This window comes from Halostella pelagica (genome assembly GCF_004762015.1).
GTDB lineage: Archaea > Halobacteriota > Halobacteria > Halobacteriales > Natronoarchaeaceae > Halostella > Halostella pelagica.
The window spans coordinates 115,344-170,471 of record NZ_SJES01000007.1 but is presented as its reverse complement, the minus strand read 5'-3'; the positions used below and the strand labels follow the sequence as shown (position 1 = coordinate 170,471).

The following is a 55,128-nucleotide window of genomic DNA, read 5'->3' as shown; positions in this document are numbered from 1 at the left end:
CGGAGCGATTCGGCGAGTGACTCGCGCCGTGACGGCGACAGTTTCTTCGAGTCGTCGATCCCGTCCGGTAGAACCGCAGGGTCGTCGACGGCTACAGCCGCCGCAAACATCGATCCGAGGACGGGTCCCTTGCCCGCTTCGTCAGCGCCGAACACGGCAGTCATAGCCCATCGTCCGGCGGGCGAGAGAAAACAGTTTGCGGTGTCGCACCGCGCTCAGCCCGTGAGGTCGGCAAGCACCTGCTTCAGTTTCGAGCCCTCCGCGCGGCTCTTGAGTTTCTGCAGGGCGTCTTTCTCGTCGCTCAGGTTGGCCTCAAGCGCGTCCGTCACGTCGTCGTCGACGTCCATCTCATCGGCGAGTTGGATCATCCCCTCGTACATCGATATCTCCATGCGCTCGGTTTTGATGCCCGCACCGACGAGAGCGACGTTCCGGAGTTCGTCGTCCCGGATCTCCGTCGACAGTTCGTTTTTCTCTTCGACGAGACCGTCGAGGGCTGCCGATTCACTCATCGTCGGTTCCCTGCCGATCGACTCGAAGACGGTTTCGAGCCGCTGGACGTGTTGTTGTGTCTCTTCCTCGTGTTCCTGAAAGTCCTCGAACAGTTGCTCTTCGGTCACTTCGTCGGCCATCACCGCGAGGTTGTCGACGAGTTCGTTCTCGACGTAGTAGGCTTCTTGCAGGTGGTGCTCGAACAGGTCGTGCGGTGTTTCGATAGCCATTGTCCCCCAGTGAGCGATCCGGACGACCACTCATAATCACCCCGGGTAAACCACAGGAGTGCAATACGATCGTTGACGGACCTATATAAAAACGAACGGGTGAGCGAACTCAGTCGTCGGCCGGCGGAACGGCGGGACCGATCTCGTCGAATTCCTCGCTCTCGTCGAGGTCCGCGACCTCGTCGTCGTCCGATTCCTCTTTCTCGGTTTCGTACGCAAACTCGTACTCGGTCAGGCGTTCACTCTCGTAGTGGTGGCACATGGACTATCCCCCATGGTATGCTAGGATGTACCGCGCAAAAAGTTTCGGCCGACTACCCGGACGATGGTTCAGAGGCCGGTTCCGTCCGCGAACGCCGGAACCCGCTCACTCCCGGAGGTACTCGGGGTCGTCGAAGGGTTCGTCCTCTCCCTGCACGTCGACCACGTCAAGCGCCGTCACCTCGGCGTCGACGCCGAGCAGGTCGGCGAGACTCGGCTCCGTCCGTCCGTTGTCGCCGCTGACGAGTTCCTTGACGTAGAGGCCCCCCTCGCCGTGGAGTTCGATGGTGGCGCGGGTGTCATCTTCCAAGGACCCCTCGATATCGTACACCTGTCGCGTCCGCGTGACGCTCGCCCGACGATGGTCGACGCGCTCGGGCGTGTACTGCTCGATCGTCGCACCGTCGAGGTCGTCGAGTGCGCCGTCCAGTTCCTCGGCGGAAACCGGTTCCGCGAACTCGACGTCCATCCGGTAGGTCTTGCTCGCGTCGAGTTCCTTGACGCGTTCGACCATCTCGTGTGTCGCGAGCGCGAGGTCGGTCACCTCGACCGACCCCTCGGCGGCGTCGTTGATCGCCGCTTCGAGTTCGTCGACATCGGGCGAGCGGAACCCCGGTTCCTTCACTTCGACGACGAACGGGCGGCCGCGTTCTATCATCCGCGCGTCGACGTCCTCGCGGCCCGCGCCGTGGAAGACGGCCTCCTCGCCGTCCATGGCCTCACGGACGTGTGGCGCGACGAGTTCTTCGACGCTCTCATCGTACAGATAGCCGCTCCCGCCGCAGTAGTCACAGGGCTCCTCGCCGGCGTCGCCGAGTTGCTTGCCGCTGCCACCGCACTCTCTGCAGGGCCACTCCGTCTGTGGAATGTCCCGCTCTAACTTGCGGTAGCGACCGTAGACGAACGCGGGGTTGACCTGGATCTCCACGTCGCCCTCGCGTTCGAGGTTTAGAAGCGCCAGCACGTCCGGACGGTCGAAGTCGACCATCGTATCGGTGAGTTCCCCCACGCGCTTGCCGACCTCGCGGTTGAACTCCGATTTGAACCGTTCGCCGGCGTCGTCCGTCTGGGTGGGCGATTCGACTTCGTCGGCGGTGTCGTCGAGGCCCGCCTCCTCGCGGAGCAGTCGCTCGTTCTCCTCGATGAGCGGCGGCGTGCGCGTGCCGACCTGATATGTCTCGAAGTGGATGCCTTCGACGGCCTCCGCGACGCGTTCGGCCCACTCGTCGAACTCGCCGGAGCGGCCCTCGCAAACCCAGCACTCCTCGGGGCTCACCGGGTCGTACTCCTCGTCGTCTTCCAGAGCGGCGGTCACACGCAGCGCCTTCCCTCGTTCGCCGTTCGTCAGGCCGAAACTCCGGTCCGCGAAACAGCGGCCGAGGCAGGCGTCGCAGACGGGGCCAGCGTCGATGACCCCGCGGGCGTCCTCGATGACGGTCATGTGTCCCACCAGGCCCGGCGGGGGTAATTGCCTTGCCATTCCGATGAACGTATGGACGATCACCCGTACGTCACGGTATGCGCCAGTTCGTTATTCTCGGTCACGACGCTCCGACGACGCCCGACTTCCCGCTCGACGACATCACCGGCGGTGCGGGCCGCCTCGACGTGCTCTGTCGCTGTGTCAACTCCGCGTTTTTCCTCTCGCACGACATCCGCGAAGACGTTCGGGTCCACCTCGTACTGGCGGACGAGTTCACCGTCACGTTCGAGGGGAGCGACCTGCGCCGACTCAACCCCGACGAGCGCTCCACCGCGGCCCTGATACGAAACGCCCTCGACGAACGTGAGGAAGCTATCGGGCACATGCCCGTCGAGTCCAGCCCCGGCGTCTCGCTCACGCGACGCGGGTTCGAACCGGTTCTTGAGGACGTTGCCGCCGAAAGCACCGTCGTCCAACTGCACGAAGACGGCGAACCCGTGGTGGACGTTTCCCCGCCGGAAAACCCCGCGTTCGTCCTCTCGGACCATCACAACTTCGAGGCGGACGAAGCGGACCTGCTTGCCGACGCGGCGGACCACCGCGTCCGCCTCGGTCCCGAGCGACTCCACGCCGACCACGCTATCACCGTCGCGCAGAACTACCTCGACACCGGCGGATACGAGTCCTACTGATCGCCGGCCGTCACCCGTTTCGGAACTGTTAAAAACGACACCGCCCTTGTCTCTCGTGCGGGCCGGTGGGGTAGCTTGGTATCCTTCGGCCTTCGGGTGGCCGTAACCGCGATTCGAATTCGCGCCGGCCCACTTTTCCCGCATCACAACGACGAGGAGCGGAGCGACGAGTCTGCGATGTGTGACAAATAGACAGCAAGGGAATTCGAGCAGGGAGGACTCGCTTCGCTCGTCTTCCCGTATTCGACATTCGCGTCGGCCTACGTTCCCCAATTTCGTAATGACAAGGAGCGCAATCGCTCTACTGTGTCGCTCAGTGCATCACCACTGGTGATGTCGACTATCTCGACACCTTCAGGTTACAACTACGGCCACACTCGCGTGAGCGTTCAGCGGGTTCGATACCGGGCATCTCAATCACTAGCGTTCTCGATAGCGATCCAGCTTTCCTGCTTAACGAAGGTCTCGATCCCGTCACGTCGGTCGAAATCGCAGTATCCGACTCCTTCATCGAGTTGGGCGACAGTCTGGGCTTCGATGCGGGTTACGTTCTCAGCGTTGAGGACACAGTGGTTCGCCGCCGTATCCGGACGTAATGCATAGAGCCAATTCGAGCCATACGGTCTCACGACGACGTTGTAGGCCTCCGTTGTTCCATCAACGAAGTGGACCGTCGTCGGGTCGTCTTCGTCACCGTTGGAATCACTCATTTGTATCAGCCCCTCCTCTGTTGAAGTTCGTCGTGTCGCGGCTTAGTAGTTCCCACCGCTGTAGAACACAGTCCGTCGACGACAGTCGGTACACCATTCGATTCCACCGATGCTGACTGAGTAAGGGTTGATTCGCGAACTGTTCGACCTTCTGTACAGCCCTGTTCCGACTCGGATCGAAAATTACAGTCTGTTAGGCATGTTTTCCGGCGGTAAGACTACTCCGCCGTTCCGGGCGATAACAACCCTCCGGATCCGACAACTTTCAACTGGGTAGCCATAGTACTGCTAGGGAATGCCCGGAACGCTGACGCAGGCGCTGTCGTACACGATGATAGCCGTCGTTGCCGCACTCGTCGGCGGACTCGTCGCAGTCTATCGTCCACCGGGAGCACAGATGGAGAGTAACGTACAGCACTTCGCCGCGGGCGTGGTGTTCGCCGCCGTCGCCGCCGAACTTCTGCCGGACGTCCACACGCGAGCGCCGAGCGTAGTCGTCGTCGGCTTCGCGATCGGCGTCGCAACGATGCTCGGCATCCATCAACTCAGCAAGTACGTGGAGAAACGCGGTATCGGCGGGAAGGCCGCGGGGGCATCCGGTCTGCTCATCACCGTGAGTATCGACATGCTCATCGACGGCGTCCTGATCGGCGTGACGTTCCTGGCCGAGGCGGCCACTGGGATCCTCATCGTCGTTGCGCTGGCGATAGAGGTCCTCTTTCTCGGCGTGACCGGCGTCATCGCGCTCCCGGAGAAGACGGGGACGCTCAAGAAACTCGCCGTCCCCGCCGCGTTCGGACTCCTGTTACTCGGCGGGGTAACCGCCGGCGTGCTCGTCTTCGACGGCGTGACGGGAACGCCGATCGCTCTCGTGCTCGCGTTCGGGTCGGCCGCCCTCCTCTATCTGGTGACCGAGGAGCTCCTGGTCAAGGCCCAGAAGGTGCCCGAGACGCCGACCTCGACGACGCTGTTTTTCGCCGGGTTCCTCCTCATCTTCCTGCTCGACATGCTCCACTGAGAGGTCGAAACGGAGGTATTTCGGCCGCGATAGATATCCCGTCGAGCCGTACCGGTCAGTCTCCGCCGTCGACCGCTCCCGATACTGATATGTAAGTCCCGTCTGATCGTAGAGAGGAATGAGTGTCGACCGCGTTTTCGAGGGGCCAACCGAGGATGGTACCGATGGCTGACACCGGATCCGCGACGGCGAGAGAGACGGCGGCCGACCATCCGCAACTGGTGGTCGTCTGCGGGCCACCGGGCGTCGGGAAGACGACCGTTTCTGAGGGGGTTGCCGACCGGATCGACGGGGAGTTACTCCGGACCGACGTGGTTCGTGAAGACGTCGCTCCTGACCCGGAGTACACTGATGCGGAGCGAAAGCGCGTGTACGATGAACTGTTCGCTCGCGGCCGTAAAGCGGTCCGGCGCGGCGAGAACGCGGTGCTCGACGGGACGTTCCAGTACCGCCCCGTTCGGGAGCGGGCGCAGTCGCTGGCTGACGAACTGGGGGCGGAGTTTCGGTCAGTGAAAGTCGAATGCGCCGAACCCGTCGTCAGAGAGCGGATAGCGGGGCGAACCGACGACGAAAGCGACGCCGACTTCGAGGTACATGCGATGATCCGCGAGCAGTTCGACCCCCTCTCGGTCGACCACGTGACGGTCGATAACTCCGAGACGCTGGCCGAGACCCAGCGGCAACTCGACCGACTCTTCTGAGCCGTGTATCGGCGGACGCCGCCGCCGGACGATGCCAGAAAACCTTTGCACCGACAGTAACTGGTCGAGCTATGAGCCAGACGTTGAACGAACTGTCGAGAGCGCGTGCCGCGACCGACCGAGAGGTAATCCGAGGCCCGTGACCGATCCGGGAAACCTGTCCCGTCGCGACCTGCTGAAAGCCGCCGCCGGAACGGGAGCGGTCGGCGCTGGTACGCTCGCCGGCCTGCAGTTCCTCGGCGGTGAGGACACGCCGACGACCGAAGTCGACGACGACCGGGCACGTGAACTGGCGGAGCGGTTCGCGCCGACGCTCTACTTCGATGCCGCCGAGCGGTGGTTCCCGACGGACCCGCGGCCGTACGAGAGCGAATCAAACGGTGAGACGGTCGTCGACGGGTTCGATGCGCTCGACGGCTACACTGAGCGGTTCACCGACTCCGAGGCCCCGCCGGACCCGACCGTGTTCTACCGCGCGATCCGGTACGAAAGCTCGCCGCTTGCGGTCGTGCAGTTCTGGCTGTACTCGGCGTTCGACCAGTTCTCGACGAACTTTCACTGGCACGACTGGGAGGCGGTTCACGTCTTCGTCGACGTCGAGGCGGAGACGCCGCAGCTGTTCGTCGCCAGCGCCCACTCGCGGAAAGTGCCGAACAACGAGTTCCTCGACCCGGATCCGGACGCGTTCCCGCGCATCCTGCCGGAACTCGGCTCGCACTCCAGCGGCCTCTCTGTCAACGAGAACCGCGATAGCTTCCAGCGGTTTCCACTGCCTGACGCCGTCGCCGACGTGACGAACCAGGTGTTAGCCGGCGTCGAGGTCGTCGACGAACTGCCCATCGCCTACGGACTCCCGCGGGACGAAGGGACACGGCTCCCGTTCGTCGTCCCCGAACTCGATGGCGAACCCATCTACGACCACGACCGCTTGCCGGCGGTCGGCCAGTCCGACCTGATCCCCGCCGGCCTCACCGTCCGGTCGTTCGAGGACCTGGCGTCCCCGCCGAACGACCTCCCTCAGCGGGAGACGGGGCTGGTGTTCGGCCACGACCACGAGAACGCCGCGGACGTCCGATACGCGCTGGAACCGACTGCCGACGTGGAACACGTCGGCGAGTTCACCGGTCCGCAGTTGAGTTTCGAGTTCGCCGTCCCCGAGTTCGCGGAGGACAGGGTCGCCGGTCACATCACGTCGACGGGCGTGCCCTGGGACCAGCCACGGTACGACAACCCCGCGGCGGACATCTCCGACCCGTCGCACCGGTCTACGCTTGCGGAGCGATACGACGCCATCGCCGGCCCTGACGGGGCGGGTCTGGTCGTCGCCGCGGTGCAGGAAGCCGTCGAAAGCGCTGACGCGCCCGACGGCGAGGGCGTGACCACGGCGGACCTCGGTACCGAGGCCGTGGTGCTGGTCGAGAGCGACCCGGAGGCAGTCCCGACGTTCGGCGGCGTCGCAGTCGCCGCAGACGTGCCCGCCGGCGACCATCGAGTCACGGTCAACGGCGCGGGGGTCGCCCCGCACAGCGAGCGCGTGACGGTAGACGAGAGCGACACGGCGACGACGGCGGGCGTCGACGGCCGGATAGCGGTCACGGCCCGCGAGGACGCCGTCAAACTTCGCGTCGATGCGGACGGGACGGACGCGGATCTGCGGGCGCTCGCGGTGGAAGACGACTTCGGGGGTCGGCTGTACGATGCACCGCTTTCGGGGCGGGACTCAGTGTACGTCCACGGCGGCGGCGCGTACACGACGGAGGTTCGGGACGCGGACAACGAGGTCGGCGCGTTCCGTGTCAATCCCGGCGAGGAGAGCGAGGTGACGATCGACCGGCCGCGGACCGGCAAAGCCTCGCTCGCGTCGTTTCTCGCCGCCCTCTCAGAGGAGACGGCGAGACGGGTGCGGGCGGAACTCGACGACGATGACGACGGAGATGACCGAGACGAACCGGGCGACAACGGCCGGGGAGTAGCGCGAGCGCTGGAGGCGGTGGCCGACGCCGCGTCCCGCGCCGCCGAGCGGGCAGAGGACGGCGACGGGAACGGTGCGGACCAGCGTCTCGAAGCGGTCCGAGACCGACTCCACCGCGTCGCGGAACGGCTGACAGAGACGGACGACCTTCCGGACGCCGTGACCGCCGCCGTCGGGCGGCGGGTCGAACAGGCACGGCGGCGCAACGAGCAGGCGCTCGACGCCGGGAGCCTCTGAACAGGAGTTCGAACCGTCGGCCGGCGAGGAAACCGGTCGCCGCAGCGAGCCGGTCGCCCAGCGGAACCGGTGGCAGCGGCACCCGCGTTCGACGTGCTTTAGCCGCCGAGTGAGAGACGGTACGGTAGATGCCACGGGCGATCGAGACGCAGGACCTGGTGAAGGAGTACGGCGACTTGCGCGCCCTCGACGAGCTCTCGATCAGCGTCGAGGACGGCGAGTTCTTCGGCTTGCTCGGCCCGAACGGGGCCGGAAAGACGACGTTCATCGAGATACTCGTCGGGCTGGTCCGGAAGTCGGGCGGCGAAGCCCGGGTGTTCGGCCAAGACGTCGTCGACGACTACCGCGAGGTCCGCGACGCCATCGGCCTCGCGCCACAGGAGTACAACGTCGACCGCTTCTTCCCGATCCGCGAGGTGTTACAGCACAAGGCCGGCTATCACGGTATCCCCGAAGACGAGGCCGAGCGCCGCGCGGACGAGGCGCTGAAGACAGTGGGGATCTACGACAAACGCGACGAGCGCTTCGACTGGCTCTCCGGCGGGATGAAGCGACGGCTACTGCTCGCGCGGGCACTGGTCACGGACCCGGACCTGCTCATCCTCGACGAGCCGACGGCGGGCGTCGACGTCCAGTTGCGCCACGACCTCTGGAACATCGTCCAGGAACTCAACGAGGGGGGTACTACCGTCCTGTTGACGACGCACTACATCGAAGAGGCGGAACGGCTCTGCGACCGCGTGGCGATCATCAACGAGGGGCGGAAACTGGAGGTCGCCAGTCCGGACGAACTGATGGACCGCGGGACCGACACGATTTACGTCCGGACGCAGACGACGCCGTCGACAGCGCCCGACCTCACCCATCTGGACAGGGTCGAGGGCGTGACGATAGAGGACGGCCGGCTTGCGGTGCGGGCGAAACAGGGCGGCCGCGTCGCGCCGCAGGTCCTGAACGAACTAGAGGCTCGCGGCCACGAGATCGTCGACCTGGAGATCACCCGTACGTCGCTGGAAGAGGTGTTCGTCGAGTTGACGAACGACGACGGAGAGGGTGCACGGAGCGGCGAGGAGTCCGCCGGGATCCCGGGAGGTGACTCGGCGTGAGGTTCCTGTCCGTGAGCACGTACGCGCTCGTAAAGCGGGAGATACTCCGGTACGTCCGGCGGCCGTCGAACACCTTCCTCCCGCCGCTGATCACGAACGTACTGTATTTCTCCGTGTTCGGCGTCATCCTGGGGGACCGCATCGACAAGATTCAGGGGTTCGATTACATCGTGTTCATCCTCCCCGGCCTCATCGTGCTCGGAGCCATCTCGAACGCGTTCGAGAACGCCTCGTTTTCGATCTTCCACGGGCGGTGGAACGAGTACATTCACGAAACGCTCACGTCGCCGATGTCGTACACGGAGATGGTGCTCGCCTACATCGGCGCGAGCGCGCTCCGCGGACTGGTAGTCGGGGTCATCATCGCGTTCGTGGGGTACGCCTTCGAACCGGTCGGCGTCGCGCGACCGTTCTACCTCGTCGCCTTCCTCGTCGTTATCTCCGTGCTGTTCGCCAGCCTCGGCGTCGTGGGTGGCCTCTGGGCGGAGGACTTCGACTACCTGACGGTGATGAATCAGTTCATCGTCCGCCCGCTCGTGTTCTTCGGCGGCGTGTTCTACTCACTGGAGATCCTTCCGCCGCTTTACAGGACGCTGTCGCTACTGAACCCGATGGTGTACATGGTCAACGGCGTCCGGTACGGCTTCCTGGCGTACTCGGACATCGATCACAACGTCGCTCTGGCCGTCCTGTCGGCGTTGACGCTGGCGGTCGTGCTGGTAGACATTGCGCTGTTCAAACGCGGCTACGGCCTCACCGACTAGCGGCCGAGCGACGGACCGTTCGGCGCACTTTTGCGGGCAGTAGCCGTACTGGCGTGCATGGACGCTGACGACGGCTCACGTGACGGGACGAACGACAGCGGGTCTGCCGACGACTGGGACAGTGACAGCGGTTCTGTCGACAGCGACGGTGACAGCGGTTCTGTCGACGACGGTCTGGCGTGGGAGACGCTCGATTCCGGCGTCGCCTACTCCTGTCCCGGGTTCGACGTTATCAAGGAAGACGCGCGTCTCCCGGACGGCACCGAGACGGACTTCGACTATCTCACGGAAGGCGAGAGCGTCGTCGTTCTCCCCTTCACCGCCGACGGCGACGTCGTTCTGGTCGAGGAGTGGCGTCAGGCCGTGAAACGAGTCAACCGCGCGCTCCCCGCGGGCGGTCTGGAACCGAGCGACGTCGACCTGACCGCCGCGGTCCGACGCGAACTGACCGAGGAGACAGGCTACGAGGCCGGCGAGGTCGAACATCTCACCTCGGTCGAACCCGCAAACGGCATCTCGGACGTCGTCTTCCACTACTTCCTCGCGCGCGACTGCGCGCCGACCGCCGAGCAGGACCTGGACGACAACGAGACGATCCGCGTGACGACGGCGGAGTTCGACGACCTCCGGGAGGCCGTCCGCGAGGGGGAGATATCCGACGGCCGAACGGCGCTCGGCGTGCTGTACTACGCGCTGTTCGAATAGGCCGGCGGCCGCACGCCGACAGCGGGACACGTTACCCGAGCGCCGGAGCGAGCGCGTGGGTAAACGCCGCGACCAGCAGCGTCGCGTAGCCCGCCGCGACAAGTTGGACGGCCCGCACAGGTCGCGCAAGTCGGCCCTTCTCGCTCGCTTCGGACGCGAGATAGCCGGCGAGCGGGAGCGCCTGGAGCGCGTGGAGTCCGAGGAAATGCGCCGCTCGGAAATCCCCGCCGGCGTTCCAGCCGACCACCGGAATCGCCGGACTGGAGTCGACCGCGCTGGCCTCCAGCACGACCATCGCGCCGCCCTCGTACGACCCGACGACGAACAGCGCAATGCCGAGGCAGATGCCCCATTCGTACGCCGGGGCGACGGCGAACTCCCGCCGCCAAGCCCGGACGAGTAGCCACGCGACGACTGCGACCATGGCGACGATAGTCAGCCCCATGACGGCGTATACGGCCGTGTCGAACGCCGTCGACTGGTTGAAATGCGATTCGACCCCGCGTGCCGCCTGCCCGGCGATGAGCGTTATCTCGACGACGCTTGCCGTCGCCACGGCGAGCGACGCGCGCCGCAGGGTGCTATCGGCGACAGGGAGGTGGTGACCTATCCAGCCGAGCGTCGCGGTGAACAGCGCTATCGAGCCCGCGAACTTCGCGGGTTTGAGCCAGACAGGCTCCCCGCCGACGGTCCGCGGATCGAGGGCGATTCCGGCGGCGAATCCAACGAACAACGCGGCGTTGAGCGCGGCGACAGCGAACAGGAGCGGGTTTCGTCGGCGGAGCTCCGCGACGACGGTTGCGGGACGGTTCCAGCGAGCGTACGCGGCAGTGTTGCGGATCACTGCGTGAAGATCCGGCCGAAGCCGAGGAATCAATTTGCCCAACATCTTGGTGTTGGACGCCGATAGCGACAGGTGATACGAGATGATCAGAGCTCAGTTCCACGTTCAACTCCCCGAGGGCACCTGGGTCGCTGAAGTGTCGCGCTCGTTTCCGGAGGCGACGTTTCGGCTTCTGACGGGGTTCAGGGCCGGTTCGACGGCGATCGAACTCGGCGAGGTGGAGGCAGACGACCCCGACGCCGTGTCCGCTGCCATCGACGACCACCCGTCTATCGTCGCGTACCAGCGTCTGGAGCGCGCCGACGAGACGGTCGTGGCGAGATACGAGACGACGGACATCGGACTCTACGAGGCCGTCGAGCGGTCGTCGGTGCCGCCCGAGTATCCGATCACGGTTCGGAACGGCTGGATCGAGTACGAGTTCACCGGCTCGCGGGAGGTGCTGGACCGCTTCCGGACGGCGGTCGAAGCGGCCGGCCTCTCGTACGAGCTACGCTCCGTGGTCGGAAACGAGAACTCGTCGGGGCTCCTGACCGACCGACAGCGGGAGGTGCTCGCCGCGGCCGTCCGGGAGGGGTACTTCGAGGTGCCGCGGGAGTGTACGCTCGCGGACCTCGCGGCCACGCTGGAGGCAGACAAGTCCACGGTGAGTGAGATCCTGCGGCGCGGCGAAGGGAGCATCGTCAAGTGGTTTCTCACTGGAACGGACGGTGACACCGAGTTCTGACCGCAACGACGCGGAACGGAATCCTTACCCACGCGCCGGGGCTACCGCGAACCAATGCGCGATCACTTCGAACTCCGCGACGCGGACGCCGCGGGCCGCATCGGGGAACTGACCGTCCCCCGGGCGGGGGTGACAGTCGAGACGCCGGCGCTGCTGCCGGTGATAAACCCCAATCTGGATACGATCTCCCCGTCGCGACTCGCCGAGGAGTTCGGCGCGGAGATACTCATCACCAACTCCTACATCATCCACGGGAACGAGGAACTCCGCGAGCAGGCACTGGCCGAGGGCCTGCACGAACTGCTTGATTTCGACGGCGCGATCATGACCGATTCGGGGTCGTTCCAGCTGTCGGTGTACGGCGAGATAGACGTGACGCCGCCCGAGATCCTCGAGTTCCAGCGCGACATCGGCTCGGACATCGGCACGCCGGTCGACATCCCGACGCCGCCGGACGCCTCGCGCGAGACCGCCGAGATCGACCTGGAGACGACCGAGGAGCGCATCGCCGAAGCCGAGACGATAGACACCGGCGATATGCTCGTCACCGCGCCGATACAGGGGTCGACCTACGCGGACCTGCGCGAGGAAGCGGCCCGGACCGCCGACGCGTCGTCGCTCGACGTGTTCCCCGTGGGCGCGGTCGTGCCATTGATGAACGACTACCGGTTCGACGACATGGTCGACGTGGTCGCCGCGTGCAAGCGCGGCCTCTCGGCGGACGCGCCGGTCCACCTGTTCGGCGCGGGCCACCCGATGATGTTTGCGCTCGCCGCGGCGCTCGGTTGCGACCTGTTCGACTCCGCGGCGTACGCGCTGTACGCACGCGACGACCGCTACCTCACCGTCCGCGGCACGCAGCAGTTAGACGACCTCGATTACTTCCCCTGCTCGTGTCCGGTGTGCGCCGAGTACACGCCCGACGAGGTCCGCGCACTGGGCCGAAACGCCCGCGAGGAGGAACTCGCCGCGCACAACCTCCACGTCACGTTCGCCGAGATACGGCGGATCAAGCAGGCGATCCGGACGGGGAACCTGCTCGAACTCGTCGAGACACGCGCTCGCGGCCACCCGGCGATGCTGGACGGCTACCGCGCACTGCTGGACCACGCCGAGCAACTGGAGCGCGAGGACCCGACCTCGAAAGGCACGTTCTTCTACGTCTCCTCGGAGAGCGCGCGCCGGCCGGAGGTGCTTCGCCACCGCGAGCGCCTCGACCGGATCGACGCGCCGGCGGGCGACCTACTGCTCACGGAGGGTGCGGACGTAACCGGCTACGACGAGACGTGGCGGCTCGTCCCACCGTTCGGCCCCGTGCCGCCGGCGCTCGCCCAGACGTATCCGCTGACCGCGGAGACGCCGAGCAGGGCCGACGACGAGGCCCGCCGCGCCGCCGCCGAGGCCGTGGCGCGGTTCGCCGAACTGAACCCCGAGACGGCGGTCACCGTCGCCCACTACGACTGGCCGGACCACGTCGTCCGGCGGTTGCCGGACGGCGTCGAACGGATCGACCTGGCCGAGCGACAGTAGTGCAGAATGCGCCCGGCAACGCGCCGGACGATGCTACGTCTCCGCCTGCATCCGCCGCTGTGCGCGGTCGAGGAACGAATCCGGTAGTTCCTCCACGTCGCCGACCTGCACTCGCCAGAGGTTGGCGTAGAGGCCGTCCGCGGCGAGCAGTTCCTCGTGGCTCCCTCGCTCGACTATCTCGCCGTCGTCGAACACGAGGATGGTGTCTGCGTCCCGGATCGTCGAGAGTCGGTGAGCGATTGCGAACGTCGTCCGGTCGGCGGTGAGGTCCACCAGGCGCTCCTGGATGACGGCCTCCGTCTCGTTGTCGACGTGGCTGGTCGCCTCGTCGAGGACGAGTATCTCTGGGTCTTTCAGCAGCGCCCGGGCGAGGGCGACGCGCTGTTTCTGTCCGCCCGAGAGCTTCACGCCGCGCTCGCCGACCTCGGTGTCGTAGCCGTCGTCGAGTTCAGTGACGAACTCGTGAGCGCCGGCGCTCTTGGCGGCGGCGACGACCTCCTCGTGGCTCGCCTCCTTGCCGTACGCGATGTTCTCGACGACGGTACCCGTAAAGAGGTACGGCTCCTGCGAGACGTAGCCGACGCGGTTGCGGAGGCTCCGGAGCGTCACGTCGCTCACATCCTGGCCGTCGATACGCACCGCGCCCTCGGTCACCTCGTACAGCCGCGGGAGCAGTTTCATCGTCGTCGACTTGCCGGCACCGGTGGGGCCGACGAGGCCGACGAACGAACCCGGTTCGGCCTCGAACGAGACGTTCGTGAGCGCCGGTTCGTCAGCGCCGTCGTAGGAAAACGTCACGTCGTCGTACTCGACGCGACCCTCGGGGACCGCGAGGTCGTCGGCGTCCGGTGCGTCGCGGATATCGCTGTCGCCCTCCAACAGGGTGACCACTCGCGCCGCGGCGGCGCGGGCGTTCTGATAGCCGTCGAGCACGCCGGCGAACTGGTACATCGGGAACTGGAACCGGTTGCTGTACAGCAGGAAGGTGACGAGCGTCCCGACCGACAGCGGCGCTGTGAAAAACAGCGGCGGCTGAAACAGCAGCCAGTAGCCGCCGACCAGGAAGGTGACGGCGTAGCCGAGCGAGGTCAGTCCGGAGATTGAGCCGATGAGGCCGACCCGTTCCAGGAACGCTGACCACGCGATGTCGCGGTAGTCCGCCGACGAGTCCTGTACGCGGTCGCGTTCTTCGTTCTCCGTGTTGTATGATTTGATCGTCTGAATCCCGCCGACGTTGTTCTCAAGCCGGCCGTTCAGTTTGCCGACGCGGGAGCGTTTCTCCTCGTACTTCGGGGAGACGCGGCGCTCGAACAGCCGCGTCACGCCGAAGAGAACGGGCAACACGAGCAGCGCGACTGACGCGAGTTGCGGATGGATCCAGAGCATGAACGCCGAGATGCCCGCGGTCATCACCAACACCCGGATCCCCATCGAGACGATCTGGGTGAAGAAGTTCTCCAGTTTGTTCACGTCGTTGTTCAGCACGCTCATCACCTCACCCGTCTGCGTGTCGTCGTAGAACGCGAGTTCGCGCTCCTGAGCGGCCTCGTAGGCGTCGACCCGCACCTCGTGTTGCATGTGCTGGGCGAAGTTGCCCCAGAGATAGTCCGCCGTGGTGCCGAAGACGAGCGCCGCCGTCGACAGCACGACGATGAGACCGAGCGTGAACCAGAACTGACCGGTCCGTTCGGCGGGTATCCACGCGTCGGGGAGAAACCGGATCGAGTACTGCTGCGTGCCGGTAAACAGCGCGTCGATAGCGACGCCGAGAATGTACGGCATCACCTGCGACACGGCTACGGTGAAGACCGTCAACGCGATGCCGAGAGTAAGGTGGACTCGGTAGCCGTCGCCGTACCGCCTAACGAGGGCGAGGAGAGCGCGACGGCCGTCCCTGTCCGTGTCTAATTCGTCCATAGATAGGGACGCGCTACCGGTTCAAAAAACCTTGTGGGGGTGTGCGAACTTCTGGCAACCGAACCGCGGCCGCGTCGACAGCGCCCGGGCCGTAACGACACGCTCATTCCGGCGGGGCCACTCTCGACGGGTATGACCGACTACTTCGAGGTCCACGAGCACGACGGGGCCGCCCGGGTGGCGGAACTCCGCCTCTCGGACCCGGTGACGACGCCGGCGTTAGTCGACGAAGTGGACCGCGGCGGCGACCCGAGCGCCCGCTCTCACGGGATCATCGAGGACGCCGGGAGCCTCTGGCCCGAGGAGCGCGAACTACCCGAGGGCGACGAGTCGACGCTCACTGTCCTCCCGCACCGCGCGTTTCCCGGCGGCACCGCGGACGAGGTGCAGGAATCGTTCGCCGTCGACCACCCCGAGGTCGAGTATCCGAACGCCGTCGTCGTCTCGCCGGACACCGCGGCGGACCACGCGGCGGACGCCTACGTCGTCTCGGGCGCGCCGGGGTTCGTCGGTCACGGCGCGGCGTTTCGCGAGGCGATAGTCGACATCCGCGAGGCTATCCCCGCAGACAGTGCGCTGTATCTGCCCGGCGCGGCCACGCCGAAAAACGTCGCCGTCCTCGCCTACGCCGGCGTCGATCTGGTTGACCCGGACAGGGCCGTCGTGAAGGGGACGCAAGGGAAGTACCTCACCAACGACGGCGAGGCGTTCCTCGAAGACCTGACTGAACTCCCCTGTGCCTGTCCCGCCTGCCAGCGGTCGGTCGAGGAGTTCGACCGCGAGGACTGCGCCCGGCACAACGTCAACGCGCTCGCCGCGGAACTCGGACGCGTCCGCGAGCGCATCCGCGCCGGTCGTCTCCGGGACTACGTCGAGGGGCAGGCCCGTCACGAGCAGTGGCTCACCGCGGCGTTTCGCGAGTTCGACCAGCAGTGGGGGTACGTCGAGGAGCGCACACCAGTCTATCGAACAGCGGAGATCACCGCCGCGACGGAAGACACCATGCGTCGCGTGGAGATCCAGCGCTTCGCCGAGCGCGTCACCTCGCGATACCGCAACCGGTTCGACAACCCGCTGGTCCTCGTGCCGTGTTCGGCCCGCAAACCGTACAGCGAGTCCCAGAGCCACGGGCAGTTCCACGACGCTACCCAGTTCCGCGCCCACACGGTGTCGATGACCTCTCCGATCGGCGTCGTCCCGCAGGAACTCGAACTCACGTACCCCGCCCAGCACTACGATTCGGTCGTGACCGGGCGGTGGTCGGCCGAGGAGAAACAGTTCGTGAGTACGATCCTCCGGCAGTATCTCGAACGGAACGAGTACCCCCGCGTCATCGCACACGTCCCCGGTGAGGGGTACCGCGACATCTGTGAGCGGGTCGAGGAGTCGCTCGACGTGGAGTTCGAGTACACCGTCGAGGACCACCCCACGACGACCGAGTCGCTGGCCAATCTCTCGTCGACGCTGTCGGGCGAACTCAAGTTCTCGAAGCGGGAGCGCGAACACAACACCGTCCGCGCTATCGCCGACTACCAGTTCGGTCCCGGTGCCGGCGACGACCTGTTTGGCGACATCTCGACGCAGAGCCGCTACCCCAAACTCCGCGTACACGACGACGGGGGAGAGCAACTCGCGGCCATGGTCCCGCAGTACGGCGTGCTCGCGTTCACCCTCGCCGGCGCGCGCCGCTGGGTTGACAGCGACGCGGCGACGAAACGGGTCGAGATAGATGGGTTCACCCCGCACGGAAGCGTTCTCGCGCCGGGCGTGCTAAACGCCGACGACGACATCCGCGTCGGCGACGAGGTCGTCATCGAGGGCCCGGCGGCGTTCGCGGTCGGCCGCGCGCAGATGACGGGACCGGAGATGGCAGAGAGCACTCGCGGCATCGCATGCTCGGTTCGTCACGTCGACGAAAAGTAGCGCCGGTCGGCGAGAACACGCCGAACTGGACAGTCACTGAACGATATGTTCCATCGTCGCGGCGTCGCGCGTACAGACGCCGTCGACGACCTCCGGGAGGCAGATCCGCCTGTCCCACCCCACCCGTTCGAGTTCCGCGTTTACCTGTTCCATACACGACAGTACCCGTCGCATCGCGTCGTCGCGGGTCGAGACGGCCCCGATATCGGTCACGTGGCGCGCCTCGCCGCTTCGCTGGTGGCCGCGTATCTTCCAGATTCCCCTTTCGCGGGTCACGCTCAGAGCCAGGTCGCCGCCCTCGTGGGCGACGACCAACTCGTCGTCGCTCTCCTTCCGCACCGCCCAGCCCGACGGCAGATCCGGGCCGTCGTTTCCCGCGGCGACGGTCCGCTCCTCCGAGTGGTCGCGGCGTGTCATCGCGCGTCGCCACCGGTCGGAGCCGGGGTCGTCGTGTCGATCACGTTTTCGTTCGATCGCCGCGTCTTCTGTGAATTTCACGCCGGTAGGAAGTATACGTAGATGAGTGATAAACTGCTGATACCGTTACGGACCGTTTCGATCCGATGGAATCAGCCTACCGATGGGGACCGCCCGACCAGGGAACTGCGAACGGATGCCATCGCCGATTACTACCGCGTCAGTTCGGTGAAAGTTGTGATTCTAGCAGGCGCAGAGAGGTGTTTAAGCGGCAGTTAGCTTCGGAGGCTCACGGAAAGCGCGACTTACGAAGATATCGCGAAGGGAAGCGAAGCCCTCGCCCGGTAAGCCGTTCGTAATTGAGAGCAGTGAACCGAGTCGATCACTGCCGACCAAGACGTTCGTTTTTCGCCCGCGGCGAGCGTTTTTGGTGCAGCGGTCCGGAACGTACGGTATGGACGAAGTGTCACTCGCGGTTCCGAAGCCGATCGTCGACTCGCTGCCGGAGGACGGCCAGAGCGCCGCGACGGACATGCAGCGGGCGGTCGAAGGATGGGAGTCACGGATAAACCGAGCGATAGCGGAGGCCGACGACGACCGCGAGGCGGCGGGGTACGTCGCCGACGCAGTCGAGCAGTTCGACGACCGCGCGGAGACGTTCGACGAGTTCGTGCCCGAACTCCGGGCGTGGGGCCAGTCGCCGATCTACGCCATCGCCTGGCGAAACCTCTATGCAGACTTAATAGAGCAGATCTACGAACGCGACGACATCGCCGACGAACTCGACCGGGAGCGAAACGCCCGACTCGTCGAAGACGGTATCCGCCTCAGCGACAAGTACTGAGAGAGACTGTTTTCCTTTAGTTCGGTCGTTCGCCGACCACACGTCGGCGGACACCGGCAAACGGTTACAGAACACCGACACGGCCTGCGGGCGACCAATAGCGGCCAATACGGCTCTCCGGCGGAGGTTTAAGCGCGTCGCACACTAGTGCCGCGACATGGAGATCGAGTTGCGGACCTTCGCTACCTTCCGGGATGCCGTCGGGCAGAAGGAAGTCGCCATGGACGTCGACGGCGACCGGACTACCGTTGGGTCGGTCCTCGCGACGCTAGAGGACGAGTACGACGGCCTTACCGGACAACTGCTTGAGGACGGAGATATCCGACCGCAGTTGAGCATACTCAAGAACGGCCGGGAGGTGATCCACATGGACGGGACGGAGACGGTCCTCGAGGACGGCGACGAACTGTCGCTGTTCCCGCCGGTCGCCGGCGGAAGCGAGCGGGTAACGCGCACGCGTTCGTTCCGCGGCATATCGCGCCGCCTGGCGGTCCGGTATCTGGAGAACCTCGACGGGGAGCAAGTGGACGACGACGCCGTCGAGGGCGGGGACTGGCGCGCGACCCTGACGGCCGACGACGTGGCTATCGGGCCGTCGCTGACGCTGACGGAGGTGACCGTCGAGTTCGAGGGCGACCCCGCGACGCTCGATTCACTCGTCGGCGAGTTCGCACAGAAAGCGATGCGGGCCGGCGGATGACCAACGCTCGCGCTCGCTCCGGAGGGATGCCGTGACGGCGGACCCTATCGAGGGGCAGGTGCTTCTCGTCGCCGGCGCGAAAGCGAGCGTCGCGCCCGAGCGCCTGCCGGCGCTCGTCGACCAGGTGCAGGCGGCGCTCGAACCCAGGGCCGACCGCTACCGACGACAGTTCGAGTGCGTCCACGAGGACGAGGACCGTGCCGTGTTTCTGGCCGCCCCCGACCACTGGGCGACGCTCGGCGAGGACCTGGGCTTGCGAGAGCGAGAGCGCAACGCGATCCGGCGCGCACACGAGGAGCAGGTTCACCGGATCGGCCGCCGGACCGACCGCGAAGCCGAGTTCGAGACCGCTCTGGAGATCCGGACACCCGTCGTCATCGGACTGTAACGGCGCTCGCGCGTCGGCCGAGTACTCCCGTCACAGGTCTGGCTGTTCGACGGTGGCCTCCCAGAACTCGTCGCGGAGATATCGCTTGTCGACAGCGCAGTGACCGAAGGCCTTGGCGACGCGGCCGACAGTGGCCCACAACACACGCTGGACGGCGAACGGTGCGGACGGGATCTTCGTTCCCTCGCGGATGGCTTCCGCCATCACGAGTCCGTGAACGAACCCTGGCTCTCCGTACCCGCCGTCTGTACCGAACTCGCCGTCGTGGTCCTTCCCGCAGACGGTACACAGCGTCTCGGCAGTCTTCATCCACGGGAGTTCCACGTACGTCGCCACGAAGTCGTCAGTGTCGTTCCGGAAGGAATGCGACTGCCCTGGCTGTACCGTGACCTCCTCACCGGGGCCGAGACGCTGCGGTTCCCCCTCGACGACGACCGTGATCTCGCCCTCGACCGTCCGGAAGTACTCCGCTTCGTCGGGATGGCGATGGGGAGGAAGTGCAGTCGCGTCGGGAGCCAACCACAGCAGGATCGCCGGGCGCTCGTCCGAATTCTCGTCGGGAGTACGCAACAGGCTGAACCACTGACCAAGTCCGGGACTGGAGACCAGAGGGCGCGAAGCGTTTCGGAGCAGGTCGGCCGCAGGCCCGTTGGGTTCGACCTCTATTCCCCGGCCGTCGGTCGGTTCGCCGTTTTCGTCAAGCGGCCGTCCGATGATCGTTCCCATTCGGGAACGTGTGATATAAAACGTCATAACGCTGACGGAACGTGCCGCAGTTAGTCGACGGGATGGTACGTGCCGGTGATTCGACCGGGAGAAAGAGACTCTCCGCGCGACCAGGCGTACTTGAACCGCCGAGGTTCCCGTCGCCCGGAGTACACATTAGGGTAGAAGACGACGTTAATCGTGGGTTCTGACGGATGGCTCGGACGGCGTTTGGACACCCTCGACGGCCAGCGATTCCTCGAGCGAAGCGACTTCCTCGCGGAGTGCGTCGATGCGGGCCTCCAGGCGCTGGAACTCCTCGCTGTTTTCGAGTTCGGCCGCCGTTTTCTCCACGGTGAGAACGTTCCGACGGACGAGTTTCGCGGAGAGTTCTCGCTGCCGCTCGTCGTACTCGCCCCGCGTGCGGAACCGTTCGACGGTCCGGATCAGTTCCTCGCTGGTGACCGGTTTGACAACGTAGTCGTCGACCGGTAGTTCCACGATGTCGAAGTCGGGGTCGACGGCAGTGACCATCGCCACGTGAGCGTGATAGTTCCGGTTCTGCATCCAGTAGAGAACCTCCTCCCCGGAGGTGTTCGGCAGTTTTCGGTCGAGGAGGACGATGTCTACCTCCGGCCCCATCAGTTCGTGCGCCTCCGCCTCGTCGGAGGCCGTTCTCACGGCGTACTCGTCGTCCAGATACGAAGCGTAGAGGGACGCGAGACTGTCGTTGTCTTCGACCACGAGCACCGTGGCGAGATCGGGCATTGTCGAATAGTTGATCGTCCTCCGATATGTTTCCTGCGGCCAGAATCCGACCGAACCCGGTGACTGAAGTGGGATGGACCTACTGAAACGAAATACATCGAATCACCGGTTGGACCCTCGGTCAGCCGTCTCCTCGCACCGGAGAAACCGCTGCCGCGGGATGAAACCCTCGGCCGATCAGTCGTCTCCGGTGGCCGCCGCTCCACCGCTACTGACGCCCGTTCCGGGACCGATATCGATGCCGAGTTCGTCGAGTTTCTCGTCCGGCACGACGCCGTACTCCCAGTCGCGTACGTCGTAGTACTCCTCTTTCATTTGTTCTAGTTCGCAGAACTCGCCTTCGCTTGCGCCCTGTCCGGGGATGCCCTCGTCGCCCGGCAGGAACCGTTCGGGCAGGGAGTCGTCGTCGCCGTCGAAGCCGACGAGGTTGTTGTAGTACCGCTCCAGATTGTAGATACGCTCACCGGCCTCCAGCAGGTCGTCTTCCGAGTAGTCCAGGCCGGTCATGCCGTTGTACTGGAGGACGTACTCCTCGATGCCTTCGGCGAAGGCGTTGAACTTGCAGATGTCGAACGAGTCGGAGATAGCGTGCATGTCCTGGAACGTCGCGGCCAGTTCGCCCTTGCCCTCCCACTCGTAGGGGTCGACCTTCTCGGGGATCCCGAGGATCTCCGCCGCTGGGGTGTACGCACGGAGGTGACAGGCGCCGCGGTTCGAGGTGGCGTAGCCGATGCCCATCCCCTTCATGCAGCGAGGGTCGTACGCGGCGATAGCCTGGCCCTTCACGTCCAGACGACAGTCGTGTGCGCCGATCTCCTCGGCCATGCGGCGCTGGCCCTCCGCGAGCAGGTCCGCCAGGTCGTCCTCGCGCTTCGCGACGCGTTCGATCATGTCGATCATGGTCTCCTCGTCGCCCCACTCCAGCCCTTCACCGAGGTCGTCGAGATAGCCTTTCTCTGTCGCCTCCATCGCCATCGCCATGATGTTGCCTATCTCGATGGTGTCGACGCCGTAGTCGTTACACCGGTCGATCATGACGGCGACTCTGTCGCGGTCGTCGTTCATCGAGTTCGGCCCGAGCGCCCACGCCGACTCGTACTCGTAGGACTCCATCCGGACGTTCATGTCCTCGCCCTTGTGGTTGACGTCGACCTCGACCTCCTTCTTGCACGCGACCGGACAGGAGTGACAGGTCGGTTCGTCGACGAGGATGTTCTCGCGGACGTTCTCGCCCGAGACGTTCTCGGAGTCGATATTGGGCTCGTCGGGGGATTCGCTCGCCTCGGACCCGGTAGAGGTGTACCGGGCGTTCTGCGTCGGGAGGCCGTCCATCTCCTCCGTGATGTTCATCAGGACGTTCGTCCCGAACTGCGAGAGGCCGCCCTCGTTCGGCGCGGTGACGTCCGACTCCTGGATGGCCTGCATCGCCTGCTTGTGGCCCTCCATGAACGTCTCCTTGTCTTTCGGTTTCGGCATGTCCGTCCCCGATTTGACGACGACCGCCTTGAGGTTCTTCGACCCCATCACACAGCCCGTGCCGCCGCGGCCCGACGCGCGGTCGTCCTCGTTGACGATGCAGGCGTAGCGGACCTCGTTTTCCCCGCCCTGGCCGATAGCCATGGCCGAGAGGTTCTTTCCGTACGCGCCCTCGACCTCGTCTTCGAGGGCCTCTATCGTATCGTGGACGCCCTGTCCCCACAGACTCGACGCGTCGCGGAGTTCCACGTTTCCGTCCTCGACGTACGCGTACACGGGGTCCTCTGCTTCGCCTTCGAACAGCAGCCCGTCGAAGCCGGCCCACTTCAGACGTGCGCCGGACCAGCCGCCGTGGTGCGAGTCCGTCACGGTTCCCGTCAGCGGCGATTTCGTACAGATCGCGATTCGGCCGCTCATCGTCGTCTGGGTCCCCGTGAGCGGGCCGTTCGTGAACGCTAGCAGGTTCTCCGGACCAGTGGGGTCGACATCCGGGCCTTGCTCGAAGACGTATTTTACCCCCAGGCCTCGCGCGCCGATGTACTTCTCGGCGTCCTCTCCGTCGATACCCTCGTACCGTACGTCGCCCTCGGACAGGTCGACCCTGGCGACTCTGTCCTGAAATCCTCCGATATCAGTCATTGTAATTCACGTTCATTACATACGGACTATAACGTGTTAGACGTTCCCATACTAACGTAACCGAAACCAGTTACTCCGACGCCACCAGGCGGTCAGTTGCCATCGGAGACAGCGGAAGTCAAATCGACACGGCATCAGTCGCCTTTTGCCGACGGACGCCCCGAGTGGAGGGTGTGTCCCGACGCTGGTATCCGGCGGTCGCCGTCGCGGTCGCGCTGTTCGTCGCCTCGGTCGTACCGGTCGACGCCGGCGGCGGTAGCGGCCCCGTCGGCGCGGATAAAATCGCCCATGTGGTCGGCTACGCCGTCCTGACCGGTGCGCTCGTCGTTGCCTTCCAGGTCCGACACCGAACGAAGGAGAGCGCCACCGCCAGCGCCGCCGTGGGAGCGATCGCTTACGGTATCGGCATCGAACTAGTGCAGGCCGGGATCACGTACAGGGCGTTCTCGGTCGCGGACATCGCGGCGAACGGGGCGGGAGCGATCGCCGCAGGGATCGCGTGGGTCGCAGCGCGTCGGTTCGGATAACCGTCACACCTCGTTTCTCTCGTCGGCGTTCGGGTCCGACCATTCGAACTCGTCCGATTCGCCCTGCCACTCGAACTCCTCCGCCAGGTCGCCGTTCGACCCGGTCCCGTCCGATGCCTCGTCGCGTTCCGGCGTCGAACCATCATCGTCGGACGGAGCGCTCGACGGTGTCGCGTGGCCGACCCTCGTGCCGTCGAGCGCGTCGTGGCTCGTCGCACGGTCCGAGTGATACACGTACACCACGCCGTCGTCGACGACGTAGAACGCCCCGGTTCGCTCGTCCTCGATCACTCGCCTGTCGCTGTCGATTCCCACGTCGACGAGCCCCGAGAGCGACGAGACGGTCACCGTCGGCCCGGTCCGGTGTTCGGCCGGAACTCGACCGGTCGTGATCCACTCGTCGAGGGCGTCGCGCTCGCGGGCGGTCGTAACGGCGCGGTGAACGCTCTGCGGCGGGCGAAGCGAGTCCGTCGCAGTCAGACCGACGACGAGAGCGAGCGAACCGAGGGCACCGGCGAAAAGCAGTACGCTGCCGTACGACGCGAGGGGGCCGTACTCCCGCGAAACGCGACCGGTTTCGGTGACTCGCTCCGACGCTGATCTGCCCGCGCCCTCTACGGTGTACGTCGACCCGGTCGGGACGATCGAAAGGACGTGCGTCTCGGTAGTGGTGACGCGCTCGCCCTCGACGGTCGCGGTGACGCTCGTCTCCGCGACGACCGCGATCTCCGGGTCCCCCGGTGAGCCGCCGAGTTCGTTGTCCGTCCGGGCGATGGTCCACGCCGCCTCGCTGACGTTCACCTCGAACGGCACGGCGACCGTACCGCTGTCCCCGGTGTCCACGCGGGGGTCGGTCAGTGGTTCGGTAGTGCTCCAGTACTCCCCGCCGTCGTCGGCGGAGCGGAGGCGGAGGCGGAGCGTCGTCTCGGCTTCGATGTCCTCGCCCGTGGCCGCGTACTCGTGGGTGAACGTCCCGTTGAGAACCGGGGCGACGGAGCGGAAATACCGATGCCGGTCGGTGAGTACGCTCCCGTCGGGGTAGACGGGGTTCTCCGAACGAACCACGGCACCGTGCTCGTACGAGCCCTCGGTCTCGACGCTTCCGACCGTCTGCTCGGTCGGTTGCATCGGCGGGTTCACGTGCGCGCCGTATGCGACCCACCCGCCGACGGCACTCAGGAGAACGAGAGCAACGACGACGAGCCCCAGGTTGTCGGCGACGCGCGAGCGAACGGCGGCCGCTGTCCCCGGCCCTGCGTCGCGTCCCTCGTCGACGTCCTCGGGTCGGTCGGTGTGAGTCATGTGCAGTCGATAGATAGCTTCTGGTTGGTCGTCCGTTGCAGGTCGACGGTTTCGTCGCCGGTCGCAGTCACGGAGACGGTGACGTATCCCGTCCCCTGGTCCGTCGCCCCGTCTTTGCACTCTAACTGGAGCACGTAGTCGTGCGAAGTCGTCAGCCCGACTGCGTCCGTATCTCGAACGGTCGCGTACACGCCGGGATCGGTGTCGGTCGTCCCGTCGTCGTAGTCGATCCGGTCGACCGCGCTATCGAACGCCGAAGCGCCCCCAAATGCGGCGGCGTTGTCGTCGAGGAAGTAGGCGTTCCCCGTGTCGTTCCCGCCGCTGATGCTCGCCGCGGAGTCAGCCGAATTGTCGGTCACACCCAGATACGCGTCCGGATCGTTTGCGACCGTTATATTGCCCGGTCGGTCGGCCATCACGTCGGCGAAACCGACGGAACCAGTAACGAGTAGCGCCGCGCCGCAGAGCAGCAACACCGCGCCCAGGCGCTGCCGCCGGTCAACCACGGTCGACGACTCCCGCGCGTCGCTCGTTCCGGTCTCGCGCGCGCCGACCGACTCGCGGTCCGATACCCTCGGTTCCCGTCACTACCGAAGGGGTACGAATCCACGCCCCTTTAACGACTCGGCCAAACATCATGTTGGATTTTTAATAACCCAAACTATATAGGCCCGTCACCGACCTCCACCCTTCTCAGTTGGGCATCACCCTATTACCGGGAGACTGTCAATCCAGGTATGTGACATCGGACGGAAAACAATTGCGCGACGTCGAACCTCGAACGGAACGGCGCGTTCCGACGAGGAGGACTGTATCCGTCCGGTCGAGCGGAAAACACAATGAATCGTAGAACATTCGTCATCAGCGTGGGTAGCATCGCAGCGACGGGCGGCGCGGCACTCGGATCGGGCGCGTTCGACCTGATCGAGGCCGACCGTACCGCCGATATCACACTCGCAAGCGACTCTGCGGCCTTGCTCGAACTCACGGACAACGGTACCAGTCAGTTCGTTGACTCAAGCGGCGGTACGAACACCGACCTGTTACAGCTCAAGTACACGGGCTCCGGCAACGCGTCCGGTGCCAACAAGAGCGCCGTTACGACCATCGAAGCCGGGTTCAAGATCGGAAACAACGCCTCCCAGGGCGTCGGCGTGAAGATAGCACACGACGCAGCGGACCCCGCCGCGGTCAACTTCTACGGCGATACCGGGAAAACGACAGCGGTCGAGTCGTTACCCACTGGGAACGGCGATCCGCACAACCTGGACGCGTACGATACCGCGAACAGCACCAAGGACAGTTTCGACGTGACAATAGAACTCGACACGACCGTCACGGATCTCAGCGGCCTGACGACGATCACTGTCACCGCGGATCCGTCCGCCTACACCGACACCGCCTAACGTGACCGCACGCGTCCCGCGACGGCCAACACACGGTGTGTGGGAGCACTGGGGTACGAGGGTCGGGCCGTCGGGGACGGTATCGGTCGCACACGCGACATGAAGGACAGACTCGAAACCGCGCTACAGTGGGCGCTCGTTTTGCTCGTCGTCGCTCTCATCGCGGGGCAGGCGATCGGACAGCCAGTTCTCCTGAGTTACGTCGAAACCGGGAGCATGGAGCCGACGATAGAGGCCGGAGACGGATTTCTCGTGGTCCCAGCGGTACTCGCCGGATCGGTCGAGACTGGCGACGTAGTCGTCTTTCAGTCCGAAACGCTCGACGGGGGGTCGGTGACGACTCACCGCGTAGTCGGGGAATCGAGAAACGGATACGTTACGCAAGGAGACGCGAACACCTTCCCGGACCAGGACGGCGACGAACCGCCGGTGAGCGAGGACCGGATCCTCGGAAAAGCGGTCACTGTCAACGGCGACGTGGTCGTGGTTCCAGGGATCGGTCGGGTCATCCAGAGCAGCGAAGAGGCGGTGGCAAGCGCCGTTCCGTCTGGCTCCGGCCTGCCGGGCGACGCCGGCGGAACCGCTATCGCGTTTCTGGGGGTCGGACTCTGTCTCGTCGGCGGCGGCCTGTTGCTGGGGTACGGCGGTTCGAAGAAACGGGACGCGAACAGGCCAAGCCGCCGCGCCGAGAGTTACGAGGGGAGGCGAGTCGTTCTCGTCGTAACCGTCGCTATCGTTCTCATGGCGACGGCCGGAATGATGTTTGCCTCGGGCGGCATCCAGTACGCTCTCGTCGCGACGGACGACCCGCCCAACGACGACCCGTTCGTTCTCGAACGGGGAACGACCGGAACGGTCACGCACGACGTGAAAAACAGGGCGTTCGCGCCGGTCGTCGTCGTGCGCGAGGCGACGAGCGAAGACGTTCGTGTAACGCGGCGATCCACGGTCATCGGGCCGCGGTCCGCAGGCGAGACGACGCTCCGAGTCGATGCGCCTGACGGCCAGCAGCAGTTCGAGCGGACGGTCTCCGAGCGGCGGTACGTGGCGGTCCTGCCGCCGTCGCTGCTGGTCGCGCTTCACTCGATCCACCCCTGGCTCGCTATCGTCGCAGTCGACGCTGTGATCGCTGTCTGTGTCTTACTCGCGGGGGCATTCCTGTTTCCGGGCCGATACATTCGGGTTCGGACCGACGCCGGCCGGTCGCCGTGGCGGCGGATCGAACGGCTCTGGGAGCGACAAGGTTGAAAAGGTCGCCGCTCAGAGAGGTAATGAGAATGGGACATCCGATCCGCGTCCTCTGTGTCGACGACGATCCGTCCCTCGCGGAACTCGTCGCGACGTACTTACAGGAGGATTACGACGACATCACTGCGGTTCCGGAGACGGACCCGCACGTCGCACTCGATCGGGTCCGCTCGGAGACGTTCGACTGTATCGTCAGCGACTACCAGATGCCGGGGATGAACGGCCTCGAACTCCTCGACGAGGCCCGGGATCTCCGTCCCGAGATCCCGTTTATCCTCTTTACCGGGCAGGGGAGCGAAACCGTCGCGAGCGACGCCGTTTCCGCAGGCGTGACGGACTACATTCGGAAAGCGACGGGCACCGAACAGTACGACCTGCTGGTCAACCGCGTCAGAAACGCCGTCGACAGACACCGTGCCGAACTCGACTATCAGACTATCTTCGACGGCGTCACTGACGCGATACTCGTCGTCGACCCGTCGACCGGTTCAGTCATCGATGTCAACCGAGCGTTCTGTGAACTCTGGGGGTACGACGAGACGAACGCTCGCTCGCTCTCACCCGCGGACCTGACAGTGGAAAACGCCGGGGCGGAGCGGTTGTGCGACCCGTCGAACGAGAAGCGGGATATCGAATGCGTCACCGCCGAAGGCGAACGGTTCTGGGCCTCGGTGAGCGTCAAACGGGCCGACATACGCGGCACGGAGCGGATACTGGCGATCGTCCGGGATGTGACCGAGCGCCACGAACGCGAGGAGGCGCTCTCAGCGCTGGTCGGAGCCGAACAGACGCTGTTGGAGGCCGAAACGTCCGCTGCCGTCTGCGAGCGAGCGACCGAACTCGCCACGGAGGCTCTCGGGTTCGATGCTGCGCAGTTGTTGCTCCGCGACGAGACCGGGACGTTACGAACGGCGGCGTCCGTCGGACCGGTCCCGGTCGACGACGAGGTGTTTGCCGCCGCGCGTCGTCAGATAGCGGCCGACGTGCTCGGAACCGCCGAACTTCAGACCCGGCGCGACACCAGCGCCGTCGGACGGTATCCGAACGACTTCCCGATGCGCTCGGAGCTCCGCGTCCCGATCGGAGACCACGGCGTTCTGGTCGGCAATACGAGCGACGAACGGGCGTTCGGCCCGTACGAGCACGACCTGGCGCGGGTGCTTTCGACCAACGTCACCGCCGCACTCGAACGGACGGACAGAGAGGAACTACTCCGGGAGCGGGAGTCGGAACTCGAACGCCAGCGCGACGAACTCACGTCGCTGAATCACACCAATAGGGTGATCCGGAAGATAAACCAGACGCTCGTCGAAGTGTCGAGTCGGGACGAGATCGAACGGGTCGTCTGCGAGCAACTCGCTGCCGCCGACCAGTATCGGATGGCGTGGATCGGGGAGTACGACCTCGTTACCCGCGAGCTAGATCCGAAAGTCTGGGCCGGGATCGAGGACGGCTACCTCCGCGGACGAACCGTCTCGGTCGACGAGTACGAGTCCAACCCGTACCGGACCGCGGTCGACCAGCGGTCGATCGCCGTCCAGCCGCTAACGCCGGACACAGTGCCCCAGGCGAAGTACGAGAGAGCGACCGAACGCGGCTACCGCGCGGTCGCGGTGATACCGCTCGTCCATCAGGGGACGCTGTACGACGTTCTCGGCGTATACGCCGGCCAGAGCGACGCGTTCGGGGAGACGGAACGGGCCGTCCTCTCGGAACTCGGAGAGACCATCGGCTACGCGATGCACGCCGTCGAACAGCGGCGGACCATTCTCACAGACAACGTCACCGAACTGGAGATCGAACTGCGGAGCGAGGAGTCGCTACTCGTCCAGTTAGCGGCCGCGACGGGGTGTCGCGTGGAACTCGACGGACTGATCGTCCAGTCCGACGGGTCCTTGAAGCTGTTCGTAACTGTCGAAGGCAACCCGTCGGCCGACGCCGTAACGGCGGCGGAAGACGTTGACGCGGAGTGGACCGCGATCACGGAGACCGAAACTTCTTCGCTGTACGAACTCACTCTTAGTCGAGCGCCGATCATCGATTTCCTCGCCGAAAACGGTGCGACCCTCAGAACGGCCAGCGCGGAGGGCACCACGGGCCGCCTGGTGATTCAACTCCCCTCACAGACGGACAGTAGGGATCTACTGGACCTACTCGCGGACGTGTACGGTGATGTGAATCTTCTTACACAGCGCGAGCGCAGCCGAAAGCCACAGACGACGACGGAGTTCAAATCGTCTCTCCAGGCCGACCTCACCGACCGCCAGCACGAGGTCCTCCGGACGGCACATCACGCCGGCTTTTTCGAGTGGCCGCGCGTTACGTCCGGCGAGGAACTCGCGTCGTCGCTCGGCATCTCGCAGTCGACGTTCCACGAACACCTCCGAGCGGGCGAGCGAAAACTCGTCGGGACGTTCTTCGACGGAGACGAGAGCGACTACACCTGAACGAAGCGGATTTACGCCCCCGACGACTACGGACCGCCAATGAGCAAGCCGAGCCCCGACGTGTACGAGCAGGGCAAGGGGATGGACGCCCACAACAAGGTAATGCGAGGTATCCGTGCCGAGAAGGAGGCGTCCTACGATCCTCACGAGCCCACGCGGGTGTGGATCGACGAGGACAACACGCCCGACGGAGTCTACCAGAGCCTCACGATCATCCTGAACACCGGCGGGTGTCGCTGGGCGCGGGCCGGCGGCTGCACGATGTGTGGCTACGTCGCCGAATCCGTCGAAGGCGGGAGCGTCGCCCACGACGCGCTGATGGACCAGATCGACGCCTGTCTGGAACACGAAGCGGAGAACGCGGAGGAGCAGTCCGGTCTCATCAAGATCTACACGAGCGGCTCCTTCCTCGACGAGCGAGAGGTCGCAGCCGAATCGCGCCAGGCCATCGCCGAGGCGTTCGCCGACCGCGAGCGGATCGTCGTCGAGAGCCTGCCCGACTTCGTCGACCGCGAGAAACTGGCCGACTTCACGGACGTGGGCCTCGAAACCGACGTGGCGGTCGGCCTCGAAACCGGCACCGACCGCGTGCGCCACGACTGCGTGAACAAGTACTTCGACTTCGAGGCGTTCGTCGAGGCCAGCGAAGAAGCCGACGCGGCCGGGGCCGGCATCAAGGCGTACCTGCTGATGAAGCCGCCGTTTCTCAGCGAACCAGAGGCCGTCGAGGACATGAAGCGGTCGGTCCGCAAGTGTGCGGAGTATGCCCACACCGTCTCGATGAACCCCTGTAACGTCCAGCGGTACACGATGGTCGACGAACTCTACTTCCGGGACGGCTACCGGCCGCCGTGGCTCTGGAGCGTCGCCGAGGTACTCGAAGACACCGCTGACGCCGACGCCATCGTCGTCTCCGACCCCGTCGGCCACGGCAGCGACCGCGGCCCGCACAACTGCGGCGAGTGCGACGACCGCGTCCAGAAAGCGATCAAGGATTTCGACCTGCGGCAGGACCCGTCCGTCTTCGAGCAGGTGTCCTGCGAGTGCGAACGGACCTGGGACGCCGTGATGGCTCGCGAGAAGAGTTACAGCCAGCCGCTGACGCGATAGGCGTCGGTTTCTCATACTGTCGGCTGTACCTTCGGAACGCTACTCGGACTTCCGGGGAGCCGATATTCTGCAAGGGAGTACAGCCAACAGTATCAGGCGTCGGACTCCTCCGAACTCGTTTCGGCGGCATTCACGTCCAGTTTCGTCCGCGGGACCCGCAGTGTCACGACGCTGCCCCGCGGATCGTTGTCGTCGAACGAGAGCGTTCCGCCGGACTGCTGGATGACCCAGTTGACCAGCCAGAGACCAAGGCCGCCGGCGTGTCGTAACTGCGTTATCTCGCGGTTCTCGACGAGCAACTCCCGTTCCGTCCGCGGGAGTCCCGGGCCGTCGTCGCGGACTTCGACCGCCACCGAATCGTCCTCGCGACGAACCGTCACGTCGACCTGCGGCGCGTCAGAGTCGTTGTGGATGACGGCGTTCTGGACGACGTGGTAGACGGCGGTCTGGAGGAGCGTGTCGGCGTTCGCGGACGCGCTATCCGGATGCGAGTACTGGACGGTCGACTCGGGGAACTCGTCTTGCACTCTCTCGACGACGGCCGTGACTGCCTCGATGACGTCGACGGGACTGCCCGTCCGGTTCTCGTTTCCGAGCGTCTGTTCGACCAGCCGCGTTTTCTCCGCCAGTTCGATCAGGTCCGTGGCTCGCTCTTCGATGGCATCGACCGGCGTAGAAAGCGTCTCCCGAACTTCCCCGCGGAGCATCTCGGCGTTTCCCCTGACGATGTTCATCCCGTTCCGGAGGTCGTGGCGGAGGACCCGATTCAACACTTCGACCCGCTTTCTGCGCTGCTTACGCTCCGTGATGTCGGTGAACACCGCGTACCGCTCGGTGTCGTTCGCGCCGACGTCGACTGGAAAGACGGTCAACAGGAACTCCCGCAGTCCGTCGGCAGTCCTGCGCGTGACCTCCCGCTCGACCGTCTCACCGGCGATCGACTGCTGGTTTATCTCCCGGTGGGTTTCTATCCTGTCCGGCGGAACGAGGTGCTCCTCGACCGGACAGCCGCGTATCTCGTCGGCGGTGTAGCCGAAGACGCGCTCGAAGGCTTCGTTTACGTCGGCGATCACTGCCTGACAGTTCTCCGTACGGACGTTCGCAACCGGGTCGGGGACGTTCTCGAACAGCGCTGCGAACCGGTCCCGTTCCTCCCGGAGTTCGCTCTCGAACTGGACGCGGTCGAGAGCGTTTTCCACGTGAGAGACCATCAGTTCCGCCAGTTCCTCGTCGCTTTCGTCGAACGCTCCGGTCGAGGTCGAGATGGCCTGAAACACGCCCATATCGCCTATCGGGACGCTCAGGGCGGAGCGGTACTCGTCCGAGATGGGTGTTGCGACGGCGTCCTCTCTGACATCGTCGACGCGATAGGTTTCTCCGGTTCGGTGGGTCAGCGCCGTGAGATCGTTGCCGAGTTCCCGGCGTCGCTCCTCCCCGGCCGGCAGCGACTCCGACGAGAAGGACTCTATTACGACTTCGTCGCCGTCTATCCGCTGCGTCGCACAGAGATCGAAGTTGAGTACCTGCTGTGCGACCCTGACGGTGTACTCGTAGATCGCAGAGGGCGTCGCGCAGGTGTCTAACTGTGACGCGACCTCGTGGAGGTTGCGCACCTTCCGCTTTTGCCGCCGCAAGGCCTCCTCGACGGTCTTGCGGTCGCTGATATCTCGAACCGTTCCGACGGTTCCGACGAATTCGTCGTCTGCCGGTAGTAGCGACAGGTTCACCTCGCACGGTATCCGTTTGCCGTCTTTCGATCGTATCGCTAACTCGTACGTGACGACGGACCGGTCTTCGGAATCACGCAACTCGGAGATGAGGCGGCGACCGCGTTCGACGTCGTCCGGGTCCATCAGAACGGAGACGTGTTCGCCGAGCAGTTCGTCGCGAGTGTAACCGGTGTACGACAGCAGACTATCGTTGACCGCGGTGTATCGCCCGTCGGCGTCCAGAGCGTACACGCCGTCGCCGACCGCCTCGACGACAGATTCCATCTGACGGAGTTCCGCCCGCCATTCCGACCGGCCTTCCGCCGTCTCGCCGTCGAAGAGAGCCTCGACCCGGTCAAGGAGGGTCTCGACGCCGTCGCACTTCGGAACGTATCCGTCGGCACCGCTCTCGATAGCCCGCCCAGCGGCCGATTCATCGCCGGAGTCGGTGTAGAAGACGAACGGTAGATCCGCGGCGTCCAGCAGGTCGAAACCGGTCCCGTCCGGCAGTTCGGTTTCGCTGACGATGCAGTCCACTCCGTCGCTTTCGAGTACGTCGAGCGCCGTCTCGGAGTCCGTGACGGCTTTCAGCGACGCTGCTACCGATTCGAACGCCGCCGCGACGGACTCCCGGTCAGCGGCGGACGGGTCGACGTGGAGCACCGTTATTTCCTCGGACATCGGTCTATCGTTCGAAAACGGCCTATCCGAGAGACGAAGCCCTGGTTCTTTAATCTTCCACCAAAAATTTTAAACTGATTGTTACTCTGCGGCGCGTTCGAATCCGCGGAGGATCCCCGCTCCATCAGTCCCGCCGATGTCGGGGAGAGTCGCACGTTCGGGGTGCGGCATCAGGACTGCGACCGTGTCGTCCGCGCCGAGGACTCCCGCGACGCTGTGTTTCGAACCGTTGGGGTTTGCGTCCTCGGTGAGTTCGCCGTCGGCGTCGCAGTACCGAAAGAGGACGCGCCCGTCCGCCTCTAGTTCCGTCAACCGCTCGTCGGTCACCTCGTAGCGCCCCTCGCCGTGGGCGATAGGCACCTCGATCACGTCGCCCTCCTCGTACGCGGCCGTCCACGGCGTGTCGGCGTTCTCGACACGGAGGTGGACGCGTTCGCACTGGAACCGCGCGCTCCGGTTCGTGGTGAACGCGCCCTCGGTCAGCCCGGACTCGCATCCGATCTGGGCACCGTTACAGACGCCGAGGACGGGAACGCCGTCGGCGGCGGCCGCGCGGACCTCCTCCAGTATCGGCGACTGTGCGGCCATCGCTCCGGCCCGCAGATAGTCGCCGTACGAGAACCCGCCGGGGAGTACCACGCCGGTCGTCTCCGCGGGGAGACCGTCCTCGTGCCAGACGATCTCCGCGTCGATGTCAAGGTGGTCGAGCGCACGAGCGGCGTCGCGGTCGCAGTTCGACCCGCCGAATCTGATGATGGCGACCGTCATCGCTCGTCGACGGTGATATCGTAGTCGTGGATGGTCGGATTCGCCAGCAGTCGCTCCGCCATCTCGTCGACGCGGTCGGTCGCGTCCTCGGCCGATTCCGCATCGACATCGATCTCGAACCGGTCTGCCGAGCGGAGGTCTTCGAGTTCGAAGCCGAGTCGTTCCAGCGAACGCTTGGTCGTCTCGGCCTCGGGGTCAAGCACGCCGCGTTTCAGTCGCACCGTCACCGTGGCGGTGTAAGCGGTCATTATCTGAACTCCCGTATTCGTGTTCAAAAACTCTTGTGACTCGGCGTCGGTGTCCACGTTCGTGGATAGGCAGTAGCTACACGGAAACGAAGGTTTTTGCCCTCGGATGGCGGAGAACTCCCCGATGACGCCGCTCGACACCGACAGGAGGGAGTTACGATGACGACCGATCTGACCGAGATCACGGTTATCGGAGACGACGACACCGGACTCATCGCGCGAGTGACGACGCTTCTGTTCGAGCGGGGAGCAAACATCGAGGACTTGGACCAGGCCGTTCGCGACGGCCTGTTCCGCATGACGATGTCCGTCGACACGACGGGGATGGTGTGTACCGACGCGACGCTCAGGTCGGACCTACACGACCTCGGCGATGAACTCGGCGTCGACGTACAGGTCCGGTTCCCGACCGACCGCGAGACACAGCAGATAGCCGTCCTCGTCACCAAGGAGTCGCACTGCCTCGAAGCGCTGTTCGAGGCCTGGGCCAACGGCGACCTCGGCGCGGACATCGGCGTCGTCATCGGCAACCACGACGACCTACAACCGCTCGCCGAGCAGTACGGCGTCCCGTTCCACGACATCGGCGACGGGAAGGGCCAACCGGACGAGGGCGAACTGTTGGACGTGCTGGCGGAGTACGACACAGACCTCATCGTGCTGGCGCGGTACATGCGGATCCTCAGCCCGAACGTAGTGTTCCGATACGAGGACCGGATCATCAACATTCACCCGAGCCTGCTACCGGCCTTCCCCGGCGCGAAGGCCTACCGACAGGCGAAAGAGGAGGGCGTTCGCATCGCGGGCGTCACCGCCCACTACGTGACGACGGACCTGGACCAGGGGCCGATCATCACTCAGCGCGCCTTCGACGTTCCGGACGACGCCGTCGTCGATGACCTCAAACGTCGCGGCCAGCCGCTGGAAGCCGACGCGCTGCTGGAGGCGGTCAAACTCCACCTCGAAGACGGTGTGAGCGTCCACCGCGGCCGCACCAGCCTCCGGGACGAGGCCGAGGGCTATCAGCTCGGCCTCACCGACGCCGCGTCCGAGGCCAACCCGGACCGACCGCTCGACGGCATCGGCGAGGCCGTGGCGGAGAACGGGTCGGTGGAGGAATCCGCCGACGATTGATCGGCGGCGAGTGTCTTTCGTCGCTGCGATCGTCGCCGATGAACGTCGAACGGGTGCTCACTCGCCCCGCCACTCGTCCAGACAGGCCTCGCTGCAGAACTGCCGACAGTCGACGGCACCGTCGACTATCGTCGTGTGAACGCGGCGGTCCGCCGCCGGGACTGTCGACTCGCCGCAGTTCGCACAGTTCGGCGCGTCGTCCGCGCTGACCGCTTCGCCGAGATCCGACGTTGGGTCGACCATAGGCACGAACGGTAGCGAGGGTCACACTTCAAACGTCGTGTTGGTGCAGATGACGACGGGACTCGTCGAACCGGCCGTTACAGCCGCCAGACCTCGCCGACGGCCGAATCGAGCTGGGGCGCGTCGAACAGTTCCCGGCCGACGTACGCGTTCGCACCGGCGGCGTACAGGTCGCGAGCGATCTGGATCACGTCGTCGTCGAGCGGTTCGGGCGCGGACTCGCACAGCGATTTCCAGTCGGCGATGTCCCGGCGCTTCGCTTTTGCCTTCGCGTCCTGGACGGCTTCGACCCACTCCGGTTGGGTTCGCTTGTGGTACTGGCGGATAACTTCCTTCGAGATCTGCGTGCCCTCGTAGCTGAAGCGGTTCTCGTCGAACGTGCCGACGACGTCCGCGACGCGGATCTCTCCCCGGTAGTAGAGACACTCGATCTTCCCGTCCTCGTGGGTCAGGCCGGCGTCCTCGGCGCGGTCGGTGACGGTCCGGTTGACCGCGAGCGCGGTCGCTTCGAGGTCGTCGATCGACGCCGTGCCGGCTATCGCGTCGGCCTCCTCGCGGGAAAGGTAGCGGTCGCTCTCCTCGTATTTCGTCGAGAACTCGACGATGGGGTCGTCAAGGTCGACCCCGTTGTCGGGCCACGTTTCCATGTTGAGACCGTGGTCCGCGGGGTCGGTCCTGCGGCGCAGACTGGATCCGACGGGGACGCGATTGCGGAAGACGATTTCGAGCGGGACGAGGTAGTTCTCGCCCGCCGCCTCGTGGTACGCGTCGTAGTCGTACTCCCGGCCTTCGTGCGAGAGCTCCGGTACCTGCGTCAGATCGATGGCCATCTCGCGCGGCGGCTCGTCGACGTCGGCGAGCGGAACCGGGTCGTCCGAACCGGCGGGGATCACCCCCCGGTAATGAGTCGGAATACCCTCGTCTTCCAGCAGTTCGAAGTTATACGCGCCCATCGAGCAGAGGCTAGCGCCCTTCTCCGGGATGGTGTCGGGCATCTTCCCCCAGTCGAACACGGAGTAGTCGTCCGTGAACACGAACGACCCCGCGCCGAGTTCGTCGTCGCTCGCCGGTTCCTCGATACGGAACTCCTTGACGCTTGTCACGCGTCGACCACCACGGTCATAGTTCCATTGCCGGGGGCGCGGATTATGAAGGTTTCAATCGGCGCGCCCGCGGAGCGGTCGTCGGCTCGGGAATGACCGGCGTCGACGCCGGCTTCGTCCGTCTCGTGTGGTTCCAGCACGAAGTGCCGGACCCGCTACCCTTTTGCACTATGGGAGTAGAGAGACGACAATGACCGACGGATCCGCGACTGGACCGGGCGGCCGCGAGACGATCCGGTTCGAACACCGCCCGGAGACGGACCAGTCGTTCGAGAACGCGTTGCGAAAAGCCCGCGACGGCGAACGGCTCACAGTCGCCGACGGCGTCGAACTCATGACCACGGGCACCGACACCGACGGGATCGACCGAGAGCGCAGAGAGCGCGTGCTGGCGGCCGCGGACCGCCGCCGTGCCGAAGAGGTCGGCGAGGAGGTGACGTTCGTCGCGAACGTCAACAATAACGTCACGACTGCCTGCAACACCGGATGCCTGTTCTGTAACTTCAAAAACACCGCGGAGAACTTCGAGGAAGGGAGCGAAGGGGAGCACGCAGGGTTTACCAAGCGCCCCGCCGAGTCTCGCGAGATAGTCCGCGACGCCGTCGAGATGGGCGTCTACGAGGTCACTTCCGTCTCCGGCCTTCACCCGGGGTTCGCGCTGGACGAGGAACATCTGGAGATACTGGAGACGAGCGACCGCGGCGACCTCAACTACAAGTCTCCGAGCAGATACGAGACCGACCCCGGCACGTACTGCGAACAGATCCGGGCGATGAACGTCGACGGCGTCCACGTCCACTCCATGACGCCGGAGGAAGCGTACCACGGCCGCCGCGGCACGGACTGGTCGTACGAGGAGGTGTACGGTCGCCTCGCGGACGCCGGTCTCGACAGCGTCCCCGGCACCGCCGCCGAGATCCTCGTCGACGAGGTCCGCGACGTGATCTGTCCCGGCAAGATCGGCACCGACGAGTGGATAGAGGCGATCGAAGCCGCCGCGACCGTCGGCCTCGACACCACAGCGACGATCATGTACGGCCACGTCGAAAACGAGATGCACCGCGTCATGCATCTAAAGCGGATACGCGACCTGCAGGACCGCACCGACAACATCACCGAGTTCGTCCCCCTCTCGTTCATCCACGAGAACACGCCGCTGTACGAGTACGACATGGTGGAAGGCGGCGCGAGCGACGCCGAGGACGAACTGATGATCGCCGTCTCGCGGCTCTTCCTCGACAACGTCGACCACATTCAGGCATCGTGGGTGAAATCCGGCGACGCGAAAGGACTGAAACTGCTCAACTGCGGAGCCGACGACTTCATGGGCACCATCCTCTCCGAGGAGATAACGAAACGCGCCGGCGGCGAGTACGGCGAGTACCGCTCGTTCGACGAGTACGTCGACATGATAACCGCCATCGGGCGCACGCCGGTCGAGCGCTCGACGGACTACCGGCAGCGCCGCGTCATCGACCCCGACGACCGACCGCACGGGCCGAAGCTAGGGCCGAAAGCTGACGGAACGCCGATGCTAAGCGGCGAAGCGCGGGCGGCGGACGACTGAAAAAGGGAGTCGCGTTCCCTGTAGAGGAAACCGGCGACCGCACACATGGGGGTCTCCTGCTTCGAGCGAGCGGCCGTGGGTGTACCGCGGCGAGATGTCAGGAGGTATGTCGCTCCTCGGAAGAGCCGGGCATCCGGGAGAGGAGGAGCGGGTAGCCGCCCCCGAGTACGGTCCCAAAGACGACGTGGCCGGCGAGGAAGGCCAGATCGAAGTTCGGTATCGGTGGAGAGCGCGACGTTACCGCGCTGATCCAGGTCGGCATGAGAACCGATGCCGCGACCAGCCAGACGACGACGCTGAACGCGAGCCCGACGGCGACTCCGGGCCCCACCCGGGTAGCGTACCCGTGCAGTGGCTCGTAACTGACCACTCGCGCGTAGACGATTCCGAAGACGATACTGTGGTTGAGATGTAGGAACAGACCGATTCTCGGACTCCCTGCCAGCCCGTATAGTAGTCCGACCTTCTGTAGCTGCTCGGGCGTGGTCCTCGCGGTCAGCACGGCGAAGGCGATTCCCCCGATCAAGCCTGCGACCCCTGCACTGATGAGGTCGTCCGGCCCCATTCGGGACGACCATTCGCGCCGGGAGTTGCTGGCCATGCTGTACGGAGGTCGTTCATACGTATACGAAGATCCCAACCTGTCCCTGAGACAGCATCCCAGTCGCGCGTCGCGTCGCCGACTGTAGGTCGCTACTGAACCGAAATCGGACGATCTGTCGGAGTTCGGCCGCCGGTGCAAACTGATACCCGATCACCGCGTTCGCCAGCAACCGGATCCACGAACCCCGGTCTCCGGAGTCGTCCGTCAGAACCCCGCCCCACGCGAAGGGTTTAGTCGACGCTGGTAGTATAAGACGTATGAACAAACTCGCTCCTGCGGGCGAAAACGCGTGGGAACTCCCGCGACATGCCCGAATCGTCGTGTACGACGAGCGAGAGCGCGGATTACTCACTATTTACGACTGCGCGGCGGCGCAGAAACCGCCGACTGCGCAACTGCTAGGCCGCCTTAACCGGGTAAGCGCCGATTGCGATCGCGAGGCGACGCCGACGGGCGAACGCGTCACCCTGCGCGAACCGGCCGTGCTGGAGAGAACGGGCGAGGACTGCTGGAACGTCGAGCGCGGGAGCGGTGCGAACGGCTGAGCCGATCCTGTCGACGGCAGCGACTCGTCAGCGGGACTGGCTGCCCGCACTTGTCAGTGTTGCCGCCGATGGCGTGCGGTGACGTGGTGCGAAGGCACCTCCGGCCGTAGACGGGGCCGTCCGGACTTTCGAGAGTTCCTCTATAGCATCGGACTGGCGAAATATAGGCGCGAGAAACGCTATAGGCACCCCCGACGGTTTGAGGTTGGCGAGTGTCGAGAAGGTATGGCGGACGAACACGCCACTCGATGTGAATACCAACTCGAGATCGGACTGATCGACGACGATTTCTCCAGCGAACCTTGCGACCGCCCCACTTGGGAAGACCACGATTACTGCGTCTGGCACGCCAAGGTCGACGGGAAAACCAAGGAGACGATCGAGGAGGCCCAAGAGGAATCATCGGTGGACGTCGACGGGGCGTATCTCCAGGGAGCGGAACTCGCCGGCGTGGACTGGTTCGCCGAGTCGTCGATCGTCGGCGCCGACCTGACCGGCGCCGACCTGCGCGGGGCCGACTTCTCCGAGGCGGACATGATGCTCACGACCCTGACGAACGTGAGCGCGATAAATACGGACTTCTCGGAGGCGAATCTCGAAGGGGCCATCTTCACCAACGCCGACCTCCGTCGGGCGACGCTCCAGAACGCGCTCCTCAACGACGCAGTTCTCACCGACGTCCACATCGGGGGGTCGACGGACCTGGGGGACGTATCTGCCTACGAGCACGATTCCGTCGAGCCGAAACTGAGCAACGTCCATCGGTTAGAGGCCGCCGCCTGGGCCTATCGCCAACTCGAACAGCTGTATCAAGACAACGCGCTCCCGAGGTTGGCCCAGCGGAGCTACAACCAGGAGAAAGACGCCCGCCGTAGGCTCGCGTGGCAGGAGGGCGACTACGGGGAGGTGATCAAGTGGTCGGCCTCCAAGTGGGTGATGAAGTACGGGAGCAGCCCGTATCGGATCCTGCTGGTGTCGCTCATCGTGATCACCGCGTCCGCGCTGCTGTACCCCCTCACCGGCGGCATACGGGAGGTCGGGGATGGGTCATCGATAACGTACTCGATCGATAATCCGCAGGAGGCGCCCACCTGGTGGATCGCCAGGGTCATGTTCAAGAGCTTCTATTTCAGCGTGGTGACGTTCGCCACGCTCGGCTACGGCGACATACAGCCTATCGGCATACTGGCGCGCTTGCTGGCCGGCGTCGAGACTATCCTCGGGACGCTCTTGGCTGCGCTTCTGGTGTTCGTGCTCGCCCGGATCGTGACGTGGTGAACGGACCGCGTCAGGTGGGTCGGCCGACGACCTATCGCTCGCGGACGGTCATCTCGGCATCGCCCTTTGGCTGGAGCGTCACGGCGGCCGACAGGTCGAGGTCGTCGTACTCGCGTTCGAATTCGAACGCGGAACAAAGCGTCGTAAGCACCAGTTGCGCCTCAGTCATCGCGAACTGCTGGCCGATACACCGGCGCTTCCCGCCCCCGAACGGGAAGTACGCGAAGTCCGGGCGGTCGTCGCCGTCGAGCCATCGCTCGGGGCGGAACGTCTCGGGGTCGTCCCAGTAGCGGTCGTCGCGGTGGAGTACCCACGTCGGGAGGACGAGCAGCGCGCCCGCGGGAACGCGGTATCCGCCGAACGTCACGTCCCGAACGGGTTCCCTGCGGATCTCGTGGGCCGGCGGATAGAGCCGCATCGACTCTCTGACCACCGCGTTCGTGAATTCGAGCGCGTGGAGGTCCGTCATCTCGGGGCGGCCGTCGACCGCGGCGTCTATCTCGGAGCGTACGCGGTCGGCCGCTTCCGGATTGCGCGTCAGCAGGTCGAGGGTGAAGGTGAGTGTCAGGGCGGTGGTCTCGTGGCCGGCAAACAGAAAGGTGAGCATCTCGTCGCGGATCTGCTCGTCGTCCATCGCCGCGTCGGCCGAGAGCAGCATCGACAGGAGGTCGTCGCGGTCCTCGTCGGTCGCTCGGCGCGTATCGACGATGTCGTATATCTCGTTTTCGAGGTGTTCGAGCGCGCGGTGCCCCCGACGGATCATCGGGATCGGGGCCCAGTCGGGTGCGAGGAACGTGATCGGCTGGTTCTGCGGCTGCATCGGTTCGCGAAGGGTCTCGGCGGCGTCGAAGATCCCCCGGTCGTCGAGGTCGATGTCGGACCCGAACATCGCCGCGGTGAGTATCTCCATCGTCAGACGCATCATCTCGGGTTTCATCGCGCGGGTCTCTCCGTCGGCCCAGTTAGCCGTGCGCGCCGCCGTCCGGTCGACCATGATGTCAGCGTACCGCTTGATGTGGTCCATGTAGAACGCCGGCTGGATGGCCTCGCGCTGGCGCTCCCACAGGTCGCCCTCGCTGGTGATGAGCCCGTTGCCAACTATATCGCGCAGCTGGTCGGAACTGCCCTGGTGCTTGCGAAACTGGTCGTCCTCGTTCAGTAGTACGCGTTCGATGTCGTCCGGGTCCGTCAGCATGTACGCGTCCATCCCGATTATCTCGTAGTTGACGACGCGGCCGTACCGATCCGCGCAGCGCTCCTTGAACGCGCAGGGACCGCGAACCCACTGGTGGGTGTTTCCAACGAGCGGCAGTCCCCGCGGCCCGGGCGGGTCCCGCACGGGCGGTCCCTCGGGGTCGGTAGCGTCGCGTGGCGCACCCTCGGACGACAGCCTCGTTTCGGGCATACGGTGATACCTACGCGCCGAACGCGGGTAAGGAGACTGCGCGGCATTCGGGGCCGGTTTAAGTTCGGTACCGAGGACCGACCGCAGACCACGTAGATATTTGACACCGAACGAGGAACTGCCGAGTATGCGTTACGTCACGGTCAGGATCACGCCGAAGGAAGGGACAGCGTTCCATCCGCTCGGACAGGCGTTATCTGACGACCCATCGGTGACGCGGGAGGCGGTCCACCGAAACGAACTGCTGGACGACGGTACGTGTGCCATGCTCGCGGAGGCGCGCGGCGACCGCAACCGGTACGAGGAGATCTTGGAGGAGTCGCTTCACGTCCTCGACTACGCGGTCACCGGGACGGACTGCTGGTGGTACTCCTACACACACTACGAGCCGACGGACCTCACCCGCAGGATGCTACAGCAGCGGGGCGAATCTGAGGTGATGATGGAGATGCCGTACGACGTCGCCGAGGACGGGTCGATGGAGATCACGTTCGTCGGGGACGAGCAGACGTTCGCCGGCGCGATGCCGATGGGCGGTGACGCGTTCACCATCGAAGTGTTAGAGACCGGCGACCACCACCCCGAGGTCGACGACCTGTTTGGAACCCTCACCGCCCGGCAACAGGAGATACTCGACACCGCCGTCCGTCTCGGCTACTATCAGAACCCTCGCAAAGCGACTCACGAGGAGATCGCCGACCAGGTCGACGCCTCGCCGAGCACCGTGGGCGAACACCTCCGAAAGATCGAATCCCACGTGTTCTCCGAGTTCGTACAGACCGGTGCTGCGGGCGACACGCGACGACGGCCTAAATCATAACGGCCATCAGCAGGGCCGTCAGCACCAGGTTAGCGAACGAGAGCACCAGCATCCCCTTCCACCCGACACCGATCAGTTGGTCGATCCGCATGCGCGGCATCGCCGACCGAGCCCACTGCGTGAACAGGAACACGGCCCACAGTTTGATCAGGAACCAGACGATCCCCGGGAGGACGGGGCCGGCGGGACCGCCGAGAAACAGCGTGATGATGAGGCCGCCCCCGAGAAAGATGTGCAGGAACTCGCCGAGGTACAGGAGGACGAAATACACCGACGAGTACTCGGTCTGAAACCCGGCGATGATCTCCGTCGGCGCTTCCGGCGTGTCGAAGGGGTTGCGACCGACCTCCGCGAGGTTTGCGACGACGAAGAGGACGAACGCGAACGGGTTGACGAACGCGTACCACGCCGGGATCGAGAGACCGGCGACGGAGACGAGCGTCCCCTGTTGCGCGGCGACTATCTCGCTCGTTTGCATCGTCCCCGCGAGCAACACGATCGAGGCGGCGGTGACGACCAGCGGGATCTCGTACGCGATGTTCTGTGCGACGGCGCGTAAACTGCCGAGTAGAGAGAACTTGTTGTTCGAGGCGTACCCCGCCATCGTCATCCCCAGCGTCGCCAGCGAAGCGACTGCGAAAGCGAAGACGATCCCGGTGGCCGGGTCGGCCACCTGGATCCCGCTTCCCATCGGTATCACGGCGAAGCCGAACAGCGCCGAGAACGTGACGAGCAACGGCGCAACGTCGTACGCCGGACGGTCGGCGCGCTCCGGTACGATCAGTTCCTTCGAGATGAGACGGACCACGTCGGCGACGATGATCAGGAGCCCCAGCGGCCCCATCCTGTTCGGCCCTTTCTTCCCCCAGATGGTCGCCAGTACTCGGCGCTTGGCCCACGGTCCGGCGACCGCGGCGTTCGTCAGAAGGATGACGGCGACTGTGGCGGCGGCGAGCAGTCCGCCCACGGCAGTCCCGGCGGGGCCCGGGTCCGCGCCGAATCCGAGGTCGCGTGCGAGCCTCTCGGTAAGCGTCAGTATCGACATTGTCCGAGAGTTCGCAGGCCAGGTGCGTAATCCCGGTGCAGGGGATACGCGGCGGATTTAAGTCGGCCGTGTCGTCGACCCGCCTCGGCGGGACTCAGTCCGCCGCCAGCGAGGTACCGCCGACGACCGCACGGTAGCGTTCGCCCGCGGCGTCGTCCGCGTTCAACGCTCGCCGGATCGGGTCGGGGAGCCAGTCGTCGCCCGGCGCGGGGTCGCCGTCGAACCCGGGCGACCGGAGATCCTCCGGGAGATATCGCTCGTACACCGGTAGCCGTTCGTGGAGCGGCACGTCCGCGTCCGCAGCGATGTCTTTCAGTTCGCGCAGCGCGGGCCACTCGTAGTCCGGGTTGATGTGGTCGTCGGTGATCGGCGAGACACCGCCGAGGTCGTCGATGCCGCAGTCGACCACGTCCCGTGCCGGCGCGAGGTTCGGCGGGACCTGGACGGATATCTCCTCGGGGAGACAGTGCCGGGCCATTGCCACCGTGCGCCGGAGCGTCTCGACGTCCGGCGACCCGCCGTGCCAGCGCTCGTTTTCCACCACCGGCTGGACGATCAGTTCCTGTATGTGGCCGTACCGCGCGTGCATCTCCCGGATGGCGAGCAGGCTCTCCGCACGGTCGCGCCAGTCCTCGCCGACGCCAACGAGGATCCCGGTCGTGAACGCAACGTCGAGTTCGCCCGCGTTTCGGATCGTGTTCAGGCGCTGACCGGGGGTTTTCGTCCGGGGACCGCCGTGGGCTCCCACGTCGGCCGTCGTCTCCAGCATCACGCCCATGCTGGCGTTGACCTCTGCGACCGTCGCCATCTGTTCGTACGTCTGGTCGCCGGGATTGGCATGGGGGAGCAGGCCCTCCTCCAGCGCTATTTCGCAGACTTCGCGGAGATACTCGTGGATGGAGTCGTGGCCCCACTCGTCCAGTTGCCCGTGGATCGCTTCGTAGCGGTCGTCCGGGTCGTCGCCGAAGGTGAACAGCGCCTCGGTACAGCCGGCGTCAGCGCCCGTTCGAAGCGTCTCGCGGACCGCCTCCGCGCTCATCAGCGTCGCTTCGCCCGGCGGGTCGAAGTAGGTGCAGTAGGTGCAGGTGTACCGGCAGGCGGTCGTCAGCGGAACGAACACGTTCCGACAGAAGGATAGTTCGTCCGCCGGAGAAACGTCGTCCGGGGAGACCCCGAGTAGTTCTTCGACTGCAGCGTCCGCTATCGCGAGGTCGATATCGTACTCGTCGATCCCCGGTATCATAGCCACCGGTTGCACGCGTGACGATAAAAACATGTTACTCTCAACTTGTGTATTCTCTCTGATTTCGGTAAGATTAAGTCCAGTCCTCGTATTCCGAACTGTATGTCAGAAGGAAATAAGGTCACGGAGCAGCGAGCGGCCGACACCGCGGGGGAGCGCCGCCGTCAACCAACGACAGACCAGGGATTCTTCTCGAAATCGGTGGTTCGCCGCACGCTCGTCACCCACGTCGCGGCGTACCTGCTCGTCGTGGTCGGCATCCTGTTGCTTACTCGGTTCATCCCCGACCTCACTGTGTTACTCGGCGTGGAAGGTGAACTGGCGTCGGTCAGCGACCGCGTTCCCGCCGTGGCGAACGCCGTCGGCGGCCCAGCCATGATCGTCCTCGGTCTGTTCGCGTTTCTGCTGTCGGTGTTTGCGGGTCCGATCGTCGCCGGCATCGTCGGAGTCGCAGTCGGACTGAAAGAACGTGCCGACCGGAAGACGCTGTCGCTCGCGTCCGGTCTGGGCGGGTTCGTCGGCTACCTGCTCCCGATCGTCACGCTGTTTCTGCTCGTGGATTCGCAAGTTCCGACGGCGAGTATCGGCTTCGGTGACGCCCTCACCAACGGCATCGCGATGAGTCTCCCGAGCGCGCTCGTCGCCGCCGGAATGACGTATCTCACCACCTGGAACTAGCGGGTGACGGTCACGCGACCGTCCGTCGCAACGAGTTCGAACCCGGCGTCGCGTAGCCACGCTGACGCGTCGCCCTCGCCGTGAAGCAGGAGTTCCGCAAGGTCGGCACGCTCGTCGATGTCCGTCGCGAGGCGATGCGAGTCGACCACGGAAAACGCAGCGCCGAGGTCGCGGGCGCACCGTCGGTGGTCGCGGAATGAAACGCCGTGATAGTCGACGCAGAACTCGGGGTGGCGCACGACGAGCGCGTTCGTCCCACCGCCGCGACCCGGCGCGGCGACGACATCGCCGCCTGTCGCGTAGAGGCGTTCCAGCGCCGCCGGCGAGGCGAGGCCGAGGTCCGCCATGACGACGGCGACCGGGCCGTCGGCCTCGCCCAGAACGGCGTTGACCGCGGTCGAGAGCGACCGGTCGTCGACGGTGACTGGCGCGTCCGCGTCGACGGGGGCGGTCGACAGTATCGTCGGGTCGCCGCCGGCGGCCCGGACGCTCCCTAGCACGTCCGAGAGCATCGTCCGGGCGAACGCCGACCGCTCAGCGGACGAAAGGACATCGGCGAGACGGGTCTTCGGGTCGCCGGCGGCGAACGGAACCACGGTACGCATGGCTCGGCGTTACGTGTGCAGAGAGAAAAGTCGGGCGTTCGCCGACGGATCGTCGTCAGCCCAGTTTGTCGTAGTCGTCCTGCTGTCGCTGGTAGAGAACGTACCCGCCGCCGGCGAGTACTATCAGAGCGACTAGTCCGACGACGCCGTACAGGAGCATGCTACGGGTTTCGGCGCTCGATTCCGACTGTTCGGCCGCGTCCTGTGCGGAGTTCGCGTTCTCTATCGCCTTGTCGAACTCCCCCGCCTCGTAGAACCCGATGGCGTTGTCGAGGTCCGACTTCGCGTCGGATACGTCCGCACCGTTGCTCTCGGCGTCGTCGATGGTGGTCGCCGCCTCGTCGATGGCCGTTCGCGCATCAGCGCTTTCCTCCGTGTAGTGGTGGGTGTCCCAGCTATCGATGGTGGACGTCCCGCCACCGTCGCGGACTTCGGTGAACTCGGTCAGGAGGAAGGTTTCCGCGGGGTCGTAGCTGAAGTTCTGGACCTCGGGAACGGTCCCGGAGACAGTCACTTCTACCTCCGCGACGTCGTCGTCAGCGCTGACCTGTTGCTCGAACGTGTCCCCGCCGTAACTCTCGGTCTCGCCAACCTGGTCGCCGGCGTTGTCGTACATCGTTATCGACCAGGACGCGTTCGTCAGGTTCGTTTCGCCCTGCAGTGTCCACTGCCGGGGGGTATCGCCCTCGTAGAGGTCCGAGAACGTGTACGTAACGGAGACGTCTTCACCGACCTGTGCCTCTTCGGGAGCGTCGTCGGCCTGAACGGTCGCGAGTGCTGCAGCGGGGGCAACCGCAGCGAGCAAGACGGCCAGAGCGACGAGCAGCGTCGTTAGTTTAGAAGAGCGGCTCAAGTTCATCATCGTCATCTTCGACTAGGCTCTCTAAGTTATCTTCGCTTTCCTCCCGGATCTCCTCGATGTTGTCCTGCGCTTCGATGGCGACCTGCTGGAGTTCCTTGATGCGCGGAACGTCGTTGACGCCCGACAGCAGGATCACGCTCGCCACGAAGTTCGAGGACGGGACCGGGTAGTCGCCGCCGCGGACTTCCATCGATCCGGTCTGCTCTTCGAGCCACTTGCGCCCGCGCTCTATCCCTTTCCGGTTGAGATGCTGGGGTGGACCGCTCATGACGAGGAGGGCACGCTCGGTTCCCTCGATCTCGCACGGGAGAGTCAGACGGCCGAGCGCGGCCTTCCGGACGAGACTCGTGATCCGGTTAGTGGTGTGTGCGGTGTCGATCCCGTCGTCCTCGTCGCCGGTGAAACGCGAGAGGAGTCCGCCGCTGTCGCTCTCGTTTTCGACCTCTTCGCGGGCGTATCCGACCGTGGAGACGCCGCCGCCGGAGAGTGTGTTGATTATCTCGCTGGAGTCGACGACGCTCTCGGCGACTTCGTCACCCTGGCCGACCTCGCCCGCACCGAACAGTATGCCGAAGCGCCTGACTATCTCGTCGTTTATCTCCTCGTAGCCGCCCTCGACCGATTCCCCAGCCTTGCGCCACGAATCGTTGTCGAAGACGAGGAGGTTGTCTACCTCGCGCACGAACGTCTGGAACGAGCGCGCGGCGTTTAACGTGTATATTCCCCCTTCGTCGCTGCCCGGGAGGACGCCGAGTCCGTAGACCGGTTCAGTGTAGATGCGCTTGAGGTGTTTCGCGAGGACGGGAGCGCCGCCGCTGCCGGTCCCGCCGCCCATCCCGGCGATAATGAGGAATGCGTCGACCTCGTGAACCGGAATGTTGTCTATCGCGCCCTGTACTTCGTCGATATCCTCTTCAGCCACTTCCGCGCCGAGTTCGTTGTCGGCACCGACGCCGTGGCCTTTCACCCGCGACTGTCCGATGAGTACGCGGTTGTCCTGAGGGATCCGCTCCAACCCCATCAGGTCCGCTTTCGCCGTGTTTACCGCTACGGCCGACCGGACGATGCCGCTGCCCGATCGCTCGTCGTATTCGAGGAACTTATCGACGATTTTCCCGCCAGCCTGTCCAAAACCGATCATCGCCAGTTTCATGCTTAGTATCCGGGGCCCCGTTGCACAGAAACGAGTGCGATGATGAATATAAGTTTTGTGATGGTGCAAACCGCTGTCGCAGGACTAGTCATGGACTAAATCCGGGCACGGAAGCGTTGTATAAGCCTTCATTAACACTACCGCTGATAATTTCACCACGCAAAGTTAGTCCATTTTAAGTTTCGTACGACCTGCTTACTCGGTCAATCCGAGATACGACGACAGCGTAGTGAGCGACGCCTCGTCTCGCCCGAAGGCGTCAACGTCGTTATCGTTCGTCGTGTTGTCGAACTTGAGCGACCGGTACTGGTCCGCGCCCATCGGGAAGCCGGGGATCGCCCCGGCAACCGTCAGTCCGACACCGGCAAGCGCCATCGGAACCGGAACGACGGTGACGCTCTGGCCCGCGGCGCGGCGGGCCCGCTTGGCGACATCTGCGAGCGTTAGCACTTCTGGCCCGCCGATTTCGTACGTCTCGCTGACGTGAGACTCGTCTTCGACCGCGTCCGCGAGTATCGGAACCATGTCGCCGACCCATATCGGCTGGAACCTGCTTTTGCCGCCGCCGGGAAGCGGCGCGAGATACGGCGGCGTGAGCTTTTTCGTGAACGAAACGAACTCGCCTCCCTCGCCGAAGACGACGGACGGCCGGATGATCGTCCAATCGAGGTCGGAGTCCTTGACGACCGTCTCGGCCTTGCCTTTCGCGCGAATGTAGGCTGTCGGACCGTCCGGGTCCGCGCCAAGCGCGCTCATCTGGACGAGACGGCCGACGCCGTGATCTTCGGCCGCTCGGACGACGTTTTCCGTTCCGCCGAGGTGGACGCTCTCGTGGGTCGCACCGCCCTTGGGCTTGAAAAGCGGTGACAGCGCGACGAGGTTCACGACTGCGTCCTGGTCCGTAAACGCCCCTTCTATCGAGTCGTACGCGGTTACGTCACCCATCGCCAGTTCGACTGTCTCCGGGAGATCCGCCTCGTCGGGACTGCGTGCGAGGGCGGTCACATCGTGGCCGCGGTCGTCGAGTTCACGGCACAGTTTCTCGCCGATGAATCCCGTACCGCCCGTGACCAGAATCTTCATGTATCGAAGTAGCCGCGGAATCGTCCTAAAGGTACCGGGGGAAACATGTGTGAATCTATGGGTCAGAGGCCCGCGCGCCCCAAGCCGGACGACTGATATGCCAGCGCCCGGAACTCCCGCGCATGCTCGTGACGCTGGAGGGGTTAGACGGGAGCGGCAAGACCACTGTATGGGAAGCCCTCCACGACGCGTATCCGGACGCGACGTTTACCCGCGAACCGACCGAAAGCTGGTACGGCGAGGCCGTCGAACGGTCGATAGCCGACGACGACGCGGACCCGCTCGCCGAACTGTTCCTGTACACGGCCGACCACGCGGACCACCTCGCGAACACCGTTCGGCCGGCGCTCGCCGACGGCGGACTGGTCGTCTCAGACCGCTACTCCGACTCGCGCTACGCCTACCAGGGTGCGACGCTTGAGGGTGAGATCAAACGACCGATGGAGTACATCCGCGGCGTCCATCAGCCGTTTACCGTCGAACCGGACCTGACGATCTATCTCGACGTAGACCCCGGGACGGCGGCGGAGCGAAGCGGCGGCACGAACAAGTTCGAACGGACGGAGTATCTCTCTCGGGTACGGGAGAACTACGAGACCCTTATCGAGAACGACCCTCAACGGTTCGTTCGGATCGATGCCACTCGCTCGCCCGAACACGTCGTCGACGCGGCCGAGGACGCCGTCCGGACGATACTCGACGCGCGGTAGCAGTCGATAGTGGCCCAGTTTTATGCGGAACTATCTTCGAATCTCACGGTTAGTACAGGAGGCCCCTATTCAAGCGGATCCAGTGTCTGTGCGAATATATCTCAAACAGGGAGAATCTTCATACTGATCGGCTTGAAGTACAGATCCGTGAGATGATAACCGTTCATTCGAGTATCCCGATCGACCCGGACCACTTTGACGAGGCGAAAGAGTTGATCGCTACTCTCACAGAGCGGTCACGAGCGGAGGACGGAACGGTCCGGTACCGGGCAATGATCGACATCGAGGACTCCACCACCGTCCGGTTCTTTGAACAGTACGAGGACAAAGCAGCGTGGAAAGCACATACCGAGTCCAAGCATTACGAGGAGTTCACGAGTAAACTTCCGGATCTGGTCGACGGCCGGATGGAAACGATCAACATCGTGGACGGAGAAACCCACGTTCACCGCTTTACTGTGGAGGACCTCGACGAAAGTTCGTCCTGACGTGCAGTTGCGATCCCCAGCGAACGGCTGCCGTTCGCTATTTCGGCGTTTACAACGCTAGTTGGAAATCGACGGACGAACACGAAAACCGCAGTACCGCCGTCCGATATCGAGTCTCCCCTGCCTGAACTCGCCCTCTAACCCGTTACCGCCGGTCGCGCGTGGTGTCCGGAAGATCGATCTCCTCCGGCGACGGCAGCCAGAACACGTCGATCGAGTACCCGAGCGCGAGCGGCAGCAAGACGACGACGAACAGCGCGGTGTTGCGGTCGCCCAGGTTCCCGCCGAGACCGAGCATCCCGGACAGAAACAGCGTTGAGACGACGAGGACGAGCGGAGTGAGCAGGAGAGCGAAGATAGCCGATCCCCACTGGGTTTTCATCCGAACGCGGAAGAATCGCGTTGCGACCGTCGCGATGAGGGTGTGGAGGCCGGCGATGACGAGGAAGCCGACGAGTGAGGCGACCGAAACCATACCGGGCGTTCGGACCGGACGGCCTTTGGCGTATCGGAACGGCTTTCAGGAGTGCGGTCGAGTCGGCGTCCATGCACCGAGTTATCGGCGAGCGAGACCTGTCGTCGACCTCGTTCGACCCCGAGACGGCACGGACGATGTACCGCGATATGGTGCGCGCACGGCGGTTCGACGAACGGGCAATATCGCTCCAGCGACGGGGATGGATGAGCGGCTACCCGCCCTTCGAAGGTCAGGAGGCGTCGCAGATCGGCGCGGCCCACGCCCTGGAAGAAGACGACTGGCTCTTCCCGACCTACCGCTCGAACGCCATGCAGATCGCTCGCGACGTACCGATGAGCGACATCCTTCTCTTTCGCCGCGGGCGGGCGGAGTATCACTCCGACCACGACATGCCGGTGTTTCCGCAGGCGGTCCCGATCGCCACCCAGATCCCCCACGCCGTGGGGGCGGGGATGGCGGCGAACTACCGCGGGGCCGACCATGGAGTCCTCTGTTACTTCGGCGACGGAGCGACGAGCGAGGGTGATTTCCACGAGGGACTGAACTTCGCCGGCGTGTTCGAAACCCCGACGGTGTTTTTCTGCGAGAACAACAACTGGGCGATCAGCCTCCCGCGACAGCAACAGACCGCCAGCGACACCATCGCGGAGAAAGCCAAGGCGTACGGGTTCGGCGGCGTTCAGGTCGACGGGATGGACCCGCTCGCGGTCCACGAAGCGGTCGAACAGGGGCTGGAACGCGCCCGTGACGGCGATCCCGTCCTGATCGAGAGCCTCACCTATCGGGTCGGCGCGCACACGACGAGCGACGACCCGAGTCGATACCGGGAAGACGAAGAGGACCTACCGGAGTGGCGGACCCGCGACCCCATCGAACGGTTCGAGGAGTACCTCCGCGAACAGGGCGTCGTCGACGACGCCTTCGTCGAAACCGCCCGCGAAGAGGCCAACGCGGAGTTAGACGAGGCCGTCGAGACGGCCGAAGCCGTCGCTGAGGCAAACCCCGACGACGTGTTCGACTACGTGTACGCGGATATTCCGGCCGAACTCGAAGCGCAGAAGCAAGCGGTTCGCTCGCACGCCGAGCGGAGCGAATGAGAGACGCGAAGGTCGTGGCCGTGGGTCACCCCATCGAGATGTAGGTTTTGGTGTCTGCGACCCCGTCTAGCCCCCGGATACCGGCCGAGGTCGTATGCAGGACGTCGTACACCTCGTCGACGTCCACCTCCGAGATGATATCGTAATCGCCCGCGACGATGTGGGCCTCCACGACCTGCTCCAGACCGCGGATCGAACTGAGTAGATCTTCCGACTTCCCGGCCGCCGTCTTGACCATGATGAACGCGTGGACCATGCCGTAGTGTGGTACTCTTTAGCACGACAAAAACCTTTGGACGGCGATAACGGTTGGATTACTATACGGTTGTGTCGGAGTGTAATTGAGTCGCTTTCCGAGTCAGGACCGGAAACTGAACTAAAACCGTGGCAGACGACCACGTGACCGGCGATGTGTCTCTCTTGTAACCCGCATACGTGGTGGACATTTTCTCCAGCAGAGACGGCCGTCTCAACCGAACACCGTCGGAGGACAGGGTAAACTTATTGAAGGGGCCTCGCGTATTCTCTCTCATGCGGTTCGTTATCATTGGAACGGGACGGGTAGGTTTGCGGACCGGCCGCGTGTTGCGCGAGGAAGGCCACGAGGTGACGCTCATCGAGCGGGACGCGAAGAAGGCAAAGCGCGCCCGCGATCAGGGGTACGAAGTCATCGAGGGCGACGGCTCCCGCGAGGATATCCTCGAACAGGCTGACCTCCAATCTGCCGACGCGATCGGGGCGCTCACGGGCGACCTCAACGTCAACTTCGCGGCCTGCATGATCGGCAAGCACTACGGCTGTCGAACGGTTCTTCGCATCGACGAGGACTACCGCGAGGAGATATACCGAAAGTACGCCGAGGAAGTCGACGAGATCATCTACCCCGAGCGCCTGGGTGCGATAGGCGCGAAGAACGCGCTGCTCGGCGGTGACATTCGGGCTATCGCCGACATCGCCCAGAACCTCCAGGTCGTCGAGCTAACCGTCACGAACAACGCGCCGACCCGCGGATACACGATCAGCGAACTGCAGTTACCGGCGAACGCACGGGTGCTCGCGTTCGGGAAAGCCGACGAAGCGCTGTCGATCCCCAGCCCGGACGAATCGCTCGAAACCGGCGACCGGGTCGTCGTCCTGGCGGACTTCGACGTGCTCGGCGACGTGAGACAGATCCTCGTCGGCGAATCTGGCCGCGCAGCGGCCGGTGGTGTGTGAATGGTTACTGCGTACATCATGGTGAAAGCGAACACGGGCGAAGCTGACCGGTTGCGAGACGACATCAAAGCTATCGACGGCGTCGAATCCGCCTACATCGTCGCCGGCGACGTCGACATCATCACGAAAGTGGTCGTCGACTCGCCGGCCGAGGTCAAGGGGATCGCCGCGACGGAGATCCAATCGACGAACGGCGTCGAGGACACGCAGACGTACATCGCGATGGAATAAGACGCGTCCCTCTTTTTCGCCGGGGTAGCATCGGTCAGAGCGGCGTTCCGCCGCGTTCGCTGCCGTCGTCGCCCTCGGTCGCCTGGTCACCGCGTCGGCGGGCCGCCGAGAGGAGTTGAGCGACGGGGTCGCCGTAGTCGTAACCAGGAACGATCCCCTGGAGATAGGTACCCTCGACGAACTCGATCAGCGCCTTGGCGTCGTCGACGCCCTGTCCCGCGTTCGCGGCGGTGAATTCGAGTTCGACCCGCACAGTACCGTTCTCTCGCTCGACAGTCACGTGTTCGTTCGACGACGCTTGCGCCACGTCGAAGGTGTCTTCGAGACGGAGGGAGAGCGTGTCGTACCAGCCGTCTTCGACCGCATCGGCCACTTGCTCGCCGTCGACAGCGGCGTCGAGCGTCGGTAGCTTAACAGTTACCTCGAAGACGCCGGCGCGCTGTCCGTCGGCCGGGCGGGCCCCGACGGTCGCGTCGAACGGCGTGGTGGTGCAGGCGAAGACGCCGTCGCGTTTCTCGAACGCTCCGTGAGACGAGAGCGCAGTACGGATCGCAGAGATGTCCTCGTCGCTCATGAACTGTCGCTACGCGCTCGCGTGGGAAGGCCTTACCGTTTCGTCAACCCCGTACGCGACGTTCGACTGCGTTTCGCTGTCGTTTCCGGAGTCTCCACCGAACCCAACTGTGGCGTTCGAGCGCAAGGTAGTACCAGTGCAGGTACTGTCGCACCACCAATGACGGAAAAGGTCTCGTGTCGACTGCAGTGTACGAAAGGGAAGGCCGAGATTACCGTATTGCAGGTTTGTATTATCGAGGCCGTTGAAGCAATGAAGCGGTGTCGAGTCCGGATAAGCAGATCACTATCTGGCAACAAGAAATCGGTGTCCCGTGATCGCTGAGATGAAAC

Annotated in this window: 58 protein-coding genes, 1 tRNA gene and 1 pseudogene (1 of these 60 cut by a window edge); 31 read left to right on the top strand and 29 right to left on the bottom strand. The window is 64.7% G+C overall.

All coding sequences use genetic code 11. The features are described 5' to 3' along the window. The 4 genes from rnhB to EYW42_RS15835 form a co-directional block, all read right to left on the bottom strand. Window positions 1-164, bottom strand: the 5' portion of a protein-coding gene (gene rnhB / locus EYW42_RS15845) for a ribonuclease HII (RefSeq protein WP_135536297.1). The gene continues 484 nt to the left of window position 1, outside the view; the window shows 164 of its 648 coding nt (coding positions 1-164); it begins with the start codon at window positions 162-164; its stop codon lies off the left edge, out of view. A 51-nt stretch (window positions 165-215) separates the two neighbouring features. Beyond that, window positions 216-752 carry a YciE/YciF ferroxidase family protein gene (locus EYW42_RS15840; protein ID WP_135536295.1) on the bottom strand — a complete coding sequence of 179 codons (537 nt, stop codon included), beginning with the start codon at window positions 750-752 and terminating at the stop codon, window positions 216-218. Window positions 753-831: 79 nt separating this feature from the next. Then, on the bottom strand, window positions 832-984 hold the full coding sequence (locus EYW42_RS19550; protein WP_161972971.1) for a hypothetical protein: 153 nt from the start codon (window positions 982-984) through the stop codon (window positions 832-834). Between the two features lie 105 nt (window positions 985-1,089). Continuing rightward, window positions 1,090-2,424, bottom strand: coding sequence for a tRNA pseudouridine(54/55) synthase Pus10 (locus EYW42_RS15835; protein ID WP_135536293.1), 1,335 nt, complete (start codon window positions 2,422-2,424; stop codon window positions 1,090-1,092). A gap of 77 nt (window positions 2,425-2,501) precedes the next feature. Here EYW42_RS15835 and trmY point away from each other — a divergent pair, with 77 nt between their 5' ends. Both trmY and EYW42_RS15825 read left to right on the top strand, forming a co-directional pair. Next, window positions 2,502-3,098, top strand: coding sequence for a tRNA (pseudouridine(54)-N(1))-methyltransferase TrmY (gene trmY / locus EYW42_RS15830; RefSeq protein ID WP_135536291.1), 597 nt, complete (start codon window positions 2,502-2,504; stop codon window positions 3,096-3,098). Between the two features lie 59 nt (window positions 3,099-3,157). Beyond that, window positions 3,158-3,230: transfer RNA gene (locus EYW42_RS15825), tRNA-Pro, on the top strand. A 281-nt stretch (window positions 3,231-3,511) separates the two neighbouring features. Here the strand turns inward: EYW42_RS15825 and EYW42_RS15820 are convergent. Beyond that, a complete protein-coding gene (locus tag EYW42_RS15820) occupies window positions 3,512-3,808 on the bottom strand; it encodes a hypothetical protein (RefSeq protein ID WP_135536289.1) in 297 nt (98 codons plus the stop codon). Between the two features lie 295 nt (window positions 3,809-4,103). Between EYW42_RS15820 and EYW42_RS15815 the strand changes: the two genes are divergently transcribed. The 6 genes from EYW42_RS15815 (at window position 4,104) to EYW42_RS15790 (ending at window position 10,311) form a co-directional block, all read left to right on the top strand. Continuing rightward, window positions 4,104-4,826, top strand: coding sequence for a ZIP family metal transporter (locus EYW42_RS15815; protein ID WP_202613923.1), 723 nt, complete (start codon window positions 4,104-4,106; stop codon window positions 4,824-4,826). Between the two features lie 164 nt (window positions 4,827-4,990). Then, the gene (locus EYW42_RS15810; RefSeq protein ID WP_135536287.1) at window positions 4,991-5,527 is read left to right on the top strand and encodes an AAA family ATPase; all 537 of its coding nucleotides are present in this window, start codon (window positions 4,991-4,993) and stop codon (window positions 5,525-5,527) included. A gap of 139 nt (window positions 5,528-5,666) precedes the next feature. Continuing rightward, entirely contained in the window at window positions 5,667-7,736 is a 2,070-nt protein-coding gene (locus tag EYW42_RS15805; protein WP_135536285.1) for a hypothetical protein, read from the top strand. Between the two features lie 128 nt (window positions 7,737-7,864). Continuing rightward, entirely contained in the window at window positions 7,865-8,842 is a 978-nt protein-coding gene (locus EYW42_RS15800) for an ABC transporter ATP-binding protein (protein ID WP_135536283.1), read from the top strand. Then, the gene (locus EYW42_RS15795; RefSeq protein WP_135536281.1) at window positions 8,839-9,606 is read left to right on the top strand and encodes an ABC transporter permease; all 768 of its coding nucleotides are present in this window, start codon (window positions 8,839-8,841) and stop codon (window positions 9,604-9,606) included. Before EYW42_RS15800 ends, EYW42_RS15795 begins: the two co-directional genes overlap by 4 nt. 57 nt (window positions 9,607-9,663) lie before the next feature. Then, a complete protein-coding gene (locus EYW42_RS15790; RefSeq protein ID WP_135536278.1) occupies window positions 9,664-10,311 on the top strand; it encodes an NUDIX hydrolase in 648 nt (215 codons plus the stop codon). Between the two features lie 31 nt (window positions 10,312-10,342). Here the strand turns inward: EYW42_RS15790 and EYW42_RS15785 are convergent, their stop codons facing one another. Continuing rightward, the gene (locus EYW42_RS15785) at window positions 10,343-11,155 is read right to left on the bottom strand and encodes a hypothetical protein (RefSeq protein WP_202613922.1); all 813 of its coding nucleotides are present in this window, start codon (window positions 11,153-11,155) and stop codon (window positions 10,343-10,345) included. Between the two features lie 82 nt (window positions 11,156-11,237). Here EYW42_RS15785 and EYW42_RS15780 point away from each other — a divergent pair, with 82 nt between their 5' ends. Together EYW42_RS15780 and tgtA are read left to right on the top strand one after the other, a co-directional pair. Continuing rightward, a complete protein-coding gene (locus EYW42_RS15780) occupies window positions 11,238-11,882 on the top strand; it encodes a helix-turn-helix domain-containing protein (RefSeq protein ID WP_135536276.1) in 645 nt (214 codons plus the stop codon). A 54-nt stretch (window positions 11,883-11,936) separates the two neighbouring features. Then, a complete protein-coding gene (gene tgtA, locus EYW42_RS15775) occupies window positions 11,937-13,412 on the top strand; it encodes a tRNA guanosine(15) transglycosylase TgtA (RefSeq protein WP_135536274.1) in 1,476 nt (491 codons plus the stop codon). Between the two features lie 33 nt (window positions 13,413-13,445). On the opposite strand, the gene EYW42_RS15770 is transcribed toward tgtA, so the two are convergent. Continuing rightward, on the bottom strand, window positions 13,446-15,329 hold the full coding sequence (locus EYW42_RS15770) for an ABC transporter ATP-binding protein (protein ID WP_135536272.1): 1,884 nt from the start codon (window positions 15,327-15,329) through the stop codon (window positions 13,446-13,448). 132 nt (window positions 15,330-15,461) lie between these two features. On the opposite strand from EYW42_RS15770, the gene arcS reads away from it, so the two are divergent. Then, window positions 15,462-17,252 carry an archaeosine synthase subunit alpha gene (arcS, locus tag EYW42_RS15765; protein ID WP_135536270.1) on the top strand — a complete coding sequence of 597 codons (1,791 nt, stop codon included), beginning with the start codon at window positions 15,462-15,464 and terminating at the stop codon, window positions 17,250-17,252. Window positions 17,253-17,285: 33 nt separating this feature from the next. On the opposite strand, the gene EYW42_RS15760 is transcribed toward arcS, so the two are convergent. Then, a complete protein-coding gene (locus EYW42_RS15760) occupies window positions 17,286-17,669 on the bottom strand; it encodes a hypothetical protein (protein WP_135536267.1) in 384 nt (127 codons plus the stop codon). A gap of 454 nt (window positions 17,670-18,123) precedes the next feature. On the opposite strand from EYW42_RS15760, the gene EYW42_RS15755 reads away from it, so the two are divergent. The 4 genes and pseudogenes from EYW42_RS15755 to EYW42_RS15745 all read left to right on the top strand — a co-directional run bounded on the left by EYW42_RS15755 (window position 18,124) and on the right by EYW42_RS15745 (window position 19,601). After that, window positions 18,124-18,513: a hypothetical protein gene (locus tag EYW42_RS15755; RefSeq protein WP_135536265.1), complete on the top strand. Its 390-nt coding sequence runs from the start codon at window positions 18,124-18,126 to the stop codon at window positions 18,511-18,513. Window positions 18,514-18,670: 157 nt separating this feature from the next. Next, a pseudogene (locus EYW42_RS20575) lies at window positions 18,671-18,949 on the top strand (ubiquitin-like small modifier protein 1); the annotation flags it as partial. After that, window positions 18,926-19,213, top strand: coding sequence for a hypothetical protein (locus tag EYW42_RS20570; protein WP_202613932.1), 288 nt, complete (start codon window positions 18,926-18,928; stop codon window positions 19,211-19,213). The pseudogene EYW42_RS20575 and the gene EYW42_RS20570, both read left to right, overlap by 24 nt. 31 nt (window positions 19,214-19,244) lie before the next feature. Beyond that, window positions 19,245-19,601 carry a hypothetical protein gene (locus EYW42_RS15745; RefSeq protein ID WP_135536261.1) on the top strand — a complete coding sequence of 119 codons (357 nt, stop codon included), beginning with the start codon at window positions 19,245-19,247 and terminating at the stop codon, window positions 19,599-19,601. Between the two features lie 30 nt (window positions 19,602-19,631). Here EYW42_RS15745 and EYW42_RS15740 read toward each other — a convergent pair whose 3' ends face one another. The 3 genes from EYW42_RS15740 to EYW42_RS15730 form a co-directional block, all read right to left on the bottom strand. Next, window positions 19,632-20,327 carry a cupin domain-containing protein gene (locus tag EYW42_RS15740; protein WP_135536259.1) on the bottom strand — a complete coding sequence of 232 codons (696 nt, stop codon included), beginning with the start codon at window positions 20,325-20,327 and terminating at the stop codon, window positions 19,632-19,634. 174 nt (window positions 20,328-20,501) lie between these two features. After that, window positions 20,502-21,074 carry a response regulator transcription factor gene (locus tag EYW42_RS15735; RefSeq protein ID WP_135536257.1) on the bottom strand — a complete coding sequence of 191 codons (573 nt, stop codon included), beginning with the start codon at window positions 21,072-21,074 and terminating at the stop codon, window positions 20,502-20,504. A 177-nt stretch (window positions 21,075-21,251) separates the two neighbouring features. Then, window positions 21,252-23,189 (bottom strand): aldehyde ferredoxin oxidoreductase family protein, encoded by a 1,938-nt coding sequence (locus EYW42_RS15730; RefSeq protein WP_135536255.1) that lies wholly within the window; start codon window positions 23,187-23,189, stop codon window positions 21,252-21,254. A 173-nt stretch (window positions 23,190-23,362) separates the two neighbouring features. Between EYW42_RS15730 and EYW42_RS15725 the strand changes: the two genes are divergently transcribed. Beyond that, on the top strand, window positions 23,363-23,716 hold the full coding sequence (locus EYW42_RS15725) for a VanZ family protein (RefSeq protein ID WP_161972969.1): 354 nt from the start codon (window positions 23,363-23,365) through the stop codon (window positions 23,714-23,716). Window positions 23,717-23,719: 3 nt separating this feature from the next. On the opposite strand, the gene EYW42_RS15720 is transcribed toward EYW42_RS15725, so the two are convergent. Both EYW42_RS15720 and EYW42_RS15715 read right to left on the bottom strand, forming a co-directional pair. Beyond that, window positions 23,720-25,018 carry a DUF5305 family protein gene (locus EYW42_RS15720; RefSeq protein WP_135536253.1) on the bottom strand — a complete coding sequence of 433 codons (1,299 nt, stop codon included), beginning with the start codon at window positions 25,016-25,018 and terminating at the stop codon, window positions 23,720-23,722. Beyond that, window positions 25,015-25,524 (bottom strand): hypothetical protein, encoded by a 510-nt coding sequence (locus tag EYW42_RS15715; RefSeq protein ID WP_135536252.1) that lies wholly within the window; start codon window positions 25,522-25,524, stop codon window positions 25,015-25,017. The genes EYW42_RS15720 and EYW42_RS15715 overlap by 4 nt, the downstream gene beginning before the upstream one ends. A gap of 333 nt (window positions 25,525-25,857) precedes the next feature. On the opposite strand from EYW42_RS15715, the gene EYW42_RS15710 reads away from it, so the two are divergent. The 4 genes from EYW42_RS15710 to EYW42_RS15695 all read left to right on the top strand — a co-directional run bounded on the left by EYW42_RS15710 (window position 25,858) and on the right by EYW42_RS15695 (window position 31,229). Then, entirely contained in the window at window positions 25,858-26,424 is a 567-nt protein-coding gene (locus tag EYW42_RS15710) for a hypothetical protein (protein WP_135536251.1), read from the top strand. Window positions 26,425-26,523: 99 nt separating this feature from the next. Continuing rightward, entirely contained in the window at window positions 26,524-27,672 is a 1,149-nt protein-coding gene (locus EYW42_RS15705) for a signal peptidase I (protein ID WP_135536250.1), read from the top strand. 29 nt (window positions 27,673-27,701) lie between these two features. Beyond that, window positions 27,702-30,119, top strand: a complete 2,418-nt coding sequence (locus EYW42_RS15700; RefSeq protein ID WP_161972968.1) for a bacterio-opsin activator domain-containing protein — start codon at window positions 27,702-27,704, stop codon at window positions 30,117-30,119. A gap of 39 nt (window positions 30,120-30,158) precedes the next feature. Then, window positions 30,159-31,229 carry an archaeosine biosynthesis radical SAM protein RaSEA gene (locus EYW42_RS15695; protein WP_135536248.1) on the top strand — a complete coding sequence of 357 codons (1,071 nt, stop codon included), beginning with the start codon at window positions 30,159-30,161 and terminating at the stop codon, window positions 31,227-31,229. 92 nt (window positions 31,230-31,321) lie between these two features. On the opposite strand, the gene EYW42_RS15690 is transcribed toward EYW42_RS15695, so the two are convergent. From EYW42_RS15690 to purS, 3 genes are all read right to left on the bottom strand, one after another. Beyond that, a complete protein-coding gene (locus tag EYW42_RS15690; RefSeq protein ID WP_135536247.1) occupies window positions 31,322-33,619 on the bottom strand; it encodes a hybrid sensor histidine kinase/response regulator in 2,298 nt (765 codons plus the stop codon). 81 nt (window positions 33,620-33,700) lie between these two features. Then, the gene (purQ, locus tag EYW42_RS15685) at window positions 33,701-34,387 is read right to left on the bottom strand and encodes a phosphoribosylformylglycinamidine synthase I (RefSeq protein ID WP_135536246.1); all 687 of its coding nucleotides are present in this window, start codon (window positions 34,385-34,387) and stop codon (window positions 33,701-33,703) included. Then, the gene (purS, locus tag EYW42_RS15680; RefSeq protein WP_135536245.1) at window positions 34,384-34,635 is read right to left on the bottom strand and encodes a phosphoribosylformylglycinamidine synthase subunit PurS; all 252 of its coding nucleotides are present in this window, start codon (window positions 34,633-34,635) and stop codon (window positions 34,384-34,386) included. The genes purQ and purS overlap by 4 nt, the downstream gene beginning before the upstream one ends. A gap of 159 nt (window positions 34,636-34,794) precedes the next feature. On the opposite strand from purS, the gene EYW42_RS15675 reads away from it, so the two are divergent. Continuing rightward, entirely contained in the window at window positions 34,795-35,769 is a 975-nt protein-coding gene (locus EYW42_RS15675; RefSeq protein WP_135536244.1) for a formyltetrahydrofolate deformylase, read from the top strand. 57 nt (window positions 35,770-35,826) lie between these two features. Here EYW42_RS15675 and EYW42_RS15670 read toward each other — a convergent pair whose 3' ends face one another. Continuing rightward, the gene (locus EYW42_RS15670; RefSeq protein ID WP_135536243.1) at window positions 35,827-36,012 is read right to left on the bottom strand and encodes a DUF7576 family protein; all 186 of its coding nucleotides are present in this window, start codon (window positions 36,010-36,012) and stop codon (window positions 35,827-35,829) included. Between the two features lie 77 nt (window positions 36,013-36,089). Next, window positions 36,090-37,115: a phosphoribosylaminoimidazolesuccinocarboxamide synthase gene (locus EYW42_RS15665; RefSeq protein ID WP_135536242.1), complete on the bottom strand. Its 1,026-nt coding sequence runs from the start codon at window positions 37,113-37,115 to the stop codon at window positions 36,090-36,092. 190 nt (window positions 37,116-37,305) lie between these two features. On the opposite strand from EYW42_RS15665, the gene cofH reads away from it, so the two are divergent. Beyond that, a complete protein-coding gene (cofH, locus tag EYW42_RS15660) occupies window positions 37,306-38,682 on the top strand; it encodes a 7,8-didemethyl-8-hydroxy-5-deazariboflavin synthase subunit CofH (protein WP_135536241.1) in 1,377 nt (458 codons plus the stop codon). Between the two features lie 97 nt (window positions 38,683-38,779). Here the strand turns inward: cofH and EYW42_RS15655 are convergent, their stop codons facing one another. Then, on the bottom strand, window positions 38,780-39,283 hold the full coding sequence (locus EYW42_RS15655) for a histidine kinase (RefSeq protein WP_135536240.1): 504 nt from the start codon (window positions 39,281-39,283) through the stop codon (window positions 38,780-38,782). A gap of 260 nt (window positions 39,284-39,543) precedes the next feature. Here EYW42_RS15655 and EYW42_RS15650 point away from each other — a divergent pair, with 260 nt between their 5' ends. Both EYW42_RS15650 and EYW42_RS15645 read left to right on the top strand, forming a co-directional pair. Further along, complete coding sequence (locus EYW42_RS15650) at window positions 39,544-39,831, top strand: hypothetical protein (protein WP_135536239.1); 288 nt, start codon at window positions 39,544-39,546, stop codon at window positions 39,829-39,831. A gap of 225 nt (window positions 39,832-40,056) precedes the next feature. Further along, window positions 40,057-41,109: a pentapeptide repeat-containing protein gene (locus tag EYW42_RS15645; RefSeq protein WP_135536238.1), complete on the top strand. Its 1,053-nt coding sequence runs from the start codon at window positions 40,057-40,059 to the stop codon at window positions 41,107-41,109. Between the two features lie 31 nt (window positions 41,110-41,140). On the opposite strand, the gene EYW42_RS15640 is transcribed toward EYW42_RS15645, so the two are convergent. Further along, window positions 41,141-42,514, bottom strand: a complete 1,374-nt coding sequence (locus EYW42_RS15640) for a cytochrome P450 (protein ID WP_135536237.1) — start codon at window positions 42,512-42,514, stop codon at window positions 41,141-41,143. 127 nt (window positions 42,515-42,641) lie between these two features. On the opposite strand from EYW42_RS15640, the gene EYW42_RS15635 reads away from it, so the two are divergent. Further along, window positions 42,642-43,334, top strand: coding sequence for a helix-turn-helix domain-containing protein (locus EYW42_RS15635; RefSeq protein WP_135536236.1), 693 nt, complete (start codon window positions 42,642-42,644; stop codon window positions 43,332-43,334). Here the strand turns inward: EYW42_RS15635 and EYW42_RS15630 are convergent. Together EYW42_RS15630 and cofG are read right to left on the bottom strand one after the other, a co-directional pair. After that, window positions 43,324-44,379, bottom strand: a complete 1,056-nt coding sequence (locus EYW42_RS15630; protein ID WP_135536235.1) for a complex I subunit 1/NuoH family protein — start codon at window positions 44,377-44,379, stop codon at window positions 43,324-43,326. The genes EYW42_RS15635 and EYW42_RS15630 overlap by 11 nt on opposite strands. A gap of 94 nt (window positions 44,380-44,473) precedes the next feature. Next, window positions 44,474-45,622 carry a 7,8-didemethyl-8-hydroxy-5-deazariboflavin synthase subunit CofG gene (gene cofG / locus EYW42_RS15625; protein ID WP_135536234.1) on the bottom strand — a complete coding sequence of 383 codons (1,149 nt, stop codon included), beginning with the start codon at window positions 45,620-45,622 and terminating at the stop codon, window positions 44,474-44,476. Between the two features lie 102 nt (window positions 45,623-45,724). Here cofG and EYW42_RS15620 point away from each other — a divergent pair, with 102 nt between their 5' ends. Beyond that, window positions 45,725-46,300: a hypothetical protein gene (locus tag EYW42_RS15620; protein WP_135536233.1), complete on the top strand. Its 576-nt coding sequence runs from the start codon at window positions 45,725-45,727 to the stop codon at window positions 46,298-46,300. Here EYW42_RS15620 and cofC read toward each other — a convergent pair. From cofC to EYW42_RS15600, 4 genes are all read right to left on the bottom strand, one after another. Then, window positions 46,297-46,905, bottom strand: coding sequence for a 2-phospho-L-lactate guanylyltransferase (gene cofC, locus EYW42_RS15615; RefSeq protein ID WP_135536232.1), 609 nt, complete (start codon window positions 46,903-46,905; stop codon window positions 46,297-46,299). The genes EYW42_RS15620 and cofC overlap by 4 nt on opposite strands. Window positions 46,906-46,960: 55 nt before the next feature. After that, window positions 46,961-47,764, bottom strand: a complete 804-nt coding sequence (locus tag EYW42_RS15610; RefSeq protein WP_135536231.1) for a hypothetical protein — start codon at window positions 47,762-47,764, stop codon at window positions 46,961-46,963. Next, window positions 47,742-48,920 (bottom strand): tubulin/FtsZ family protein, encoded by a 1,179-nt coding sequence (locus tag EYW42_RS15605; RefSeq protein WP_135536230.1) that lies wholly within the window; start codon window positions 48,918-48,920, stop codon window positions 47,742-47,744. The genes EYW42_RS15610 and EYW42_RS15605 overlap by 23 nt, the downstream gene beginning before the upstream one ends. 195 nt (window positions 48,921-49,115) lie before the next feature. After that, on the bottom strand, window positions 49,116-50,003 hold the full coding sequence (locus EYW42_RS15600; RefSeq protein WP_135536229.1) for a complex I NDUFA9 subunit family protein: 888 nt from the start codon (window positions 50,001-50,003) through the stop codon (window positions 49,116-49,118). Window positions 50,004-50,125: 122 nt separating this feature from the next. Between EYW42_RS15600 and tmk the strand changes: the two genes are divergently transcribed. Continuing rightward, a complete protein-coding gene (gene tmk, locus EYW42_RS15595) occupies window positions 50,126-50,713 on the top strand; it encodes a dTMP kinase (protein WP_135536228.1) in 588 nt (195 codons plus the stop codon). A gap of 152 nt (window positions 50,714-50,865) precedes the next feature. Next, complete coding sequence (locus EYW42_RS15590) at window positions 50,866-51,201, top strand: putative quinol monooxygenase (RefSeq protein WP_135536227.1); 336 nt, start codon at window positions 50,866-50,868, stop codon at window positions 51,199-51,201. A gap of 145 nt (window positions 51,202-51,346) precedes the next feature. Here EYW42_RS15590 and EYW42_RS15585 read toward each other — a convergent pair whose 3' ends face one another. Further along, complete coding sequence (locus tag EYW42_RS15585; RefSeq protein ID WP_135536226.1) at window positions 51,347-51,676, bottom strand: hypothetical protein; 330 nt, start codon at window positions 51,674-51,676, stop codon at window positions 51,347-51,349. A 71-nt stretch (window positions 51,677-51,747) separates the two neighbouring features. Here EYW42_RS15585 and pdhA point away from each other — a divergent pair, with 71 nt between their 5' ends. Continuing rightward, window positions 51,748-52,776, top strand: coding sequence for a pyruvate dehydrogenase (acetyl-transferring) E1 component subunit alpha (gene pdhA, locus EYW42_RS15580; RefSeq protein WP_135536225.1), 1,029 nt, complete (start codon window positions 51,748-51,750; stop codon window positions 52,774-52,776). Window positions 52,777-52,801: 25 nt separating this feature from the next. Here pdhA and EYW42_RS15575 read toward each other — a convergent pair whose 3' ends face one another. Beyond that, window positions 52,802-53,032, bottom strand: coding sequence for an Lrp/AsnC family transcriptional regulator (locus EYW42_RS15575; protein WP_135536224.1), 231 nt, complete (start codon window positions 53,030-53,032; stop codon window positions 52,802-52,804). 275 nt (window positions 53,033-53,307) lie between these two features. On the opposite strand from EYW42_RS15575, the gene EYW42_RS15570 reads away from it, so the two are divergent. Both EYW42_RS15570 and EYW42_RS15565 read left to right on the top strand, forming a co-directional pair. Further along, window positions 53,308-53,991 (top strand): potassium channel family protein, encoded by a 684-nt coding sequence (locus EYW42_RS15570; RefSeq protein ID WP_135536223.1) that lies wholly within the window; start codon window positions 53,308-53,310, stop codon window positions 53,989-53,991. Next, window positions 53,992-54,222 (top strand): Lrp/AsnC family transcriptional regulator, encoded by a 231-nt coding sequence (locus EYW42_RS15565; protein WP_135536222.1) that lies wholly within the window; start codon window positions 53,992-53,994, stop codon window positions 54,220-54,222. A gap of 34 nt (window positions 54,223-54,256) precedes the next feature. Here EYW42_RS15565 and EYW42_RS15560 read toward each other — a convergent pair whose 3' ends face one another. Then, window positions 54,257-54,796: a DUF5813 family protein gene (locus tag EYW42_RS15560; protein WP_135536221.1), complete on the bottom strand. Its 540-nt coding sequence runs from the start codon at window positions 54,794-54,796 to the stop codon at window positions 54,257-54,259. Window positions 54,797-55,128: the final 332 nt, after the last annotated feature.

Excerpts from the sequence above, each read along its gene's own strand:
- tgtA (WP_135536274.1), top strand. The coding sequence starts at position 11,937 with ATGCGCGATCACTTCGAACTCCGCGACGCGGACGCCGCGGGCCGCATC.
- EYW42_RS15565 (WP_135536222.1), top strand. The coding sequence starts at position 53,992 with ATGGTTACTGCGTACATCATGGTGAAAGCGAACACGGGCGAAGCTGAC.
- EYW42_RS15640 (WP_135536237.1), bottom strand. The coding sequence starts at position 42,514 with ATGCCCGAAACGAGGCTGTCGTCCGAGGGTGCGCCACGCGACGCTACC.
- EYW42_RS15800 (WP_135536283.1), top strand. The coding sequence starts at position 7,865 with ATGCCACGGGCGATCGAGACGCAGGACCTGGTGAAGGAGTACGGCGAC.
- cofH (WP_135536241.1), top strand. The coding sequence starts at position 37,306 with ATGACCGACGGATCCGCGACTGGACCGGGCGGCCGCGAGACGATCCGG.
- purS (WP_135536245.1), bottom strand. The coding sequence starts at position 34,635 with ATGACCGCTTACACCGCCACGGTGACGGTGCGACTGAAACGCGGCGTG.
- EYW42_RS15630 (WP_135536235.1), bottom strand. The coding sequence starts at position 44,379 with ATGTCGATACTGACGCTTACCGAGAGGCTCGCACGCGACCTCGGATTC.
- EYW42_RS15770 (WP_135536272.1), bottom strand. The coding sequence starts at position 15,329 with ATGGACGAATTAGACACGGACAGGGACGGCCGTCGCGCTCTCCTCGCC.
- EYW42_RS15735 (WP_135536257.1), bottom strand. The coding sequence starts at position 21,074 with ATGCCCGATCTCGCCACGGTGCTCGTGGTCGAAGACAACGACAGTCTC.
- EYW42_RS15710 (WP_135536251.1), top strand. The coding sequence starts at position 25,858 with ATGAATCGTAGAACATTCGTCATCAGCGTGGGTAGCATCGCAGCGACG.
- EYW42_RS15820 (WP_135536289.1), bottom strand. The coding sequence starts at position 3,808 with ATGAGTGATTCCAACGGTGACGAAGACGACCCGACGACGGTCCACTTC.
- EYW42_RS15815 (WP_202613923.1), top strand. The coding sequence starts at position 4,104 with ATGCCCGGAACGCTGACGCAGGCGCTGTCGTACACGATGATAGCCGTC.
- EYW42_RS15790 (WP_135536278.1), top strand. The coding sequence starts at position 9,664 with ATGGACGCTGACGACGGCTCACGTGACGGGACGAACGACAGCGGGTCT.
- pdhA (WP_135536225.1), top strand. The coding sequence starts at position 51,748 with ATGCACCGAGTTATCGGCGAGCGAGACCTGTCGTCGACCTCGTTCGAC.
- EYW42_RS15670 (WP_135536243.1), bottom strand. The coding sequence starts at position 36,012 with ATGGTCGACCCAACGTCGGATCTCGGCGAAGCGGTCAGCGCGGACGAC.
- EYW42_RS15810 (WP_135536287.1), top strand. The coding sequence starts at position 4,991 with ATGGCTGACACCGGATCCGCGACGGCGAGAGAGACGGCGGCCGACCAT.
- EYW42_RS15590 (WP_135536227.1), top strand. The coding sequence starts at position 50,866 with ATGATAACCGTTCATTCGAGTATCCCGATCGACCCGGACCACTTTGAC.
- EYW42_RS15730 (WP_135536255.1), bottom strand. The coding sequence starts at position 23,189 with ATGACTGATATCGGAGGATTTCAGGACAGAGTCGCCAGGGTCGACCTG.
- EYW42_RS15700 (WP_161972968.1), top strand. The coding sequence starts at position 27,702 with ATGGGACATCCGATCCGCGTCCTCTGTGTCGACGACGATCCGTCCCTC.
- EYW42_RS15760 (WP_135536267.1), bottom strand. The coding sequence starts at position 17,669 with ATGACACGCCGCGACCACTCGGAGGAGCGGACCGTCGCCGCGGGAAAC.
- EYW42_RS15600 (WP_135536229.1), bottom strand. The coding sequence starts at position 50,003 with ATGAAGATTCTGGTCACGGGCGGTACGGGATTCATCGGCGAGAAACTG.
- EYW42_RS15605 (WP_135536230.1), bottom strand. The coding sequence starts at position 48,920 with ATGAAACTGGCGATGATCGGTTTTGGACAGGCTGGCGGGAAAATCGTC.
- EYW42_RS15635 (WP_135536236.1), top strand. The coding sequence starts at position 42,642 with ATGCGTTACGTCACGGTCAGGATCACGCCGAAGGAAGGGACAGCGTTC.
- purQ (WP_135536246.1), bottom strand. The coding sequence starts at position 34,387 with ATGACGGTCGCCATCATCAGATTCGGCGGGTCGAACTGCGACCGCGAC.
- arcS (WP_135536270.1), top strand. The coding sequence starts at position 15,462 with ATGACCGACTACTTCGAGGTCCACGAGCACGACGGGGCCGCCCGGGTG.
- EYW42_RS15645 (WP_135536238.1), top strand. The coding sequence starts at position 40,057 with ATGGCGGACGAACACGCCACTCGATGTGAATACCAACTCGAGATCGGA.
- EYW42_RS15650 (WP_135536239.1), top strand. The coding sequence starts at position 39,544 with ATGAACAAACTCGCTCCTGCGGGCGAAAACGCGTGGGAACTCCCGCGA.
- EYW42_RS15740 (WP_135536259.1), bottom strand. The coding sequence starts at position 20,327 with ATGGGAACGATCATCGGACGGCCGCTTGACGAAAACGGCGAACCGACC.
- EYW42_RS15610 (WP_135536231.1), bottom strand. The coding sequence starts at position 47,764 with ATGAACTTGAGCCGCTCTTCTAAACTAACGACGCTGCTCGTCGCTCTG.
- EYW42_RS15755 (WP_135536265.1), top strand. The coding sequence starts at position 18,124 with ATGGACGAAGTGTCACTCGCGGTTCCGAAGCCGATCGTCGACTCGCTG.
- cofC (WP_135536232.1), bottom strand. The coding sequence starts at position 46,905 with ATGCGTACCGTGGTTCCGTTCGCCGCCGGCGACCCGAAGACCCGTCTC.
- EYW42_RS15570 (WP_135536223.1), top strand. The coding sequence starts at position 53,308 with ATGCGGTTCGTTATCATTGGAACGGGACGGGTAGGTTTGCGGACCGGC.
- EYW42_RS15585 (WP_135536226.1), bottom strand. The coding sequence starts at position 51,676 with ATGGTTTCGGTCGCCTCACTCGTCGGCTTCCTCGTCATCGCCGGCCTC.
- EYW42_RS15780 (WP_135536276.1), top strand. The coding sequence starts at position 11,238 with ATGATCAGAGCTCAGTTCCACGTTCAACTCCCCGAGGGCACCTGGGTC.
- trmY (WP_135536291.1), top strand. The coding sequence starts at position 2,502 with ATGCGCCAGTTCGTTATTCTCGGTCACGACGCTCCGACGACGCCCGAC.
- EYW42_RS15835 (WP_135536293.1), bottom strand. The coding sequence starts at position 2,424 with ATGACCGTCATCGAGGACGCCCGCGGGGTCATCGACGCTGGCCCCGTC.
- EYW42_RS15690 (WP_135536247.1), bottom strand. The coding sequence starts at position 33,619 with ATGTCCGAGGAAATAACGGTGCTCCACGTCGACCCGTCCGCCGCTGAC.
- EYW42_RS15720 (WP_135536253.1), bottom strand. The coding sequence starts at position 25,018 with ATGACTCACACCGACCGACCCGAGGACGTCGACGAGGGACGCGACGCA.
- EYW42_RS15620 (WP_135536233.1), top strand. The coding sequence starts at position 45,725 with ATGTCAGAAGGAAATAAGGTCACGGAGCAGCGAGCGGCCGACACCGCG.
- EYW42_RS15695 (WP_135536248.1), top strand. The coding sequence starts at position 30,159 with ATGAGCAAGCCGAGCCCCGACGTGTACGAGCAGGGCAAGGGGATGGAC.
- EYW42_RS15655 (WP_135536240.1), bottom strand. The coding sequence starts at position 39,283 with ATGGCCAGCAACTCCCGGCGCGAATGGTCGTCCCGAATGGGGCCGGAC.
- EYW42_RS15675 (WP_135536244.1), top strand. The coding sequence starts at position 34,795 with ATGACGACCGATCTGACCGAGATCACGGTTATCGGAGACGACGACACC.
- EYW42_RS15705 (WP_135536250.1), top strand. The coding sequence starts at position 26,524 with ATGAAGGACAGACTCGAAACCGCGCTACAGTGGGCGCTCGTTTTGCTC.
- tmk (WP_135536228.1), top strand. The coding sequence starts at position 50,126 with ATGCTCGTGACGCTGGAGGGGTTAGACGGGAGCGGCAAGACCACTGTA.
- cofG (WP_135536234.1), bottom strand. The coding sequence starts at position 45,622 with ATGATACCGGGGATCGACGAGTACGATATCGACCTCGCGATAGCGGAC.
- EYW42_RS15560 (WP_135536221.1), bottom strand. The coding sequence starts at position 54,796 with ATGAGCGACGAGGACATCTCTGCGATCCGTACTGCGCTCTCGTCTCAC.
- EYW42_RS15575 (WP_135536224.1), bottom strand. The coding sequence starts at position 53,032 with ATGGTCCACGCGTTCATCATGGTCAAGACGGCGGCCGGGAAGTCGGAA.
- EYW42_RS19550 (WP_161972971.1), bottom strand. The coding sequence starts at position 984 with ATGTGCCACCACTACGAGAGTGAACGCCTGACCGAGTACGAGTTTGCG.